Source organism: Clostridium sp. 19966 (genome assembly GCF_032335695.1).
Lineage (GTDB): Bacteria > Bacillota > Clostridia > Clostridiales > Clostridiaceae > JACTOJ01.
In genome coordinates this window covers 1-57671 of sequence record NZ_JACTOJ010000014.1, presented here as the reverse complement: position 1 = coordinate 57671, position 57671 = coordinate 1, and the positions used below count along the sequence as shown (strand labels likewise).

Genomic DNA, 57671 nt, shown 5'->3' with positions numbered 1-57671 from the left:
GCGAAGGAAGAAGCTATAGCTGCACCTTTTACGCCTAAAGCAGGGACGACAATACCTCCTAAATGTAAACCGTAAATTAAAATTATACTAAAAACTATATTTACGATATTAACTACGAAGGTTACATACATGGGAGTTTTAGTGTCTCCTACTCCTCTTAAGGCACCGCCTACTACCATATCTAAAATTACAAAAGGGATTCCCACAAGAACAATCTTATAATACATGTGGACTAGTGAAAGAACATTAGAAGCAGCGGAACCAAAGAATACATTGATTATAATATTTTCTCCTGCATAACCAAGCATTAAAAAGCCGATTCCTACAATGATAGCCATAAACAGTGATTGAGTCAGAACTTTCTTTGCTCTTTTTAGCCCGCTTTCGCCAGTAACTCTAGCTATTACTATAGTAGAGCCTGTGGCAAGACCTGCAAATACCGTCTGAAAAAAGTTAACTAAGTTATTAACCATACCTACAGCGGCCACAGATTCTTTGCCTAACCTTGAAACCATAATTGTTGATACCATACCTACCGTCATTATCAGCATTTGTTCTGCAATAGTTGGCCAAGCTAATTTCAATATTTCTCTATCAATTTCTGCTTTCGTGTGAACTGCCTGCATAAAATCATCTCCAATTATCGAATACAATAATAGATTATAACATAAAATTAACGATAAAAAAATATAAAATATAACGTTGATTAATAAAAAAATACAACGTATAATTAATATGTTATTAAATCTTTTTTATAACATAGAGGTGAGATAGATGAAAAATAGTAAAATTACTATTAATGATATAGCGGAAAGCTTGGGAGTATCTACTATATCTGTAAGCAGAGCTCTTTCTGGTCAGACCGGAGTAAGTGAGGAGCTTAGAAGAAAAATATTAGAGAAATCTAAGGAACTAGGCTACGCAAAAATAAAAAATAATGAAGATATAAACATATTAGTTTTGCACCAGAAGCCTTACTATCAGGACAATACAAATTTTAGCTATATGGTTCAGGGAGTAGAAAGAAATCTTCAAAAAACCGGAACAGAGTATAGTATTGAATTTGTGGATAAGGAAAATCAGAAATCTCTTTATCTTCCATATAAGATAGCTAAGGGTCACAGATTTGACGGAGTAATATTTATAGGGAAATTTGAAAAGCCCTACGTAGAATTCATCAATGAAAAAGTTAAGAGTTTTGTGTTTTACACTGGTTATTCTCCTTCCTATGATTATGACAGCGTATGGTTTAACTTCAATAATGGCGGATATAAGCAATGTGAGTATTTGATTAAGAAGGGACATAAACTAATAGGCTTTGTAGGGAACAAGCACAGCTTCAAAAACAGAGAAAAGCTTCTTGGAATAACTACAGCCATGGAAGACTATGGCATATCCATAAAAGAAGAGCTTTTTTTTGACGTGGATGATAATTTGGAAGAAAAAGTAGAGGAACTCATAAAATGCAGTGAAAAACCTACTGCTATAATATGTCAATGGGATTTTACAGCTATGAAGCTCATAAAATTATTGTATGAAAAAGGCTATAAGGTTCCTGAAGACATATCTGTAATAGGCAGTGGAAATTCTGAAATGTCAGCTTTATCGATTCCAGGGCTTACCACATTAGATTTAAATATAGAATATTCCTGCGAGGCGGCGGTTAATCTTCTAATAAAAAGAATAAATAATCCTTTAAAACCTAATGAAAATATAACGATAAATAGTAATCTCATAGAAAGGGATTCTGTTAAGAGCCTGTAAATCAGCACTAATTCACAATAAAGCAAAAATAAAAATATTTTATGATTTTGGGAGTATGAATATGGATAAAAACTTAATTTTGGACTTCTTTAAAAAACATAAATACAGCTACATCCTTGGAGTAATATTTATGTTTATATCCTCCTATGTAGCCACGCTATTTCCTACAATATTAGGAAAAACAATAGATATACTTAAAGTTAACAATTTCGATACCAGCAAGGTTAAAATTAATATATTATATATAATTCTCATTGCTGTAGGGGGATTTGTATCCACTTATATATGGAGAAACTTAGTCATTGGAAATGCAAGAAGCATGGAATGTGATATAAGAAAAAAGCTATTCGATCATATGCAAAAATTATCTCCTGAGTATTACAACCGCCATAAGACCGGTGATCTTATAGCCTATGCCATAAATGATATAAGTGCGGTGAGAATGGCTTTTGGACCAGCTACTGCCATGGGTATTAATGGTATGGTTATCTGCGTAGCCTCTATATATGCCATGACTAGAGCTATAAATTGGAGACTTACTCTTTTATCCCTTTTACCAATTCCTTTTATAATAGTGTTTATAATAAAAATCGGAGGCATGGTAAGAAAGAGATTCAGAATAGTGCAAGAGAGCTTTGCAGCCATATCTGATAGAGTGCAGGAAAACATATACGGCATAAGAGTTATAAAATCCTATGTTCAGGAAGATGGAGAATTGGAAAGCTTTGAAAAGCTAAATCAGAATATGCTGGATGCAAACCTTAATATGGCGAGAGTTTCTTCTTACTTAGCTCCAGTAATAGAAATATGCTTTAGTGTAAGCTTTGTGCTTAACCTTATAATAGGCGGCAATATGGTACTTAATAAGACCATATCCCTAGGAGATTTCATAGCCTTCAATACCTACCTTACCATAATAATGAATCCAATAATATCAGTAGGAAGAATAATAAATATAATGCAAAGAGGAATGGCTTCCTATAAAAGATTGGAATCCATATTAAGTGTGGAACCTGATATCAAAGATGGAGAAGCTATGGTGGAGAAGAAAATAGACGGAGCTGTGGAGATATGTAATTTAAGCTTCGCTTATCCTGATGCAAAGGAAAAGGCGCTTGAGGATATAAATATTCATATTCCCCAGGGGCACACTGTTGGGGTAGTTGGAAGAACAGGCAGCGGAAAAAGCACCTTAGCTAATCTTTTGATAAAATTATATAATGTAGAAAAAGGTCAGATATATATAGATGGCATAGACATAAATGATTATTCCTTGAATGCCTTGAGAGAAGGTTTTGGCTATGTACCTCAGGATAATTTCCTTTTTTCTGCAACCATAAAGGAGAATATAGAATTCTTTAAGAAGAATTATTCTCTAGAGGAAGTGGAAAATGCAGCGAAAAACAGCTGTATCTATGACAGCATAGTAAGCTTCAAGGATAAATTCAACACAAAGCTTGGTGAAAGAGGAGTAAATCTTTCCGGAGGACAAAAGCAGAGAATAGCTATTGCCAGAGCCTTGGTTAAAAATCCGGCTATATTGATTTTAGATGATTCCTTATCAGCAGTAGATACCATAACCGAAAAGCAGATATTAGGAAACTTTAATAAGGTTAGAGAGGACAAGACTGCTATAATAATTGCTCATAAGCTTTCCTCTGTTCAGGCAGCAGACGAGATAATTGTTTTGGATAGAGGAAGAATTTGCGAAAGAGGAACTCATGAGGAGCTTCTTAGACAGGGAGGTGTATATTATGAAATCTACAATGAACAGTCAAAAGATAGAGAAAATGGACTCAGAAGGGATGCTTAACAAATCAAAAAGTATCTCAAGACTGCTAAAACTTACTATACCTTATATTCATAAAATCATATTTGCAATAGTATGCGTAATACTTTTAAATGGAGCTTTACTCATTAAGCCTTATATATTAAAACTGGTTATAGATGATTTTTTAGTTCACAATACAAAAGGCAGCGGACTATATACCATTGCGAATATGGGAATTCTATATTTTTTAGTGGTGGCAGCCAGCGGAATGCTTACAATCTTTCAGGTGAATCTTATAAATTCAGCAGCTCAGCAAATAATGAGCAATCTGAGAAGACGTGTTTTCAAAACTATACAGCTTCTGCCTCTTTATTATTTGGACAAAACTTCTTCAGGAAGACTTATCACAAGAGCTACTAATGATGTGGAAGCTCTAAGCGAAATGTACACTGACGTAATAATAAGCTTATTCCAAGATGTATTTCTTTTGATAGGAATAATATACGCTATGGTAACTCTTAATGTTAAGCTTGCTTTAATATCCTTTTGCGTAGTGCCTTTAATGTTTATATTGGTTTTTACCTTGAAAAAGAAAATAAAAGCAAATTTTACTAACATGAAATATCTCATTGGTAAAATAAATGGCTTTATGGCAGAAAACATATCTGGAATGAGGATCGTTCAGATATTTAAGGGAGAAAAAGAAAAGAGAGAAGAATTTGAAAAGCTTAATGATGACTATTTCGTAACCACCAAATATCAAGTGTGGTTAAACAGCTTCCTCCGCCCTGCTTCAGAGGTTTTTAAAAATTTATCTGTAGCAATACTTATATGGTACGGCATGGGGAAAATTTATAATCATACCCTGCAGATAGGTGTGCTTTACGCCTTTACAACTTATATACAGCAGTTCTTTAGTCCTATTTCTGACTTAGCAGACAGCTATACCACCATTCAATCTGCGCTAGTTTCTGCAGATAGAATATTTGAGCTATTAGATGTAGAAGATGAACTGGAGAATATTGATGAGGGACAAGATATGCCTCGCGCTAAAGGAGATATAGAATTTAAGAATGTATGGTTCTCCTACAATGATAAGGATTGGGTACTTAAAAATGTGAGCTTTAAAGTGAAAAAAGGAGAGACTATGGCCTTTGTAGGAGAAACTGGAGCAGGAAAAACTACTATAATAAGTCTTATTAACGGCTTTTATAAAATACAGAAGGGTGAAATACTTGTAGATGGCGTGAATATAAATGATATAAAATTGCGTCACCTTAGAAGAAATGTATGCGTGGTGCTTCAGGACGTATTCCTTTTTTCAGGCAATATAGAGAAAAATATAACTTTAAATGATGAGATTGATAAAAATACTATAGAAAAAGCTTTGGAGGTTTCCTGTGCTAAGGAATTTGTGGATTCCATGCCGGATAGACTCAACGAAAAGGTTATGGAGAGGGGAAGCACCTTCTCTTCAGGGCAAAAGCAGATAATTTCCTTTGCCAGGGCCATAGCACATGAACCAGCAATACTCGTGCTGGACGAAGCTACTGCCAATATAGATACCTATACGGAAAAAGTCATACAAAGGGCTATAGAAAATGTTTCTAAGGACAGAACTACTTTGATAATAGCTCATAGACTTTCCACCATAAGAAATGCAGATAATATAGTAGTGCTAAAGCATGGCGAAATAATAGAAATAGGAAATCATGAAGCTCTTATGGAGAAGGATGGTTATTATAGAAGTCTAGTGGAAAATAAAAAATTCAGCGAAGATAAGAACCCTACAGGAGAAGAAACTGCATAAAGAGGCTATGTTTTAGAAGGATGGTGATATAGGCTTCGGTCGCTTTAGTATAACTGTTTTTTACTTTAAAATAAAGTGTATTTAAAAAATGTAAAAAAAGCTGGTTGTTTGTCCATATTTTTTATGATATAATTTAAATAATTATATACGAAAAATAGATATTAGGAGAGATAAAATATGTCTACACCAATTAATGGTTTAAATAATGTAAACTCAATGCTTATCAATTCTAATTCTGTCACAAACAACACTGCCGAAGACACCAAAGATACGATGTTTAATATGATGTATCAAATGGTGCTTGATTCAATGCTAAGCAGCAGCGCAGATGGAATGGGGATTGGGTCAAGTCTTGCCTACTCCTTGAATGGACAAACGTCCTCTTCAGGTTTGGCTAGCAGTTTAAATACTATTGGAGAATATAATTCTAATAGAATAAATTATGGTTCTTATAGCAATAATAAATCACAGCAGGCGATTAATGGCTCGGATTTTGATTTAGGAAAATTATCTGCAGAGTATGAATCTAATGGTGATGCGGGAAGCATATCCTATAATTCTGGAGATATCGGTGGAAAGTCTTATGGAATATGGCAGCTCGCTTCAAATACTGGCTCCTTAAATTCTTTTATGAATTGGCTTAAAAACAACAATTCCAGTGTATATTCTAGCTTGGAAAATGCTAAATTGCAGGATGGTAATTCCTTTGGCAATAATTTTGATTCAGCCTGGAAAAGTGTAGCTGATAAGTCTTCGAAGGAATTTGGGAATCTTCAATTTAACTATATAAAGCAAAATTATTATGATGCAGCAGCTGAAAGGATTTATAAAAGCACTGGGGTTAATATAAATACTAAATCAGATGCGCTTAAAAATGTTCTTTGGTCAGCAGCAGTACAGCATGGTGCTCAGGGAGCGGCTAACATATTTTCTAAGATAAATTTAAAAGATACTGATAGCAATATCATTTCAAATGTTTATAATGAAAGACAGAAAGTGAATTTATATTTTAGAGACAGCTCTCAAGCTGTAAAGAATAGCGTCTATAATAGATTTGCTGAAGAAAAAAATCAAGCTCTCAGTATGCTTGGACAAAATGAAGTGTAATGATTAATTAACGACAGGGTTTTTACCCTGTTTATTTATCTATGCTATGTTTTAAAATTTGGAGCTTCTTAGGCTCTTTTTTTCTTACCTAGATATATAGAAATCTATAAATCTAGGTATCTATATAACTAGCATATAGATACCTAGGACTTAATTCATGCTGTAGAGATTTTAATCAAAAAAATTTATAGGAGATGAATATATGAAATATAAAATGATTTGTTTAGACATGGATGGCACGCTTTTGAATGATAGAAAAGAAATATCTTCAGAAAATAAACAGGCTATAGAGAAGGCAAAGGCCGCTGGAGTAAAAGTCATTATATGTACAGGAAGACTTTTTGAATCTGCAGTTTACTATGATGGATATTTGGGACTTAATAATCCTATAATATCTGCTAATGGAGCTTATATAAAGGATAGAAAAAGCGGAGAAGTCATATACAAGGCTAAGCTTGGAAAAGAAAATTGCTTTCAGATACTTAAAGTTTTAAGAAAATACAATATAGCTCCTAATTTTCAAACACCTTATGGAGTTTATACTGAAGAAAATAATCCAGGCTATGAAATGTATTTGAAAATAAACAAGGAACTTCCAGAAGATAGGAAGATGAAAATTAATCTTGTAGAGAACTGGGATAAAACTTTTAATGAGCAGGAAGAAGATATTCTAAAATGCATAGCCATAGAGCAGGACATTGAAAAGTTGAAAAAGGCAAAAAATGAACTTTTGAACAATAGCCAATTTGAAATAGCAAGCTCCTTTAGAAATAATTTTGAGGTGATGACTGCAGGAATTTCTAAAGGCAGGGGAGTAGAAAAATTAGCTGCCTACTATGGCTTTCATAGGGAAGAAGTAATATGTGTAGGTGATAATGAAAATGACTTGTCCATGATAGAATATGCTGGACTTGGCGTGGCCATGGGAAATGGGGAGGGGTTTGTAAAATCAAAGGCAAACTATATTACCGGCTTAAATAATGAGCATGGAGTAGCTCAAGTAATAGAAAAATTTATACTTTCAAAATGAATTAATATGTGATAATGTAAAATAAGGATTATTATGAAATGCTTATAAGGGGGTGAAAAGGTTGAATTTAAATATAGTATTGTTTCAGCCTGAAATACCACAAAATACAGGGAATATAGGAAGAACCTGTGTTCTTACAAATAGTACGCTTCATCTTATTAAGCCCTTAGGGTTTGATCTTGGCGAAAAACAGGTTAGAAGGGCAGGACTTGATTACTGGCCTCAGCTAAAGCTTGAGATGCATGAGTCTTATGAAGATTTGAGAGCAAAGTACCCAGATGCAACCTTTTATTTTTCAACAACAAAAGGAAGCAAATATTATAATGAAGTAGAATTTAAATCAGGTGATTTTATAGTTTTTGGAAGGGAATCCTCAGGACTTCCCGATTATATAAGAGAAGAGAATAAAGAAAATCTCATTAGACTTCCAATGCTTGAGACTAGCACAAGATCTTTAAATCTTTCTAATACTGTTGCCATAGTAGCATATGAGGCTTTAAGACAGATGGAATTTCCAAATATGAAATAGCTTAAACCAGCAGGGCGTTTGAGGCATATTCAAAAGAAGTTATGATTTTTGAGCTAGGCTTTATAAACTGCCCCTTAAGATACAGCCTGAATAACGTGATATTAGGAGATAGAATAGATGGAAAAGATAAAAATTATATCTGATAGTACTTGTGATTTACCTCAATATATTTTGGATAGATATGATATAGAAACCTTACCGCTTTATGTTAATTTTGGTGAGAAACGTTTCCTTGATAGAGAAGAAATTAATTTGGATCAGTTAATAGAAAAAATAGAATCGGGAGAAGAATTTCCAACTACCTCTCAGGTTATTCCTCAAAGATTCTATGAATGCTTTAAAAAATACTTGGAGCAAGGATATAAAATAATTTCAATTCATCTTTCTTCTAAGATGAGCGGTACCTATCAGTCTGCCTGCGTGGCTAAATCCATGCTGGAAAGTGAAGATATCCTCGTGATAGACAGCTGTAATGTTACAGCAGGACTTGGACTTCTAGTTCTAAAGGCAGCAAGGCTTAAGGAAGAAGGAAAAACCTTGGAAGAAATTAACGAGGAAGTTATAAAATGTATACCTCATGTTAAAAGTACCTTAGCTTTTGAAACCCTAGACTATTTGGTTAAAGGCGGCAGGTTATCCAAAACCGCCGGTATGATAGGAAATTTACTTGGCATAAAGCTTATTCTTGAAGTTAAAGATGGACAGATGAGTGTTATGGACAAGGTGAGAGGAAGCAAAAAAGCCGCTAAGACCATAATCGAATATATAGATACGCTTCATATAAAAGAAGATGAACCGTGTTTTCTACTGCATGTACATAACAAAGATATCTTAGGAACCTTAAGAGAAGAATTAAACAGCAGAGGACAGGAATATATAGAAGGTGAGGTTGGCTGCACTGTTGGAGTGCATGCGGGCCCATTAGCCTGTGGTATATTTTTCATTGAAAAGTTTTAATTTATAAGAGGCATCATAATTTAATAATAAAAAAGAATTTAAAAAGGATTGTCTGATTGGACAATCCTTTTCGCTGTTTATGGGCGTTAACAGTGATTTTTTTGAACTGCTTTATGTTAAAACTAAGACATATAAAAAATTTTTTTTGCAAATACTATTTAAAAATTATTAAAAATGTCTTATAATATATATGCGGGACAAAAAATATAATACTGGGACGGTAAACGACCAAAGGGGTGTTTCTTTTGGAGGAAATCTTAAAGTTACAACAAAAAATTGTACCAGAGCTTATAGAATTGCTGGATAAGAGATACAATATACTGAGAACCATATATTATAACCAGCCTTTAGGCAGAAGAATGCTGGCCAATAGTTTGTCTCTTGGAGAGAGAGTGGTAAGAACTGAGATAGATTTTCTTAAATCTGCTGATCTTATCAGCATAAATACCCTGGGAATGACTGTTACGCCGGAAGGTGAAAAAGTAGTCACCAAATTAAAGGAATTTATCCATGAAATTAAGGGACTTACTGATATAGAGAAGGTAATAAAAGAAAAGCTTCAAGTAAGAAATGTCATAGTTGTTCCTGGCGACATGGATGAAGATACCACCGTTCTCAAAGAGATGGCAAGAATCGCAGCTAATTATGTTAAGGCTTCAGTAAAAAATAACATGACCATAGCTATTACAGGCGGAACTACCATTAAAGAAGTGATAGATAATGTCCCAAAGGTAAGCAATCTACATAATGTTTTAGTAGTGCCAGCCAGAGGTGGTATGGGAAGAACAGTTGAGATTCAAGCTAATACCTTGGCAGCTAAACTTGCTAACCGTTTAGGCGGGTCTTACAAATTGTTACATATTCCAGACAATCTCAGCAGCAAAGCTTTTGATGCCATGATTAATGAAAAAGATATAAAAGAAGTGGTGGAAAATATAAGAAACGCCAATGTGCTTATATATGGTATAGGAAGAGCGGATGAGATGGCACGCCGAAGAGGTGTGGTACCTGATAAGCTTGAAATCATAAAAAAACTAGGCGCTGTTGGTGAAGCCTTTGGATGCTATTTTAACAGAGAAGGAAATGTTATTTATTCTACACCAAATGTTGGCATAAATAATAATGACATAAAAAAGATAGAATATCCGATAGCAGTTTCTGGAGGAAAGTCTAAAGCTGAGGCAATTTTGGCTACAGAAAAAGGAAATGTGACAAGTGTTCTCATAACAGATGAAGGTGCTGCCAGAGAAATATTAAAAATTCTGCAAGCAAATGGTGACAATGTGGAATTTTTAAGGTAAAATAATGTTGTTATAAATATTTTTTTATAAAATATTTTATATAAATTTTAAGGAGGTAATATTAATGACAAAAGTTGCTATTAATGGTTTTGGTAGAATAGGAAGATTAGCTTTAAGACAGATAATCAATAATCCTGAATTTGAGGTTGTTGCAATCAACGACTTAACTGATGCTAAGACATTAGCTCATTTATTCAAATATGACTCAGCTCAGGGTAGATTCGATGGAACAATCGAAGTAGTTGAAGGTGGCTTTGTAGTTAATGGAAAGTCTATTAAAATAACTGCTGAAAGAAATCCAGCTGACTTACCATGGGGAGAATTAGGTGTTGACATAGTACTTGAAAGCACAGGATTCTTTACTTCACAGGAAAAGGCAGAAGCTCATATAAAAGCAGGCGCTAAGAAAGTTGTTATATCAGCTCCAGCAACAGGAGATGTTAAGACTGTTGTATTTAATGTTAACCATGATATATTAGATGGTACTGAAACAGTTATATCAGGTGCATCATGCACAACTAACAGCTTAGCACCAGTTGCTAAAGTACTTAATGACAAATTTGGTATAGAAAAAGGATTAATAACTACAATCCATGCTTACACAAATGACCAGAATACTCTTGACGCACCACATGCAAAAGGAGATTTGAGAAGAGCTAGAGCTGCTGCTGCAAGCATAGTTCCAAACTCTACTGGTGCTGCTAAAGCAATCGGATTAGTTATACCTGAATTAAATGGTAAATTAGATGGAGCAGCTCAAAGAGTTCCTGTAATAGCTGGTTCAATAACAGAATTAACTGTTATTTTAAAGAAGAATGTTACTAAGGACGAAATTAACGCTGCTATGAAAGAAGCTTCAAATGAGTCTTTCGGATACACTGAAGATCCAATAGTTTCTTCTGATATAATAGGAATCACTTATGGTTCATTGTTTGATGCAACTCAGACAAAAGTATTAGAAGTTAATGGTTCACAGTTAGTTAAGGTTGCTGCATGGTATGATAATGAAAATTCATACACTTCACAGTTAATCAGAACTTTAAAATATTTTGCAGGACTTGTAAAATAGTAAGATAACTAAATAGTTAAAGCCTTTCTTAAACTAGAAGGCTTTAATGAGTAGGACATAGTGATATGGTCTGGTTTTATAGTTAAGGCTATGAGGCCAGACCATTTCAAGTTTAATAATAATTTTTATGAGGTGAAGTAAATGAGTTATAATAAGAAGACCATTGAAGACATAGATGTAAAAGGCAAGAGAGTTCTTGTAAGATGCGATTTTAACGTTCCTATGAAGGATGGCGTTATAACTGATGAAAACAGATTAAATGGAGCTCTTCCAACTATAAAATACCTAGTAGAAAAAGGCGGAAAAGTTATACTTTGTTCACACCTTGGAAAAGCAAAGGGACCAGATCCAAAGCTTACTTTAGCACCAGTTGCTAAGAGATTAAGCGAGCTTTTAGGAAAAACTGTAGTTTTTGCTGCTGACGATGAAGTTGTTGGAGCAAATGCTAAGGCTGCAGTAGAAAAGATGGCTGAAGGGGATGTTGTTCTTCTTGAGAACACTAGATTCAGAAAAGAAGAAGGAAAGAACGAAGAAGCATTCTCAAAGGATTTAGCTTCACTTGCAGATGTATATGTTAACGATGCATTCGGAACAGCTCACAGAGCTCACTGCTCCACAGTTGGAGTAACTAAATTCGTTGATACAGCAGTCTGCGGATACTTAATTCAGAAGGAATTAAAGTTCCTAGGAGAAGCTGTTGAAAATCCAGTTAGACCTTTCTGTGCTATACTTGGAGGAGCTAAAGTTGTAGATAAGATAGCTGTTATAAACAATCTTCTAGAGAAGGTTGATACACTTATAATAGGTGGAGGAATGGCTTATACTTTCTTAAAGGCTCAAGGCTATGAAATAGGATCTTCTCTTCTTGATGAAGAAAGAGTAGAATATGCTAAAGAAATGATGGCTAAGGCTAAGGAAAAAGGAGTTAAGCTTTTACTTCCAGTAGACAACAGAGTTGCACCAGAATATGCTGATGTTACTGCTGTTATTACAGAAGATGCTTCAGTTCCAGCTGGAAACATGGGACTTGACATCGGACCTAAGTCAGAAAAATTATTTGCAGATGCAGTTAAAGAAGCTAAGACTGTTATTTGGAACGGACCAATGGGAGTTGCTGAATTCAAGAACTTCGAAGCTGGTACAGTTGCAGTTGCTAAGGCTATGGCTGAAAGCGGAGCTACAACAGTAATAGGCGGAGGAGACAGTGCTGCTGCTGTTAACAATCTTGGTTTTGGCGACAAGATGACTCACATCTCTACAGGTGGTGGAGCTTCTCTTGAATTCTTAGAAGGAAAAGAACTTCCAGGAATCGCTGCATTAAACGATAAATAATATACTTAATTAGGATGATGGAAGATTAATTATCTTCCTCATTCTTTATATTTTAGTTTTTAGGAGGATTTTTTAAATGAGAAAAGCAATAATAGCTGGAAACTGGAAAATGCATAACACTGTTGAAGAAGCAGTTAAGGCAATAGAAGCACTTAAGCCATTAGTTAAGGATGCAAAGTGCGACGTAGTTGTATGTCCTACATTTGTAGCTTTAGATGCAGTAGTTAAAGCTGCTGCTGGAAGCAACATAAAGGTTGGAGCTCAAAACGTACATTTTGAAGAAAAAGGAGCTTTCACTGGAGAAGTTGCTCCAGGAATGCTTGAAGCTTTAAAGGTTGATTATGTGGTTCTTGGACATAGCGAAAGAAGACAGTATTTCAATGAAACTGACGAAGCTGTAAACAAGAAGATAAAGGCATGCTTTGCGCATAATCTTATTCCAATACTTTGCGTTGGTGAATCTTTAGAAGAAAGAGAAGCTAATGTAACTAACGAAGTTATAGGAAAGCAGATAAAGCTTGACCTTGCTGGTTTAACAGTTGAGCAGGTAGAAAAATTAGTAGTAGCTTACGAGCCAATCTGGGCTATTGGAACTGGAAAGACAGCTACAGCTGATCAGGCTAATGAAACAATAGCAGCAATAAGAAGTGCTATCGCTAGCGTATACGGAGCTGAAGTTGCTGAAAAGACAAGAATTCAGTACGGCGGATCTGTAAAACCTTCAACAATAGCAGAGCAGATGGCTAAATCAGACATCGACGGAGCATTAGTTGGAGGAGCAAGTCTTGTTCCTGCTGATTTTGCAGCTATAGTTAATTACTAAAATACCTAGTGAGGAAGGTTTTATGCCTCCTCACTAATTTTAAATAAATCTTAATTATTTGGAGGCAAATATGGCAAAAAAACCAGTAATGTTAATGATATTAGACGGATTTGGTATCACTGATAAAGTTGAAGGAAATGCTGTTAAGGCAGCTAACAAGCCAAATTATGATGGATTATTTGCTAAATATCCACATACTCAATTAGAAGCCAGCGGACTAGAAGTAGGACTTCCAAAAGGACAGATGGGTAACTCAGAAGTTGGACATCTAAACATAGGAGCCGGAAGAATAGTATACCAGGAGCTTACTAGAATCACTAAAGCTATAGAAGATGGAGATTTTTTTGATAATGCAGCTTTAAATACAGCCGTAGAAAATGCTATCAAAAATAATTCTTCACTTCATCTTATGGGCCTTTTATCCAGCGGTGGAGTTCACTCACACATCGAGCATTTAAAAGCTTTATTAAAGCTTGCTAAGGATAAAGGACTTTCAAAGGTTTATGTACATGGCTTCTTGGACGGAAGAGATGTTCCTCCTTCCTCAGGTAAAGAATTTGTAACTGAACTTGAAAATTACATGAAGGAAATAAATAGCGGAAAAATAGCAACTTTAAGCGGAAGATATTATGCAATGGATAGGGACAAGCGCTGGGAAAGAGTTGAACTTGCTTACAATGCTATGGTTTTATCTAAAGGAGAAACAGCTTCCAGCGCTATAGAGGCTGTAGACAAGTCTTACAATGACAATAAGACAGATGAATTTGTACTTCCAACTGTTATATTAGAAGACGGAAAGCCAGTAGCTAATATAAAGAGCGGAGATTCTGTTATTTTCTTTAACTTCAGACCAGATAGAGCAAGAGAAATAACTAGATCTATAAACGATAAGGTATTTGATGGCTTCAAGAGAGAAACTCTTGATTTAACTTTTGTGACTATGACTCAGTACGATAGCACTATCGAAGGAGTTAAGGTAGCATATTTACCACAATCCTACAAGAATACTTTGGGAGAATATGTAAGCAGCCTAGGAAAGAAACAGCTTAGAATAGCTGAAACTGAAAAATACGCTCACGTAACCTTCTTCTTCAATGGCGGAGTTGAAGAGCCAAACCCAGGAGAAGAAAGAGCTCTTATTTCATCTCCTAAGGTTGCCACTTATGACTTAAAGCCTGAAATGAGCGCTTACGAAGTTACAGAAGAGCTTCTTAAGCAATTAGATGCAGACAAATATGATATGGTAATATTAAACTTTGCTAACCCTGACATGGTTGGACATACAGGCATATTCGAAGCTGCTAAAGCTGCTATAGAAGCAGTAGATGTATGCCTTGGAAAGATAGTAAATAAAGTTCTTGAAAAGGATGGAGCAGTATTCATCACTGCTGATCACGGAAATGCTGAGCAGATGATCGACTACTCTACAGGAGCACCAATGACAGCTCACACTACTGACCCAGTTCCATTCCTATATGTAGCAAATGGAGCTACTGAAATGAGAGATGGCGGAAGACTTTCCGACATAGCTCCAACAATGCTTCAGGTTATGGGTATAGAAGCACCTGCTGAAATGACAGGAAAGAGTTTAATAAAGTAGTATATGCTTTAAATCAGTGTAAAAATCAACACTGATTTAAAACGGAACCTAAAAAACAAAAGAAGCTAAATGCTTCTTTTGTTTTTTAAGCCTTTGAATAGTTATCTAACAGATTGGAACAAGGTCCCATGAACCTATGAAGGGCAGGAATCATGATAATAATCAATGCGATTCCAAGCAGAAAACCAAGTAATATTGTGCCTATTCCATAGCTGAGCAACCCTTCAGCTTTAATCAGAAGAAATATGCTGACAGGTAAGAAAATAATAGAAGTTATTATTCCAGGAACATATTTCTTAAAGCTTATGCACAAGCCAATATGAAGAAAAAGCATATGCAGAGCCAGACCTAAAAAGGCTCCATACCAAATAAAATAGCTATCAAAAATTACAGATAATAAACTTATGAGAGAAAAAATTAAAAATTCTATTTCCACTCCAATTGAAAAGGTCGGAGTTTGACAAATGTGAACGTAATTTAAAGCAAAAGGCTTCATTTTAGGCCAAGTCATATCAATTTTTTTCTTATAGCGCTTACTCCATATTTCAGCCATGATAATTTCCTCAAAATCGTGAAGCATAAAAATAATTGGTAAGAGCCAAACAAGAGAATTCATTGCATTCATAAAACAACCTTCTTTCTTGACACATTTGTGTCTATTAACAATATTTATTATAATTAATAGATGGATAGAGTCAATGCTTTTGGAGCAATAGCTACATATTTGAAAATATGTGTCGAGGAAGGAGAAATGTAGTTATGAAGGATAAAAACAAAGGAAATACAGTATCAAAGCAGTCAAAATCATGGATGGAGAATGCGCTAATAGAGTTAATGAAAACTTACAAATATGAAGAAATCACTATACAGCAGCTAACGGATCAGGCTGGCCTTTCCAGAAGAACCTTTTATCGCAATTACTCTTCTAAAGATGAGATCCTGGAAGACTGCTTTAAGAAAATTTGGAGCGAATACGAGCTGTTTACACGTCAACAAAAAGATTTAAGCCTTACCAATGTGGCAAGAATATTTTTTACTGTCATGAAGAAGCATGTGGATTTTCTTAACTTAGTTAATCAGCAGGGTCTGCTTAACATTTTTATTTTAAAGATGGGGAATTTATTGCCTGAGGTTTTTAATGAACTGAAGGGAAAAGATATGCCTTTCTCAAAGGAAAATATAGAATATGCTCTGACCTTCAGCACTGGAGGATTCATGCTCCTGCTTACTAGATGGTTTAAGGATATACCACAAAAATCTCCAGAAGAAATGGCAGAGATAATGGGGGACATTATATTCATAGCTAATTATCAAAACCCTATTAAGCATTCTATATAAAAATATATAAAATAATGTATTTTTACCGAAAAATAAGGATAAAATTTAAAAGGTGGTTTTAAATCAATGTAAAAATTAGCACTGATCTAAAACAAAACAGATAAATAAAATGGTGAAACATATACATAATTGAATATTTTGTATAAAGCAGCTTGTAAGTGCTTGTACAAAGTAGTATAATATGAGTGAGAATAATAATCAATTAAAGCTGATAATCATTATGACTATGGTTGTAATGGGATAGGAGGACTGTATGGGAAAGAGACCAGTTATGTTGATGATTTTAGATGGCTTAGGCTTAACTGATAGAGTAGAAGGTAATGCCGTCAGGGAAGCAAATAAGCCTAATTTTGATAGTTATATGAAAAAGTATTATAGCACGCAATTAGATGCCAGTGGTATGGAGGTAGGCCTTCCAAAAGGTCAGATGGGTAACTCCGAAGTTGGTCATCTCAATATAGGAGCAGGAAGAATAATTTATCAGGAGTTAACAAGAATTACTAAGGAAATAGAGGATGAAGCTTTCTATAAGAATGAGGTTTTGAACTCAGCTATAGATAGTGCATTAGAAAAAGGAACTTCACTTCATCTTCTAGGACTTCTATCGAATGGAGGAGTGCATTCTCACATAGATCATTTAAAAGCACTTTTAAAACTCTCAAAGCAAAAGGGATTATCAAAGGTATATATACATGCTTTTATGGATGGAAGAGATACACCTCCAACTTCAGGAAAGGATTTTATTCAGGAGCTTGAAGATTATATAAAAGAAATAGGAGTAGGTAAGATTGCTACCATATCCGGAAGATACTATGCTATGGATAGAGATAAAAGATGGGAAAGAGTGCAGCTCGCTTATGACGCTTTAGTAAAAGGAAAGGGTGAAGTTGCAGAAAGTGCTGTAGCAGCCATTGAAAAGTCTTATAGTGATAACAAGAAGGATGAGTTCGTATTGCCCACGGTTATTACAGAAGAAGGCAAACCTATAGCTTCAATAAAGAATAATGATTCTGTGATATTCTTTAACTTCAGACCGGATAGAGCAAGGGAATTAACCAGAGCTATAAATGATAAGAAGTTTGATGGATTCCCAAGAGAAACCTTAAAACTCAAATTCGCAACTATGACTCAGTACGATGTTACTATCGAAGGGGTGGATGTAGCTTACCATCCTCAGTCCTACAAAAATACTATTGGAGAGTTTGTAAGCAGTCTTGGACTAAAGCAGCTTAGAATGGCTGAAACTGAAAAATATGCTCATGTAACCTTCTTCTTCAATGGTGGAGTAGAAGAACCAAATCCAGGAGAAGAGAGGATTGTGGTACCTTCTCCAAAGGTAGCTACTTATGATTTAAAGCCTGAAATGAGTGCTTATGAGCTCACAGAAGAACTTTTAAGCAGGATAGACAGCGATAAATATGATCTTATAATTGTGAATTATGCAAATCCTGATATGGTGGGCCATACTGGAGTGTTAGAAGCAGCTAAGAAAGCTGTGGAAACAGTGGATATATGCGCAGGAAAGGTAGTCGAAAAAGTTCTTTCCAAAGGTGGAGCGGTATTTATAACTGCTGACCATGGAAATGCAGAACAGATGATAGATTACTCTACTGGAGCACCTATGACTTCGCACACTACGGATCCTGTACCATTCATATTCGTTGCCGATGACAGCAGAGAGATGAGAGCTGGAGGAAAACTTTCAGATATTGCTCCAACTTTGCTTGAGGAAATGGGTATTACGCCGCCAGCAGAGATGACTGGGGAATCGCTTATTAAAGCATAGGGAATTTTAACTTAAAATTTCCTAATAATTAAAAAAATTTAACCATGATATGTACAAATAATAAATATTTATGGGTATAATATAGATATACACCTTATATTAATTCTATATAGAATGTACATATTATAAAGTATGGACTAAGAATTATTAATTTAAAAATGAAAGGGGTGAATATCCTGATTTTAGGTTTAAAGCTTAAAAGCTTTAGACTATAACCTTATCTAGTCCGTAAGGTTGCTGTAATTAGATATACAGTAAGGCAAATCAGGGAACCAATATGAAAAATTATGTAGAAATTGTAGATGTTTATGCGAGACAAATACTTGACTCAAGAGCTTTTCCAACAGTAGAAGTTGAAGTGACTTTAGAGGATGGAACAGTAGGAACTGCAGCAGTACCTTCTGGAGCTTCCACTGGTATTTTTGAAGCTGTAGAATTAAGAGATGGAGATAAATCAAAGTTCGACGGAAAGGGAGTTTTAACAGCTGTAGATAATGTAAATAAACTTATAGCTGAAGAACTTACTGGAGTTAATGTATTCGATCAGCCACTTATTGATAAAATAATGATAGAGCTTGATGGAACTGAGAATAAATCTAAGCTAGGTGCAAATGCTATGCTTGGTGTATCCTTAGCCGCTGCAAAGGCTGCTTCTAACTATCTTGGACTTCCACTTTACCAGTACATAGGCGGAGTAAATGCTAAGGTACTTCCAGTACCAATGATGAACATATTAAACGGAGGTAAGCATGCAGACAACAATGTAGATCTTCAGGAATTTATGATAATGCCTGTGGGAGCTCCTTCTTTTAGCGAAGCACTTAGAATGGCTGCAGAAGTTTACCATACATTGAAGGGACTTTTAAAATCCAAAGGCTATGAAACTGGAGTTGGTGATGAAGGTGGATTCGCACCAAATCTAAAGTCTAACGAAGAAGCAATTCAGGTTATATTAGAAGCAGTAAAGAAAGCAGGCTATGAACCTGGAAAGGATATATTCGTAGCACTTGACCCTGCATCTTCTGAATTCTTCGAAGATGGAAAATACAATCTAAAAGGTGAAGGAAAAGTTCTTACACCAGAGGAGATGGTTAACTACTATGTAGATTTAGTTAACAAATATCCTATAATATCCATTGAGGACGGAATGGCAGAAGAAGATTGGGAAGGCTGGAAGCTTATAACTGAAAAGCTAGGCTCAAAGATACAGTTGGTAGGTGACGATTTATTCGTTACAAACACAAAGAGATTAAATATGGGAATTGAAAGAGGAGTAGCAAACTCAATTCTTATAAAGCTTAACCAGATAGGAACTCTTACTGAAACTTTAAATGCTATAGAAACAGCAGAAAGAGCTGGATATACAGCAGTAGTTTCACACAGATCAGGAGAAACTGAAGATACTACAATAGCTGATCTTGTTGTAGCAGTAAACGCTGGACAGATCAAGACAGGAGCTCCTGCAAGAAGTGAAAGAGTTGCTAAATACAACCAGCTTCTAAGAATAGAAGAAGAATTATTGGATATAGCAGAATATAGAGGAAGAAAAGCTTTCTATAATGTAAAATAATTCATATGTAAATTAAAAAGGACTGCAGAGTGATTAATTTCACTGCAGTCCTTTTTATTTTTTTGTGACATTAATGTTTTTAAAGGAATCCCTAGTAAGAGGATGCTAACCATTATAAGCGTATATCAGCATACTTTTAAGTCATGCCTAAATTATTCTCAGTGATAGTTGCATTTTACGAATTTAAGCATATACAGGTAATGTAAAATATTTAGCTTTTAGATGAAGGTAGATTAAACAATATATTATAGAAGAAAATATGCTAGGCTTGTATTTATTTTAATTAATTGATTAGGAGTTGAAAGTATGAAAAAGAAATTATTATCTATAATGTTAGCAGCAACTATAGCCAGTGGGATTTTAATAGGATGCTCAAAAGACAGCTCCAATAATAATGCAGCACAACCAGCTAAAGTTACTGAAACTGGAAAAAATAGCACTAACACAGTGAAAGAAAATAATAACAGTACTACTAATAACACAACCAATAATAACAGTAATAATAATGCTACCGCTAATACCAATAACTCAAATAGTAATAACTCAAAATTCTCTTCAAGTTCAGCTAATACAGAACAAGAGGTCATTCAAGTACCAGTTACAATTATAAATGGTACAGATGTTGAATTCGCTAAACTATATGCCTCAGGTATTGATGTTGATAATTGGGGAAACAATCTTATTGGCAGTGGAACCTTTCCTCCTGGATATGAGTTAAAGGTTAAATTTGGAGTTGACGCTAATAATTTAAAATGGGACTTTAAAGCTGTTGATTTATATGGTGATTCTTTAGTATTCAATGGACTGGATCTATCTAATTGTAATGTAGATGGAGTTACTATCACTTTATCCTATAATCGACAGACACATATAAGTACCATTACAGCTAATTAGATTATCTCTTTAGCAATAACTCAGCTAAAATAGAAGCTTTTCCTTGAAATTAGGATAGCTTCTATACTGCAAAATTAATATTAATATAAGTGTTATTTTACTCTTGAATGTATAGATGCTTTAAATATTTAGTTGTAATATTATGTAACATGTGTTAATATGAATTTATACTATGATTGTGCTAAATGGGAGGTGTTTTAAGATGACTATATTCTTAAATGCTATAGAGGTAATATTATCAATTGCAATAATTGTAATAGTTTTAATGCAGCCAAGCAAAGCAGACGGACTTAAAGGATTAATTCAAGGTAACTCAGAAACATTCTTTTCAAGAAACAAAGGACGTACAAGAGAATCAAGATTAGCTAAAATGACTATAGTATTTTCTGTACTTTTTGCTATCGTTACTATAATTTTAAATCTTTTAAACAAGTAATACATATTTGATATGGTTATGCTGACTGCCTAGTTGATGTTATTTACAGGCGTCAGTTTTTTATTTTGTCTCGTTTTTTATGATTGAAGCTTATTTATATGAATATTTGTTTTAGATAAGTTAAAAATACATATTATGAACAATTAGAGTATTTCCAATAATTTATACTTTTATGAGTAACAGGAGGTGTTAAAGTGACTATTAGAGAAAAAATTATGGATTGTATGATGGATACAGATTACAGACCCATGGATTTATTTAAACTAGCTGATATCCTGGGTGTTGCAGATGTAGATATAAAAATTCTTAGAAAAATGCTGAAGGCTATGGAAAAAGAAGGCGTTATATTAAAAAATAGTAATGAAAAATATGGACTTACAGATAAAATGGGAATTATAAAAGGAAAATTTCAGGGAAATCAAAGAGGTTTTGGGTTTTTGATTCCTTATGAAGAAAGAGATGATTTATTCATTCCTGCCAATGCGGTAAACGGTGCTATGAATGGCGATATAGTCTTGGCTAAGATAACTAGTGAAGCAATACATGGCAAGAGGATTGAAGGCGAAATAATAAAAGTATTAGAAAGAGCCAACCAAACGTTGGTAGGCGTATACGAAGACAGCAAAAACTTCGGTTTTGTGGTAGCAGATGATAAAAGGATATATAATGATATATTCATTCCCAAAGGAGAAAAAAATCACGCAAAAAACGGTGATGTGGTAATAATTGAAATAACTAGATGGCCTGAGGCAAGACGTAATCCTGAAGGAAAAGTAATAGAGATACTGGGGAAAAAAGGAGAAAAAGGCATAGATATTTTAAGCATAATAAAGAAATATCATCTGCCAGAAGAATTCCCTGAAAAGGTGCAGAATTTTGCTAAGGAAATTCCAGAAGAGATTCCACAGGAGGAATATGAAAGAAGAAAAGATTTGACCTCCTGGAAAATGGTAACCATTGATGGTGAAGATGCTAAAGACCTTGATGATGCAGTATCCTTAGAAAAGCTTCCTAATGGGAATTATAAATTAGGAGTTCATATTGCAGACGTATCTAACTATGTAAGAGAAAAAAATCCATTGGATAAAGAGGCTTTAAAGAGAGGAACCTCCGTTTACTTAATAGACAGAGTAATCCCTATGCTTCCAAGAGAGTTGTCCAACGGTATATGCAGCTTGAATCCTAAGGTGGATAGGCTTACTCTCAGCTGTGTTATGGAGATAGACAATACGGGAAAGGTACTATCTCATGACATATTTGAAAGTGTAATAAGAACTTCCGAAAGAATGACCTATACAGATGTAACTAAGATTCTTAGGGATAAGGATGAAGAGCTCATTAAAAAATATGAGTATCTTTACGAAGATTTCAAGGAAATGGAAAAGCTTTGCAATATACTAAATGCTAGAAGAATGGCCAGAGGAGCTATAGATTTTGACTTTGAAGAAAGCAAGATAATATTAAATGAAGAGGGATGGCCTGTGGAGGTAAAGCCTTACGAAAGAGCCATTGCCAATAGGATCATAGAGGAATTTATGCTGATTTGCAATGAAACTATTGCAGAGCATATGTTCTGGGCAAATATGCCTTTTGTATATAGAATACATGAGGAGCCTAACGAAGAAAAGCTTTCTGTTTTTTATGAGTTCATTCATAATCTAGGCTACACAGTTAAACATACTAAGGAGATCCATCCAAGATCTCTGCAGGAAATATTAGAAAAAATTAAGGGCAAAAACGAAGAAACAGTAGTCAGCACACTGCTTTTAAGATCAATGATGCAGGCAAGATATTCTCCTGAATCAGTAGGACACTTTGGCCTTGCAGCTAAGTATTACTGCCACTTTACTTCTCCTATAAGAAGATATCCAGACCTTATGATTCATAGAATAATAAAAGAATTCATAAATGGACGCATTGATGATAATAGAATTAAAAAATTGACACCGATTGTAGAGCATGCATCAATCCAATCTTCTGAAACTGAAAGAATAGCTCAGGATGCTGAAAGAGAAGTGGATGATCTTAAGAAGGCTGAATATATGAGCGATAAGATAGGAGAGACCTTCGAAGGCATAATATCTTCCGTTACAGGCTTTGGCTTCTTTGTGGAACTGCCTAACACTATAGAAGGACTTGTCCACATGAGCACTTTAGAGGATGATTACTATGTATATGATGAAGCTCATCTTTGCATAATAGGAGAAAGAACTAAGAAAATATATAAGCTGGGGGACCAGGTAAAGATACTGGTTTCAAGAGTAGATATAGACAGCAGGGAAGTGCATTTTGAAGTGATAACTGAAGAAGGCGAAGACGAAATCTATTATAAGAATCCTGCTAAGAAAAGAAAAAGAAATTCAGGGAAGAAAAACAAAAAGTATACTATAATGTCCTTGGATGAATTTGAACAAGAGGAAGCTTTTCCAGAGGAAAATGAGGAACCTGAAGACAATAGCGATTTAGAAGAAGTAATTAAAGAAGATATTATTGTGGATGCTCCTCCTCATATTCCGGAAAAAGACGAATATTAATCATAGGTTCTCATTGCTGGAAGGATATATTAGATTCTATTTGACATAAGCAAGGAAAGAGGATATAATATACTTCCAGCAAGGATTTTGAGGTGTTTTATTATGGGAAGTAAGAATAATGGTACAAAAACTTTGGCTGAAAATAGAAAAGCTCGTCACGATTATTTTATAGAAGAAGTGTTTGAGGCTGGTATTGCTTTAGTAGGTACTGAAGTAAAATCTATAAGGCAGGGAAAAGTTAATTTAAAGGACAGTTATGCAGATATCTATAATTCTGAGATGTTTGTAAAGAATATGCATGTAAGTCCTTATGAGCAGGGGAATATATTTAATGTAGATCCACTTAGAGATAGAAAGCTTCTTATGCACAAAGAAGAAATAAGAAAGCTTATAGGCTATACAGCTCAGAAAGGCTATACTCTAGTACCGCTGTCTCTCTACCTTAAAAAAGGTAGAGTTAAGGTTTCAATAGCCGTAGCCAAAGGTAAAAAGGATTATGATAAGCGTGATGCAATGCTTGAAAAGGCAGCAAAGCGTGATATAGACAGACAGCTGAAAGAAAGATCAAAATATTAATAAAAATGTTTATAACAGCTTAATGATGCCTGCACTAAACCAGCAGCATATTAGGCAATTATATAAAAAGCTTTAGCTTTAAAAAATTTTATGGCAATAAAAAGCAAGAGAGATTTAAATTCACTATTGATTAATACTTTTAATTGCTGTATTATGAATAATGTAATCTTTGAAAAGTAAATAATGTTTGCGGTGTGAGGAAGGCTTATCCTTTTTATAGCTTCCACCATAATATGGGGGCGTAAAGGTTTCGACGGGGGTAAGACGTGTTTGAGAAGCGAGTCGAAGGTCCTGGACCTGCGTTAAAAAACTAGGAATTAAATATAAACGCAAACGAAGAAAATAATTACGCTTTAGCAGCTTAGTCTGCTGGCCGTCAGCCCGGGAGTCCCACGACCCGGTGTCTGGCGTCAATAGTGGGGCCCCGAGCCTAGGAAAGCTTTGACCTAGGAACGGAATTTATGAAGCTACTGAAGTCAGAAGCCCGTTTATCGGCGTCTGATGGAGGGAACAGGTCGGGGACATCACCTTTAGGTGTGTCGCCTAACCATAAAAGATAAACTGCACTCGGAGATGCTCAGGCATTGCTGCTTTCGGACAGGGGTTCGATTCAAATGGAGTCGCCTTATGAAGTGATTCATAAGTGAAAACTTGGCTTTATCGGTGAAACCGTAACGTGTCATGACGACGGCAATACCGAGAGGTATGTGGAGAAATGCAACAGCCTTGTATCGACTTATAGGTTCCTTCAACTATATAACTAGTTATCTATATATCTATATTTATGGTTAAGGAATACTAGGATAGAAGCTGAAAAACTATATTTTGCTTCTATAATATGCCAAGGGGCTTGATAAATAAATCAAGTTCAAGATATAGTCAGTGCTGCTGGATAACAGTAGAAGAGCATGTCCCCTCGCCTCCACCATACATATAAAACATCACTTCGGTGGTGTTTTTTTACTTTATAGAAATAAATCTATTATAAAAATCTATTTTTTGGTTAAGCATTTCTTCTGAATATCTCCCATTTCTTGGAGTGAAGCTTTTCTATTCACTTAATATAAGAGAAGCTCTTTTCTTTTTACTTTCAATCACTAAATAAGGATAAACTAAAGCAATAAGCTTTATTGCCTCATCATATTTTGTGATATAAGAGAAAGAAAATTTATGTCTCTCTTCATTATAATTTTTTTTACTAATAATATTTCCTAATTATGGTATGATGTTTCTCTAAAGATGTTCTATATTGCTAATGTTATCGATTTAAGATATTCAAATAATACAAACTGGGTGCTATATATCAAAAGAGGTTAGTAGAATTTTTAATTAAATAAACATATTATAGTAAGATAATAAATATAAACAAATAGAATTAAGAAATATCACAAAACATGAGGAGTGAAAGAATATGAAATGGGAAGACAGTCTGTTTAACAGAGTTAAAGATATACAAAGTTATTCTTTTTTAAATGAGGACGCAGGAGAAAATTCACTATCAACATGTTATATTTTAGCATATTTAGTATCTTACTTTAAGTTTAAAAATTACGTGGAGATTGGTGTGTATAAAGGCAGGAGTCTATTTTCTGTGGCTCAGGCAATTAATGATAATGAAGGAAAAGCTTATGGAATAGATCCTTATTACTTTGAAGCAATTTGCAGTCAGGTAGTAATGAATACAGAAGTATCAGAACTTTCTAAGGTTGTTGAAATTATAGGAAAAACCTCCACAAAAGCTGCTCCATATTTCAAGGATATTGAAATAGATATGCTTCATATTAATGGTAGCCATGATTATGAAAGTGTTCAGGCGGATATGAATAATTATTCACCGCTAATAAGAGAGGGTGGAATTATTATATTTAATCGCATAGACTTGGATTCTGTAAAATGCTGCTATAATCAATGTAAAAATGATTATATAACATTACTTGAAACAAATAAATTTGGTATACTGATGAAAAATCATAAAAATTTGAAAAGATTAAACAGTAAGGTTGATATATCAAAAAAATTGAAAAATCTTTATTTTAGATTGCTTGAGCTAGAGAATGAAACAGAATATAAAAAGATTACCGTAAATGTGGGTGTATTAGCATATAACCACGAAAATTATATAGTTGACTGCCTTAATTCAATAATAAAGCAGAAGGGTGATTTCAACTTAAATATTATTATTTGTGAAGATAACTCAAGTGATGCAACTGCAGGGATTGTTCAAGCCTATATTAACAATGTAGAAGTTGGAGAGAATGTAACTTTTGAATTTCTAAAAAGCGAAGAAAACTTGGGAATGGTAAAAAATTTAAGACGATTATTAAAAGCTTGTAGCAAAAGCAGGTATACTGCGTTAATGGACGGTGATGATTACTGGGATGATGAATACAAATTACAAACTCATATAGATTTTATGGAAAGTCACCCTCAGTGTTCCATTTCATTCGATGATATTATATTTTTCGATGAAACAAATAATAATTATAACTTCTATAATATTCAGCAGCAAATTAAAGGTGACATTTTAACTACATCTGATATAACAAGCATAAATTTTATTGCTAATATATCTTGCTGTTTTTATTATAGCAAATATTTTGATCAAATTCCTAATGAGTTTTTTGAAATGTTTGTGGGGGATTGGATGCTTAATATTGAATTTTCAACCTTTGGAGAGATAGGACATGTCAAAAAAGCAATGACTGTATACAGGAGGAATGAACAGGGTATTTGGAGCGGCATGGATGAAAATCAAAAGAATAAAAAAACTATAGAATTAATTGATGCTTACAATAAGTTTTTAAATTACAACTATAATGAAGAATTTTCTCATATTCGTAAGTTCTGCGATTCAAAATCCGGTAATCGATATTTGGAACCTCTTATATACAGACCCATTAGATTTGAATAGTTTAAACCTTTAAGATAATGAATAAATAGCGATTATTAGAAGAAAACAGCTATAATATTGGGTATGCTTTTTATCAGTAATGATACAAAAGAGGTTGGCTTGAGCCTGTGAAAAAAAGTCTGTAAAAGCAGCTTTCTATGATAAAATAAAAATATCATAGGAGGCTGTTTTATTATGGGAAAAAGAAGAGAAACATTGAGTGAAGGAAAGAAGAACATTATTGCTGCGTTGCTAGATGAGTATGACATTCAGTCCGCTGAAGATATTCAGGATGCATTAAAGGATTTGCTAGGAGGCACAATACAATCTATGCTAGAAGCTGAAATGGACGATCATCTAGGATATGCACCTTATGAGCGTAGCGCTGGTACAAATGCAAGAAATGGCAAGAAAAACAAAACAATTCGTAGTAAATACGGCGAAATGGATATTGAAGTTCCACAAGATAGGGAAAGCTCTTTCGAGCCTAAGATTGTTCAAAAACGTCAGAAAGATATTTCTGGCATAGAAGAAAAAATTATTGCTATGTATGCTAAGGGGTTAACTACAAGACAAATTTCACACCAGGTTGAGGATATTTATGGATTCTCGGTAAGTGAAGGAATGGTATCCGATATAACAAACAAGCTTTTACCAGAAATCGAAGCTTGGCAGGAAAGGCCTTTATCTAGTGTTTATCCAATTGTATTCATAGATGCAGTTCACTTTTCTGTTAGAGACAATAATGTCATTCGTAAGCTAGCCGCTTACATCATTCTTGGTATCAATGAAGATGGTAGAAAAGAAGTACTTTCCATTCAAATTGGTGAGAATGAAAGCAGTAAATATTGGCTTAGTGTTCTCAATGAGCTCAAGAATAGAGGCGTAGCCGATATTCTTATACTTTGCGCAGATGGTCTCACAGGTATTAAAGAATCCATATCGGTAGCATTCCCTAATACTGAATATCAGCGTTGTATTGTCCATCAGGTTAGGAACACATTGAAATACGTAGCAGATAAGGATAAAAAGCAATTTGCTGCGGATTTGAAGACTATTTATCATGCACCTTCTGAAGAAGTAGCCTACGAACGTATGAAAAATGTTACTGAAAAGTGGCAGGATCATTATCCAAATGCTATGAAGAGCTGGAATACAAACTGGGATGTTATTAGTCCAATTTTTAAGTTCTCTGCGGATGTTAGAAAAGTTATTTATACCACCAATGCAATAGAAAGTCTAAACAGCACTTATCGTCGCTTAAATAGACAGCGAAGCGTATTCCCAAGCGACACAGCATTGCTTAAGGCTCTATACCTAGCCACTTTCGAAGCTACTAAAAAGTGGACTCTCCCTCTAAGAAATTGGGGAAAGGTGTATGGAGAATTATCCATTATGTATGAAGGAAGACTCCACTAAAAAAATAATAACAGCATGTTTAAAACGCCTTTCTTTAAGGCTGTTCTTGACATGCAACTAAATTGCTACTATAGTAAATAAAAGACATGAAAGCCTCTTATCGGCTCTCATGTCCTATCAATAGTTATCATAGAAAGCTATTTACAGAAAAACTTTCACACACTCGTTGGCTTTAAAGGATACATTGATCCTTTAAAGTCAACCATTTTGATATGCTAATCTTTATTTTATAAATATTTTTCACCAGCGATTCTACCTCTAATTACTTTTGCTGGATTACCATATGCTACAACGTATTTTGGAATATCTTTTATCACAGTGGCTCCAGCTCCTATTATAGTATGCTCTCCAATTGTTATTCCGTGAATCACTTTTGCACCTAAGGAAACAGCTGAAAATGAACCTATTTTTACATTTCCACCAATAGATGAACCAGGAGCTAAACTTGAATAATCTAACATTTTACTATCATGATCTAAGGATGAATTATTATTTATTATGCAAAAATCACCCACTGTTGCATTACTGCTTATAGTGGTATTGGCCATTATCACTGAGCCTTTTCCTATTAATACATTTCTAGCTATTTGTGCAGAAGGATGAATTACTTTAATAAAGTTAAATTGAGGAATATAATGTGAAATTTTATTATAAACAATATATCTAATAAAATTATCTCCAATTGCAATAATTCCGCCATCAATTTTATACTTTCTTATTAATTTTTCTAAATCCTCTTCTTTTCCAATTATTTTATATCCGAAGGAGCTAGAGCCCACTTGTTTAAATCTATCTAGCAATCCAATAATTTTATATTTATTTTCTTTTTCAATACAATCAATTACCACTTTCGCATGTCCAGAAGAACCAATAACAATAATATTCAAGGCAAACATCTCCTTAAGATATATCAAGAAACTTATTAATATTTAGGTGATTTTATTTATAATGCCAATAATATTTTTTTGTACATTCGGTTCTAGTGAATCATACAGCGGTAAGCAAAGTATTCTGATTGAAATATACTCTGAATTGGGTACACTATGGGCTTTATTTTTTATATATGGTAAATCGTTTAAAGATGGATAAAAATATCTTCTTGGATAAATATTTTCATTTTCAAGAACTCTCTTTACTTTTAATAAGCTTTCTTCATCTTTAAATACTACCGGGAAATAGCAGTAATTTAAGCTACTATTTATATTTTGCTCTTGTCTAATCAATTTTTTACTTAAATAGTTCATATAGTTTTCATATGCCTTTTTTCTATTTTCAAATATTTTGTCTATATCATCCAATACACATAATCCCATGGCGGCTTCAAATTCATTCATCTTTCCATTAATACCAACCTCAGTTATATGCTCTTGGTCACTTATTCCGAAATTAATTATTTTTCTGGCCTTGTTATAAATTTCATCATCACTTATCACAAGTGCACCACCTTCTATGGTATGAAAAACCTTAGTGGCATGAAAACTAAGGGTAGAGATATCTCCATAATTGAGTACGCTGTTTTCTTTGTATTTAACTCCAAAAGCATGAGAAGCATCATAAATTACTTTTAGATTAAATTTTTTTGCTATTTCATCTATTTTTTCTACATCACAGGCATTTCCAAACACATGCACAGGAATTATAGCTGAAGTAGTTTTTGAAATTTTCTCTTTGATTTTTTTATAATCTATATTAAAGGTATCTTTATTTATATCTGCAAAAACTGGATTGATACCTTGCCATACTTGACTACTAGTAGTCGCTACAAAAGAAAAGGGTGTAGTAATCGCATCACCTTTTATATCTAAAAGATTATAGGCAATCTGTAGGGCTATTGTTCCATTTGCAACCAATAGTACATGCTTTACTCCTAAATATTTTTCCAACTTATTTTCTAGTTCTTTTACTAATGGCCCATTATTGGTAACAAAGCCAATTTTAAATATTTTTTCTAAATATGCTTCATACTTCTTTAGTTCGGGAAGGTAGGTTTTCGTTACGTTAACCATTTTTTTATCTCCTATACTGTTTTATTCTGTGTATCAATTTTTATATTATAATATGTAAAAATTCAGATTTTGCTATGGTAAATTAAAATGGCGTTTCGTTTACAAATATTCAGTTGTCAGTTACAAAGATTGCTTTTCGATTTACAAAGTGGCATCTTGTGTTACTATTGAGTCTGCCAATCAATATCTTATGCATAATCAACAAAAAAATATTGAAAAACGATAAATTTTTATTGAAATAATTAAACTGTTGTAGTAATATAAAATCAGAAACTTGCAGATGGAGGAATTGATTTATGAAAGAAAACAAATATAATTCTATGGTTAGGTTTTTGATAATTGTATTAAATGTTCTCATCGTTTTTGGAATAGTAACCTTTTTAAGCCTAATTATAAGCACCCTAACTTCAAAGGGTATTGAGGCAGCAAATGGAAAATATTTAGCAAACTGCTTGTTGTTTTTTATTGGTACTTCTTCCTTGATGATTATTCTTTATTGTCTTAGGAAGATATTAAAGTCTGTAATAAAGAAAGGTCCATTTAACATGAGTATTGTAAAAAGTCTAAAAAATATAACATTATGCTGCTTTATTATAACTGTAACTTACATAATAAATTTCTTTTATAATAATCAGATTAAAAGCTTTAAGCTCATAGAAATAGATCAAACAGGTATTCATACGGATATGGAATTTTTGATATTTTTCTTTGCTGGATGCTTTGTTTTGATACTAGCTCAAATATACAAGCAAGCTGTAGAGGTAAAAGAAGAAAATGACTTCACTGTTTAGCAGTAAAGGAGGCTATTATGGCTATAATCGTAAATGTTGATGTGATGATGGCAAAGCGAAAAATATCCCTTAACGAATTGGCGGAAAAGGTTGGGATAACCAATGCCAATTTATCTATATTAAAAAATGGTAAGGCAAAGGCTATAAGATTTTCTACTCTGGAGGCTATATGTAAGGAGCTTAAGTGTCAGCCGGGGGATATTTTAGAGTTTAGAGAGGAATAAAGGAGGCATAAAATGGAAAGTAATAAAAATTTAGAAATTAACACTAAAAATGGATTATGTTGTATACTATTTTCGCTGCTGCTGGGTATGATATTTGACAGGCTGTTTATTGATAAATCCCTCGGGATATCTTGCTTTATATTCATAGGGTTGTGTATTGGATTTTTTTTATGGTCTATAAGAGCTAGAAATTTAAAAAGAAGCTTTGGCTGGCTTTTACTTATACCAGTAGCCTTGCTGGCTCTTAGCTTTTCAGTTCATACAGATCAAGTATTTTATATATTTAATTTTTTAGCAATTCCAATTCTTATGATTGCAAGCTCGATTTTGATAGTAAATCCAAGGCTTAAATGGGATAGGGCTAGATTTATAAGTGAAATGGCAGGAAGGGCAATAGGAAATGTACTTAATAATATTACAAAGCCTTTCTCTATTTTAAAAAGCTCAATAAGAATAGGAAGAACTTCTGAAATGAAGGAAGGAAAAAAGCAGATATTGCTAGGTATACTCGTTTCCTTGCCTTTGCTTTTGGTAATAATACTACTTTTAAGCTCTGCAGATATGATTTTTGGTTACTATTTTGTTAACCTGACAGAACTTTTTTCTAAGATAGATTTAGGAAACCTTGTACCTCACAGCATAGTCATTTTAATTATAGCTTTTTATTTATTCGGTTATGTTTGGAGCTTTAAAAGCGAAGAAAAGGCTATGGAAAAAGACTTGGATTCTCCTTCTGCAAGCTGGGGCAGCGTTACAGTGATAACTGTATTGATCGCTTTAAATATACTGTATATGATTTTCACAATGATTCAATTTTCTTATCTATATGGTGGTGATAAGGTAGCTCTTCCTGATGGTTTTACCTATGCGGAATATGCTAGAAAAGGCTTTTTCGAATTAGCGGCAGTTACCTTTATCAATTTTATAATAGTGCTAAGCTGTCTAAAATATGTGAAAAAGGATAATACAAAGCTTTTAAAGACAACAAATCTTCTTTTAACTGTGCTTGTGGTTTTCACTTTAAACATGCTTTTTTCTGTAAATTTTAAGCTTACTTTGTACGAGGCTGCTTTTGGGTATACCATCTTAAGAGTATCGGTGCATTTATTCATGCTGCTGCTTTTCCTGCTATGTCTAGTTGTGGCTTTTGGTATTTGGTATAGAAAAATTCCTATAATGAAAAGTATAATCGTGATAACAATAAGTATGTATACAGTAACAAATTATCTTAATATAGACGGGTTTATTGCCAGAAAAAATGTAGAAATCTATAATCAAACGGGAAAGCTTGATATTTATTATTTGACTTCCTTGTCTTTCGAAGCTGTTCCTTATTTGATTGAACTAAGAGACAAGAGCGATGATAATACAAAAGCCATTATTGATGAAAATTTAAAGCACAGAAAAGAAGTACTTGCTAGAGAAAATTCATGGACTGAATTTAATTTAAGCAGGAATAAAATTGAAAAAATATTAAACCAGGTTAACTAAAACCTGGCTTTTTAATTTTAAATTCTAAATTTAAGTTCTATATGGTCTGAAGAAAGCTTTAATTTCCTCAGCTAAAAGCTCGGGTTCTTCCATGGCGGTAAAATGTCCGCCTCTAGGCAGCACAGTCCAGCGGGTTATATTCAGGTTTTTCTTCGCCCATTCTTTTGGCGGCAGCAATATATCAGCAGGGAAAAGAGCTAGTCCTGTGGGCACCTCTATAAATCCTAATTCTGGGAGAGAGTTCACATTTTCATAATATATATTTGCTGATGAGCCTATAGTATTTGTAATCCAATATATCATTATATTGGTGAGCAATTCATCCTTACTAAAGCTTAGATTTAGGTCACCCTTACAATCGCTCCAGTCACGAAATTTTTCAATAATCCAAGCTGCTAAACCTACTGGTGAGTCGGAAAGTCCGTAGGCAAGGGTCTGAGGTTTTGTAGATTGAATAGACATATAAGCTCCCTCCTTAGAAATCCATGCAGCTGCATTTCTATTATATTGCAATTCTTCCTTTGAGAGCTCAGACTCATTCTGTGTAGCTAAGAGAGCTTTAATTATACCGATATCTGTTAAATGCATTCCTATTAGAAGCTCAGGATGGTTAAAGGCAAGATATCTTGTAACGCCGGAACCAACATCTCCACCTGCAGCAGCAAATTTACTATAACCAAGTCCTTCCGTCATAAGCTTTGACCAAAGCTGAGAAATTTGATAATTGTTCATGCCACCCTGCTTAGGTTTACTAGAGAAGCCAAATCCAGGCAGGGAAGGGACAATTACATCAAAAGAATCTTCCGGATTTCCGCCGTGCTTAACAGGATCGGTGAGCAGTGGTATAAGCTTTTGGTAGCGTATATAACTGTCTGGCCATCCATGAGTAAGGATAATTGGCATAGGATTATTTCCCTTGCCGCGCTGGTGTATGAAATGAATATCTATTCCGTCCACCTTGCAGTGAAACTGAGAAAAGCGATTTAAATTTTTCTCTTGCGCACGCCAATTAAATTCATTCCCCCAATAGGAAACTAGGGACTTTAGATAATTTATATCAGTACCTCTCTCCCAAAGTGAAGCTTCTAACTGATCTGGAAAGCGTACATGGTCTAGTCTATATTTTAAATCCTTAAGTAATTCATCAGATACTTTAATATTGAAACCTTCGATAGACATAAATATTCTCCTTTCTTGTGAGTTATGTTAAGCTTTATTGACCAAAACCTCATTGCTTAAGAATAGTTTATCATTTCAAAATTATGATACAATGATATAAAAGAAGCTTTTAACTATACTATTTGTAATGGAGGAATATTTATGCCTCAAATGGATAACTACAAGAATAGAGCTGTATATATTGAATTTTTCCCAAAGGAAGATTTTAATAAACTCCCCTATAAGGAACGCTTAACTATAATTTTTATCACAAGCGGAAGCATGAATTTAATGCTAAATGATTATCCGATAAAAATTGCTGCTCCAAGCATTCTTTGCTTGTCTGTGAATGATAGAATACAAGTTTTAGAAAAGCAGAAGATAGCTGCACAATCCTTTTCCTTCCATCCAGATTTTTTCGATACAGCTTATTTTTCTGAAGATAAGGGCTATTTGTCCAATAGATTAAAAATAGAAACGGGTCTTTCTCTCTTTAACAAAGATGAAATGAATACAGGGGCATATGCTGTTACGGAGAAAGCCTATCCTAAAATATATGAATGGTTCTTTATCTTGGGAACAGAAGTATATGCGCAGAGCGATCCGCTTTGGGTGTGCAGAATAAAAAAGTATCTGATACAAATATTAGGTTTGCTTGAGGAGCTAAACAAACATGGTGAGCAGTCACCGGTTGATTTGGTTTTAGAATATATACATACAAACTATGGTGATAAAATAAGTTTAGAAGACTTGACAAGCTGTGCTCATATAAATAGAGTGTCTCTAAATAAAATGTTTAAGGATTTGTGCGGCTATACAGCAATGGGATATTTACTGAAATATCGCTTACAGGTTGCAGAGAGCCTGCTAACTCATACAGATATGAGCTTAAACGAAATTGCACGCACAGCTGGATTTGAATACGACACATATTTTATAAAACAATTTACTGCTAAGAGAGGGATGACACCAACGGAGTTTAGAAATGCTTCCCGCGAGTTTGCTTATTATCAGCATTAAACTTAATGGTTTTACAAGGTATTGATTTATATAAGGTAAAGGGGAGATTAAAATTGACTGTGCTTAGAAGAGTTTAAAACTCAATGAAATCTAAACTGAACAACAAAAAAACACTTGCCGGACGACAAATGCATTTATATTGACATAACAAAATAGAAATGATAAACTAAATCTAACACACTATTTTTAGACGAAGTATAATATAATTCTACAATTATATTATACGCTCTTATAATAATAATGTCAATAGTATTTGAAAAAAATTCTTTTCATCAAAAAGGAGGGGGGTATATTATGAAGAATGAAATGGAATGGAAGCTTGAAAACCAACGGTTACAGGAGGTGCTGAAGGAGGTCAGAAAACAGCTTGATGAGAAGCATAATTTTAGGGAAAGATTTAAAAAGGATGCAATTCAAACACAGAAGGAACTGTGGCAGGATATAGGTTCTGTTTCCGTAAGCAATGGATTGGAACAGATTGTAGATTTCATGCAATTTATCAACACAATGAAAATAGAGAAGAGAAATCATGAATTTACCAGAAAACTTGAGGATAAATATGAAAAAATGCTTTTATCACCCTATTTCGGAAGAATTGATTTTCTTGAAAAGGGAGAGAAGAAAGCTGAAAAGTGTTATATTGGAATCTCAAATCTTATTGATGAAAACTATGATGTTCTCGTATATGACTGGCGTGCGCCAGTTTCAAGCATGTTTTATGATTATGAAATCGGAGAGGCTAGCTATCTATGTCCTGAAGGAATTGTAGGTGGGGAGCTTATGCTGAAAAGACAGTACAAAATTAATGATAGTAAAATTCAGTATATGTTTGACAGCAATATTAAGATAGACGATGAAGTGTTGCAGGATATGCTGAGTAAAAGCACTGATAGTAAAATGAAGACAATAGTAACAACTATTCAAAGAGAGCAGAACAAGGTAATTCGTAATGAGGAGTACAAAAATCTAATTGTTCAAGGCCCTGCTGGAAGTGGAAAAACCTCTATTGCTCTTCATAGAATTGCCTATCTTTTATATAAACATCGAGATAAAATAAAACCTCAAAATATAGTGATATTCTCTCCAAATGATATTTTTAATGATTATATTTCCAATGTATTACCACAGCTTGGAGAAGACAATATGTACCAGACTACTTTTAAGGAATATATGCATGGAGCCTTAGGTAATGAGCTTGCAAAGGAAAACTATGGCGATATGATGGAACATATACTTGTCTATAAGAAAGAGGCTTCTTACCAAAAGAGAATCAACAATATAAAATTTAAGTCTTCGATAGAATTTGTAAATATATTAAAAGGATATGTAACCCATCTTGAAAATATGGATAGAGATTTTACGGATATCATTTTCAGGGATAATTTGATAATTTCCTCCAAGGATATACAGGAATTATTTTTTAAAGATTACGTACGGCTTCCACTGAAAAGGAGGCTTGAAAAGATTAAAGAAAGAATCTTGTTTCTTTTAGAGCCCTATAAACAACCGAGAACAGAAGAAGTGGCTAGTGAGCTTGAGAAATCAGATTCTTATATAAGCAAAGTGGAAATCCTGGAGAAAAGTATACTTATTGTAAAGAAAGAAATGAAGGATATTTATCGTGAAATCAATAGAATGACAGAAATTGATTTGGTGGATATCTATAAAAAGCTTTTTGAGAAGCTTGAGTCTTTTTATGAAGGTTCAAATACTAAATACGGTGAGATGGAAATTGATGAAATCAAAAGATATACCCTAGAAAATTTAAATATTGGAATGCTTAATTATGAGGATCAGCCGCCTCTTCTGTATCTAAAAGGTGCTATTGGAGATCTGCCAAAAACCTCAGAAATCAAATATGTTATTATTGATGAAGCGCAGGACTATACACCCATGCAGTATGAGATATTTCATCAGCTGTTCCAGTCTGCCAGCATCACCATACTGGGAGATTTGAACCAATCCATCAATCCTTTTATGAATGTAGGGAATTATAGCAATATATCCAATATATTTTCAAAAGCTAATACCTGCATAATAAACTTAACCAAAAGCTACAGATCAACAATAGAAATTACTAGATTTTCAAGGAGGCTGCTTAATAAGGGGACTTTTGCTGAATGCGTAGAAAGAAATGGAGATGAGCCTTTGCTCCTTGGTTTCAAAGATGAAGAGGCCATAAAAGAAAGGCTTGTTGAGGATATAAAAAGGTATAAGGATAAGGGGTACAAATCCGTTGGCATCATAACAAGGACCGTAAAAGAAGCAAAAGAGGTATACAGCTTCTTAAAAGATAAGGGGCAAGTTAATGTCATAATGAGGGATGATGATGAATATGTAAGTGATACTTTGATAATTCCATCTTACCTTTCAAAAGGATTAGAATTTGATGCAGTGCTTATATATAATGCAGGGGATGGAAATTATAGCTGTGAAGAGGAAAGACTGCTGCTTTATACTGCCTGCACTAGAGCCCTTCATGCTTTATGCGTATACTATTCCGGCGAGATTACCTCATTGCTGAAAGAAAGTTATTAACCAAATAACAAAAATCCGATAGTTAAGCATCCGTATGCTTTCTACCGGATTTTTTTATAAAATATTTTTAAATTTTAGAGGAAAAATTTTGATTATGTGTAACTTTTTTTAAGGGAGAAAACATCTAATTGGTATAAAGCGATTTTCTGATAAGTTACTTAAATACTCAAACTAAAAGTTAGAGGTGAAAGAATGGATGATATTGAAGTAGCGGTAAAAAAGGCTAAGAAAGGGGATGATAAAGCCTTTGAGATTATAATCAATTATTGCAAGGAAGATTTATATAAAATAGCTTTTGCCTATGTAAAAAATGAGCAGGAAGCCTTAGATATAGTAAGCGAAACTATTTAGACCGCTTATATGAATATAAGCGGTCTAAAAAATCCTCAATTTTTTAAAACTTGGATTACTAAAATACTTATTAATTGTGCTGTAGCTAAATTAAGGAAAAGTAATAAAATAATTTATACAAATGAATATGAAAATATGAACGATGGTAATGACATATCAGAAAATGAATTTGATATATCTAAAAATATAGATTTATACAATGCTATTGATAGATTAAATATAAAGTATAAGAACATAATTATATTAAAATATTTTCAAGATATGACTATTTCTCAAATATCAAAGCTGTTGAACTATCCTGAAGGAACAATAAAGGTTTATTTGAGGAGAGCTCTTAAAAAATTAAAAATTGAATTAAAAGAGGAGTGTATTTAAATGTCTTATGAGTTCAAGAACGGATTCGAAAATATAAAAGTTTCAAAGCAGCTTGATTATACTATACAAAGCACATTAGAAAAAGTAAAACATGATAAGAAAAGGAAGAAGATTAGAAACAGAATTTTTAAATTTAATATTGGAATAGCAAGCGCATTTTCTATATTTATTGTGGGTGTAAATATAAGCCCAACCTTTGCAGAATCAGTAAAAAATGTACCAGTACTTTCATCCTTATCAAATGCACTGCAGTTCAATTATGATAAGAATATAGTTAATGCAGAAAAACAAAACTATGCACAGAATATAAGCAAGACTCAAACTGATAATAATATAAGCGTCACCATTAACAATGTGGTTTCAGATGATAAAAATTTATTCTTATTTTACACTTTAAATGGTTCAAAGGACAATAAAGATATTAAGAACCTTCTTTTAAATGATCTTACCATTACAGATAATAGTGGCAAAGAAATTTTCAACAGCAAAGATTTTAAATCTCAAGTAGCTGTGCCACAAGTGGAAAATAGTACAGAAGATTATTTAGTAATGACTAGCGGCCTAAATTATAGATGTATAGTTTCTTCATTAGGAAACGCTAGTGATGATTACGCTAAAGATAAGCAGACTAGTGGATTAATTGAATTAATTGCCAATAAGAATAACTCGATTCCTAATGATATAAATTTGAAAATTACTGGATTTACTGAAGCTTATAACATGTCTTATTCAAAGGATAAGTATAATGAATTTGTTAAAAAATTCAATAGACAGCCTATTAATACTGAAGGTAATTGGGCTTTTAATATAAATCTTAATAAGGATTCTTCAAAGTTAAAATCAGAAAAATATAGTAATATAAAATTCTCTACAAATAACACTGACTTTACCATAGAGGCCTTAGATATTTCTCCAGCTCATATTGATGCTACAGTTAAATTAGGGAAGAGCAAAGTTGATAATTCTCAATGCTGGGCAATAGGAAGGGTAATTGGCGGTGATATGTCTAAAATACTATATTTAGTGGATGAAAAGGGTAATAAATATTTATTGATTGATGGTGTATTTCACAATATTGATGCTAATGATTGTATACATTTAACCTTTCAGAGCAGCTATTTTAATAATTCAAAAGAATTGTATTTAGTGATTAGCCAGCTTAATTATTCACCAGGAAAGCCTTTTACAAATATTACGCCGGTAAAAATAAGAATAAAGTAGCTATTATAAAAAAGCAAGATAAAGTTTTAATTTGATAGAATTTACAAAAGCTGGCCTGGAGAGACCAGCTTTTTTAGTATAGAAAAAGTTGTTTTAGAAATTAAAAAAAGTTTTGAAATGAAATGATTTGATAATGAAAGTCATTTGTATTTTAACGGTGTTTAATTTGATCAATAATTATCTGAGTATAATCAATATAACAATTAGGAGGGACACTATGAAACTAAAAGGAATAAGTGCTATTATCCTTACTTGCGCTTTGTTAATAACAGGGTGCTCAAGCCAAACGGCAAACAATCAAGATAAATCTAAAGAAGGGGGAAGTGCTTCTGCTACTTATCCAATAAAAATTAAACATGCCTTCGGTGAAACTGTTATAGAAAAACAGCCTAAAAGAATAGTTACAATCTCTTGGGGAAACCAAGATGTACCTTTAGCATTAGGGACTGTACCAGCTGGGGTATCTAAGGCGAATTATGGCAAATCAGATGAAAATGGTCTGTTACCTTGGACTGCAGCAAAATATAAGGAATTAGGAGTAGAAAAGCCTGTTACCTTTAATGATGTAGATGGTTTGGATTATGAGGCCATAAGCAATGCTAAACCAGATGTTATATTGGCGGCATACTCAGGAATCACACAAGAGGAATATGATTTATATTACCATTTATAATAATTGGGGTAATAATAAGCATAATATCAGCGCCAGCACTGAATGTTTTAGCATTAGGAGATGATGCTGCAACTGGTTTAGGTGTAAATGTTGGAATTATTAGATTGATCTGTGCGGTTGCAGGAGTTGTATTGTGTGGTGCAACTACTGCAATTGCCGGACCTGTTGGATTTATAGGACTAATGATACCTCATAGTATGCGCCTTATTTTTGGCTCTAATTTGAAAGGTATAGTTCCTCTATCAGCTGTGGGAGGGGCGGCACTATTGACAATTTCAGATAGATGTTTTGGGAAGGATAATTGGAAGCCCAGGTGAACTTCAGGTTGGTATTGTTACAGCATTTTTAGGGGCGCCAATCCTCATTGCCATTGCTAGGAAAGCCAAGGTGAGAACTATATGATAGAAAGTAATCACTCTATGGTTAAACAAGGTTATATTAAAAGGAAAATCCGTTCAGTTAGTATCAATATAATACTTCTTGTTATAACAGTATGCGTTTGCGGAATGATGCTTCTATATGGCAAAACTAATTATCAATTAAGTACAGTTATAAGAGTTATTGGTGGAGAACAAATACAAGGTGCCACCTTCGCTATAGAAACTCTACGCTTGCCAAGAATGCTCTGTGGACTTTTAGCGGGTTTAGCTTTTGGTATAGCAGGAAATACATTTCAAACTATGCTAAGAAATCCATTAGCTAGTCCTGATATTATAGGTATAAGTTCAGGTTCAAGCATTGCAGCAGTTTTTTTTATATTAGTTCTTCATAAGAGTGGAAGCAGTATTTCTATAGCAGCAGTTATCTCTGGACTTATAGTTTCAGCTCTTATATATGTGTTATCTAAAGGTTCAGGATTTTCAGGCAGCAGATTAATACTTATAGGAATTGGAATGCAGGCAATGATAAACGCTCTCATATCCTATTTGCTAGCTAAAGCCTCACAATATGATGTCTCAAATGCATATAGATGGCTAAGTGGAAGTTTAAATGGAATGAGTATTAAAAATGTACCAACTTTATTTACAGTGGTTGTTATATTTGGGGTTATTGTTTTATTATTAACAAAGCAACTCCAAATACTAGAACTAGGAGATGAGTTTGCAACGACACTTGGGGTTAAAATAAATTTAGTACGTATTATTTTAATTTTAAGTGCGGTATTCTTAATTGCTTTTGCGACTTCAGTTACAGGACCTATAGCTTTTGTAGCATTTTTATCGTGGCCAATAGCAGCTAGACTTGTAGGAGCGGGCGCACCAAATGTTCTATCCTCAGGTTTAGTTGGAGCCTTATTAGTACTTGGAGCAGATTTGCTTGGTCAGTTTGCATTTAGCACAAGATTTCCTGTAGGTGTGGTTACAGGGATTTTGAGAGCACCATATATGCTGTTTCTATTAGTAATCATAAATAGGAGGGGTCAAGCATAATGACTAGAGAACAACAATTATTTGAAGCAAAAGAAATAGTAACTGGATATGACAAAAAGATTATAATTAATGGAATTAATATAACTATTCCAAGTAACAAGATTAGTGTCATTATCGGAGCTAATGCATGTGGTAAATCAACATTGCTTAAAACACTAGCAAGACTTATTAAACCTGCTTCTGGAGAAGTTATAATCAATGGTAAAAAAATCACTTCCATGCCCTCCAAACAGCTGGCGCAAGTTTTAGGATTGCTTCCTCAGTCACCAGTGGTTCCAGAAGGTATAACTGTTTGTGATTTAGTTTCTAGAGGTAGGTATCCATATCAATCCTTATTAAAAGGTATGGATAAAGAAGATTTTCAGGCTGTAGAAGAAGCTCTTGAAATAATGGGAATAACAGAGCTTGCGAATAGAAGCGTAGATGAGTTATCTGGTGGACAGCGCCAAAGAGTGTGGATTGCAATGGCACTTGCACAGCAGACAGACATACTTCTTTTGGACGAGCCAACTACTTATCTTGATATTGCTTATCAAGTAGAAATCCTTGATTTGTTAACAGATTTGAATCGTAAAAGAGGAACTACTATTGTTATGGTACTTCATGATATAAATTTATCTGCTAGATATGCAGACTACATATTTGCTCTTCGAAAGGGGAAATTAATTGATCAAGGGGTACCATCAGAGGTTATTACACCAAAACTGATCAGTGAAGTATTTGATTTAGATTGCGTAGTTATACAAGATCCAGTATCTGCTTCACCTTTTATAGTACCGAAGGGAAGACATCATGTTAATATATAAAAATAAGTCATGTATTTATAAATGAAGTGAAAATCATCAAAAAAACAGGGAGTGATATTATTATGAAAATGTCACTCTCTTACGGTATATAGGAAAATTATTTTAAATTATTAAAAATTAATGTTAATTATTTCGTCTTGTCCAGAAATAACGTCTTTATCAGTATATGGAGTTAATTTCTTTATGGTATCCATATTAGTAATCACAATAGGAGAAATTAAAGAGAGACCTTTACTCAAAATAAAATCTCTGTTTATTTTTATGACGGGAGTTCCTGCTTTAACATTAGTTCCTTCTTCAACTAACTGCTCAAATCCTTCGCCGTTTAACGAAACGGTATCAAGTCCTATATGCACTAATAGCTCAGTACCATTAGCTAGTGTTAGTACAAAAGCATGCAATGATTTAAGTATTAATGTTATTTTCCCATTAGCAGGGGCAACTATTAAATCTCCAGTAGGTTTTATTGCGATTCCGTCACCGAGCATTTTTTGAGAAAATACTTCATCTGGTACTTCAGATATATCTATTGTTTTTCCAGTTATGGGTGCAATCAATTTTATCTCTTTATTCGATTTGTTTTTTAAAAGATTAAACATACTTATATTCCTTTCTTTTCATATGTTAAAATATAAATTTTTGAAGTGAATAAATTTGTTTTAAAAAATGTATATGGATTATAATCTAAGTTTATTTACTAAAGTTCGTGAAGAAATTAAATTTTTCTTATTCTCGTCTAATTCATCTGTAATCATGCCTAAATATAACAGATCCGTTAAAATCAAAGATGCATTCCTTGAAGAAACAGCACCAAGTCTTAAGTCCTTTTCTTGAGAGGGTATATATAAGGCTAAATCTGAGAATTTTAACAATGGACTTTTTGTAAATTGAGTTATTGAAATAGTAGTTGCACCTTGATCTTTTGCATATTCCATAGCTACATTTATTTCTTTTGTATTTCCGCTGTAGCTAACCGCAAGAGCAACATCATCTTTTGATATATAATTTGATGCGGCTAATTGTATATGAAAATCATTATAAAAAACCGCATTGTATCCAACACGAGATAGTTTTTGTGCTAAATCATAACAACATATACCAGAGCTGCCTATGCCAAATAAATAAATACGCTTAGCATTTTTCATAGCTTGCACTGCATCGTTTAAAGTTTCTATTCTTAAAAGTTTATAGGTTTGCTCTACGGCGGAAGCATCAGATGCTTTTGATTTTTTTACTATTGTCTTTAAGGAATCCTTTTGACAAATTTTTTCGGAAAATAAAGGAACCTCTTCAGTATTATCCTTTGCAAGATCGATTTTTAATTCAGCAAATCCGTTATATCCAAGTTTCTTTGAAAATCTTATAACTGCAGCTGGAGATATATCTGCTTTTGCTGCAATGTCTTGTACAGAATCATATATTATGCCATTAACGTTTTCTGTAATATACTTTGCAAGTTTTTCTTCTGTTTTTGTGAAATTTTTAAATGATTTAATTTTATATAGACATCCCATTGAAAGACCTCTCTTTTAATTCCATCGAATAATTTGATACTCATTTATAAAAATTACTATAGAGTAATTGTATCAAATATTTTTGCAAATTACATAAAAAATTAATTTTTTATATTTCTAATAGCTCTAGAGATATTACCATTTTCCCTATCCAAAATTTTTTCGCAAACTTCTTTGCTTTGTTTGGTTAAAACCATACATATTGCCACCTTAACATTGTAATCGCTGTCGATTAAATATTTTGAAGCTTCATCTATTGTACATTTCCCGCTCATAGAAATAATGTTTTTAGCACGTTGAATTAATTTTTCGTTAGTTGGTTTAACATCAACCATTAAATTTGTATAAACTTTTCCTAATTTTATCATTAGGGAGGTAGAAATCATATTTAAAACCATTTTTTGTGCAGTTCCCGCTTTCATTCTTGTGCTTCCAGTTACAACTTCGGGTCCTACTACAACTTCAATTGATATATCTGCATGTTTACCGATTTCTGATGAATGTACACAGGCTATTGAGCTAGTCAATGCACCTACCTCATTAGCATAGCTAAGTCCACCAACTACATATGGAGTTCTTCCGCTGGCAGCTAGTCCAATAACAGTATCATTCTCATTTAGCTTTATATTTATTAAATCTTCTTTAGCAAGTGTCAGTGAATCTTCAGCACCTTCTTTAGCTTTAAGGAGTGCACTATATCCGCCTGCAATTAGTCCTTGAACTAAAGAAGGCTCTACACCATATGTTGGAGGACATTCGCTGGCATCTAAAACACCGAGTCTTCCGCTAGTACCAGCACCTATATAAATAATGCGTCCCCCTGATAACATCCTTGTGTGAGCAAGATCTACCAAGTTTTTTATATCTGGGATAGCATTTTCTACTGCCAATGCAATCTTTTTATCTTCGTTATTAATTGTTTTAAGAATATTTTCGGTATCCATAATGTCAATATTTATGCTGTTCTCATTAATTTTTTCTGTATCAAGAATGTTTAAATTAACATTCATTACAATCACTCCTTTCTTAATTAATTATAATAAATATGAAATAAAATTTCAATATATTTTGATACAGAGTATAATAAAATTCATAAATACATTCTAGCAAATAAAAAATCATGTTCTAAAAATCAAAAAATGCTGCATATACTAGACAGTGATATAATAGTAATAAAAATGTGGCTAAAAAATATGAATATTATTTTAAAAAGGTAAAAATAAAATAAAATTTTATGAAATTATAATAATTAGTGAAATATTATTGACATGAATAAGGAAGAAGCTATAATGAAGATATGAAAAATACAAAATATTTTTAAAGTTATTATAAATGTAAATTGTTTATGATAACAGAAAGGGGCTATCTATGGATTATAAAGAAATCGCTGAAGAAGTATTAAAATCTGTTGGCGGGAAAAGCAATATTTTAAGTAATGTGACATGTATGACAAGGCTTAGAATAACAACAAAAGACTCTTCAAAAGTAAAAGCTGATGAAATTAAAAAAATTGATGGAGTCTTAGGAGTGGTTGAATCCGATACCTTGCAAATAGTCTTTGGACCAGGAAAAGTAAATAAAGTTGGAGAACAATTTGCTGAACTTACGGGTATTGCTTTAGGAACTTCAGAAGAGGTTAACGCAGAAGACATTGCAAATAAAAATAAATCTGAAAATAAGGCAAAACAAACTCATCCAGTCCAAGTGTTTTTAAGAAGAATTGCAAACGTTTTCGTACCTTTGCTGCCAGGCATAATTGCAGCTGGATTAATTAACGGTATAACAAATGTAATAAATGTATCAAGCCATAATGCTATAAGTGGACAATGGTGGTATGAGTGTATAAGAACAATTGGCTGGGCTCTTTTCTTTTATTTGCCTATATTAGTTGGTATGAATGCGGCAAAAGAATTTAAAGGCTCTCCTGTACTTGGAGCATTGGCAGGAGCTATGTCGGTTTCAAATGCAGCAATGCCTCTTCTTGCTCAATATGGTGCACATAAAGCAGCAGTAATTCTTCCAATTACGGATAAAGTATTTAACCCTGCAGCAGGTGGTTTATTGGCAGCACTTATTAGTGGTATGTTCTTTGCATTATTAGAAAGACAGTTACGTAAGATTATGCCAGATATTCTTCAAACTTTTTTTACACCGCTGCTAACAGTTGTTGTAGGCAGCTTAGTTTCCTTAATGATACTTCAACCGCTTGGAGCTGGATTAACCAGTGGAATTTATTATATATTAGATTTTGTATATAATAAGCTTGGAATCTTCGGAGCTTATGTGCTATCTGCTGGGTTCTTACCATTGGTTTCAGTTGGATTACATCAGGCATTAACACCAATCCATGTTATGTTAAATGATCCTAGTGGACCTACAAAAGGAATAAATTATTTGTTACCTATACTTATGATGGCTGGTGGTGGTCAAGTTGGTGCTGGCTTTGCATTGTATTTAAAAACTAAAAATAAAAAATTAAAGAGATTGACTAGAGATTCCTTACCAGTGGGAATTTTGGGAATTGGTGAACCAATGATGTATGCTGTGACTCTTCCTCTTGGGAAACCATTTATTACAGCATGTCTAGGAGCTGGTCTTGGAGGAATATTAGCACGTATATTTAACTTAGGAACTGTGTCTCAAGGGGTCTCAGGAATATTCGGATTACTAATAGTTCAGCCGGGAAGTCAAATTTATTATGTAATTGCTATGATAGGAGCCTATATAGGTGGCTTTGTATTGACCTATTTCTTCGTAGTTGATCATGATAGAATTGATCAAGTATACGGAAAATAATTAGATTGTAATAGAAGGTGCTTAATTATGAGTCAATTTGGAATATCACTGTATCTTGGATATGGATACGAAAAAAATAAAGAAATAGTTGAAAAAGCACACAAATATAATGCAAAATATGCTTTTACCTCGCTTCATATACCTGAAGAAAGTGTAAGTGATTATGAAAAAGAGGTAAAAAAATTATTAGATGTTTGTAAAATAAATAATCTGAATTTAATAGTTGATGTGGGTCCAAGAACTTTAGAAAAAATGGGATTTAGCAGTTTTAAAGAATTGAGACAGACAAGCATAACCCATTTAAGATTGGATTATGGTTTTACCTACGAACAAATAATTGAATTATCTAAGGAATTTAATATTATGTTTAATGCATCAACATTAAGCGAAAAAGATATAAAAGAATTAAAAAAGCTTAATGGAGATTTTTCAAAATTTTCAGCCTGTCATAATTTTTATCCAAAACCATTAACAGGCCTATCTTTAAAGAAGGTATTGAAAATAAACCAAAGATTAAAAAATCTTGGAATAACCACAATCGCTTTTGTAGCAGGAAATAAAAGCTTAAGAGGACCTCTCTATAAGGGATTGCCCACAGTTGAAGAACATAGAGATTGTAATGTGCTGTTTAATGTGCTTCAATTAATAAAGGATTGTGACACCGATATATGCATGATTGGCGATGTAGATATTACAGATGAAGCTTGGAATAGTCTAAAAGAATTATCAGAAGGATATATTTCTGTACATGCTGAAATTGATGAAAAATATTCATTTATTAAAGGTATAGTACAACACGATAGACCAGATTCTAGTGATTATGTTATTAGATCTCAAGAATCACGTGAATTTAGTTCACAGGGTAGAATTTTTGAGCCAGAGCTGCTAAAGAAACGCAAAAAAGGAAGTATTTCTATTGGAAATCAAGATTATCTAAGATATTCTGGAGAACTAGAAATTGCAAGACAAGATCTTGAAAAAGAACCTAAGGTAAATATTATAGGTAAAGTTTGTGTTGATGACATCAAATATTTAGATTATATAACTGATGGCATGGGATTTAAATTAGTATAACTTAAAAAATAAAAATCTATCCTTTTATTTATTTAGGATAGATTTTTTCTTGGAATAGTGGTGATAATATGAAGTATGTTATAGGAGTTGACGGCGGCGGAACAAAAACAGAAGCTAGTGCTTACAGCTCAAAGGGAGAAGTTATTTTAACCTCAAAAAGAGGATTTGCTAATTTACTAAATAATAGAGAAACGGCACTAAATAATATAGTGAATTCAATAAAAGAAATAATAGATATATTGGGAACTTCAGAGCTTAAAGGAGTATATTTAGGAATTGCAGGATCAGAAGTAGGTGAAAATGCAAAAATCATATCAGACAAAATAAAAAATAAACTAAAAATTGATGCTGTTGTAATGAATGATGCTGAGATAGCTTTAAAAGCCATGTTAAAAGGCAAAGACGGAATACTTGTTATAGCTGGTACTGGTTCAGTAGCTTTTGGAATTAATAATAATATATCCTCAAAATGCGGCGGCTGGGGAAATTTATTAGGCGATGAAGGAAGCGGCTACAGCATAGCAATAAAAGCTATAAAAAGAATGATATTTGAAGAAGAACATTCTATTCCAAAATCAGAATTAACCAGGCAAATCATGTCCAAGCTTCAGATTAATTCTGTAAATGAAATAACAAAGTTTGTATATTCATCAACTAAGGATGAAATAGCAGCGTTAACGCCTATAGTTGCAAGATTAGGAGAAGCTGGTGATAAAGCAGCCTGTGAAATACTAATTAATGAAGGAATAGAGCTTGCTAAGACAGTTGAAAATCTATATAGAAAGCTTAAATTTGAAGGTTGTCCTATAGCCTTAGTTGGTGGGGTTATTAAAAAGGCTGAGATATTAAGAAGGGTTTTTGAAGATTATTTAAAAGAAAATATTGTGATTAAAGATATTATAGATGAGGAAGTTTCTCCTACGATAGGAGCTTATTATATAAATAAGATTGAAGAGGAAAAAATAGATACTAATTGTGATTAAAATAAGGAGATGAAGGCAGTGAAAGCTATAGTTAATGCTAAAATCATCATGACAAACCATGTATTGGAACATAAAGCGTTGTTATTTGATGATAAGATTAAAGACATAGTTAATATTGAGAAATTTAATACTAGCATGGAGAATAACAAGTATGGAGAATTGGAGATAATTGATGCTAAAGGGAACTATTTATCACCTGGCTTTATAGATTTACACATACACGGATCTGGTGGAAAGGATACAATGGACGGAAGTATAGAAAGCTTAAAGATAATAAGTTCAATTATTGCTAAAAATGGTGTTACAGGTTTTTTACCAACTACTATGACTATGGATAAGGAGAAGATATACAAGGCTCTTGAATCAATAAGATCGGGAATGAAGTTTGAAATGGAAGGAGCTAAAATTCTTGGTGCTCATATGGAAGGTCCCTTTATAAATCAGATATATAAAGGGGCTCAGAAGGAAGATTATATAATTGAACCTGATTATGAATTTATAAAGCCTTATGAAGATGTAATAAAAATTATAACTCTGGCCCCTGAAAAGGATACTAATTTTAATTTTATTAGAACCGTTAAAAAAAATACAGATATTGTCCTATCTATAGGGCATTCTAACGCAACCTATGAAGAGGCAATGAGTTCTATAGAAAATGGCATAAGTCATGCTACACATTTGTTTAATGCTATGAGTCCATTAAATCATAGAAAACCAGGCATTGTAGGCGCTGCATTTAAAAGTCACATCAGCTGTGAATTGATTGCAGATAAAATACATGTACATCCGGGAGTATTTCAAATTTTAATTGATATAAAAGGAAGTAATAAAATCATCCTTATAACAGATTCGATGAGAGCTGGCTGCATGAAGGATGGTGTGTCTGAATTGGGCGGTCAAAAAGTTATAGTTAAAAATAATTCTGCTAGATTGGAAGACGGAACACTAGCAGGGAGTATTTTAACATTAAACAGAGCTGTTAAAAACATTGTTGAAAATACAAATTTAAAAATATATGAAGCTGTTTCACTGGTATCCTTGAATGCAGCAAAAGAAATCAATCTAGACAGCAGAAAAGGCAGCATCGAAAGAGGGAAAGATGCTGATTTGGTAATATTTGATGAAGATTTTTGTGTGAAACGGACTATTGTTGAGGGAAAAAATGTATTTGCTGATAATAACATAGGAAGGTGATATATATGAGAATATTGGTAGTAAAAGACTATGAAGAAATGAGTAAAAAAGCAGCTTCTATAGTGGCGAGTCATATAATATTAAAACCAGATAGTGTAATTGGACTTGCAACAGGGGATACCCCTAAAGGTATGTATAAAGAATTAATTAAAATGTACAATAACAAGCAAATAGATTTTTCTCAAGTGAAAACTTTTAATTTAGATGAGTATTATGGATTGAGTAGGGATGACAATCAAAGTTATCATACCTATATGATGAAAAATTTTTTTGGTCATATAAACGTTAATAGCAAAAATATAAATATACCTGATGGTACAGCTAAAGATATATGTAAAGAGTGTTTGAACTATGAGCAAAAAATAAAAGATACTGCAGGAATTGATGTGCAAGTACTTGGAATTGGTGTAAATGGTCATATTGGATTTAATGAACCTAATGTAAATTTTGAAGCACAAACTCATTTAGTAAATTTAAACGAGAAAACAATTAAATCGAATTCTAGATTTTTTAAATCCATAGAGGATGTACCTACTAAAGCTATAAGCATGGGAATAAAAACAATAATGCGTTCAAAAAAAATTCTGCTTCTTGCTAATGGAGCATCAAAGGCAGAGGCTATAAATAATGCAATTAATGGCAAGATAACTCCAGAAGTCCCTGCTTCTATTTTGCAGCTGCATTCAGATGTTACTGTAATAGTTGACAATGAAGCAGCTAGTAAGCTCTGTTTAACCGATTAATTAATCTCTGAACTTGGAAGGATTTGAGAATTATACGTCGAATATTAATCTTAGAAGTAGAAAGGGGATGCTAGTATGATTTCAAAAGATATACTTCAGGAGGTATTAGCCAAAGCTCTATGTACCGGCGGAGACTTTGCTGAAATATTTGTAGAAGATACCATAAGTAATTCTATAGATATGATTAATGGCAAAATTGAAAATGCTGTGTCAGGCAGAGATTTTGGTATTGGGATAAGAATATTTAAAGGACTTAGATGTGTATATGCCTATACTAACGATAAAAGCAGAGCAGGTTTGCTAGAATCCGCTTATAAGGCAGCAACCGCTTTAGGAGATGGTAAGGAAGAAAAAGAAATATATCTTGCGGAAAGAATAAATACAAATATTCATCCGATAATATATGTGCCTTCCTCAATAGGAAATGCTAAAAAGATAAATGTAATAAAGCAGGCCTATGGAGCTGCCAAGAATTACGGCAGCGAGATAGCTCAGGTAGCTGTCTATTATATTGATGAGGATCAGAAGGTACTCATTGCAAACAGTGAAGGACTTTTAACAGAGGATAGAAGAATAAGGACAAGACTTCGCATAAATTCTGTTGCCAGCAATGGAATAGAAAATCAAACAGGTACTGAGGGACCTGGAAGAAGGATGGGTTTTGAAATGTTTCAGGTTATAGACCCTGCTTTCTATGGGAGAAGTGCAAGCAAAAGTGCTGTAACTATGCTTCATGCTGAGCCTTGTCCTGCTGGCAGAATGACTGTTGCCATTGACAATGGCTTTGGCGGAGTAATATTCCATGAAGCTTGCGGGCATTCCTTGGAAGCTTCCTCTGTAGCTAAAGGAAATTCTGTTTTTGCAGGAAAACTAGGCCAAAAGATAGCTTCCGAGAAAGTAACAGCCATAGATGACGGAACCATGCCAAATCTTTGGGGTTCATTAAACATTGATGATGAAGGAATGCCAACCAGAAGAAAGGTTCTTATTGAAAATGGTATATTAAAAGGATACATGATAGACAAGTTTAATGGAAGAAGAATGAACATGGAGCCAACAGGAAGCAGCAGAAGACAATCCTATAAGTATGCTCCTACCTCAAGAATGACCAATACCTTTATTGCAGCAGGAGAGGATTCAAATGAGGCTATTATTGCTTCTATAGACAATGGACTCTATGCTAAAAAGATGGGCGGAGGTTCTGTAAATCCTGTGACTGGAGAATTTAATTTTGCAGTAGCTGAAGGCTATCTTGTAAAGAATGGCAAAGTCGATAAACCAGTTAGAGGAGCTACTTTGATAGGTAAAGGTGATGAGATCCTTATGAACATCGATATGGTAGGAAAAGATATGCAGCAGGGTCAGGGGATGTGCGGCTCCAGCAGCGGAAGTATTCCTACTAATGTTGGGCAACCTATGATAAGAGTTTCTGAAATAACTGTTGGTGGCAGGTAAGAAAGGAGTCTTTTAGATGACACTAGAGGAATTTAAGAAAGCAGTATTTGAAAAGGCTGAGCTTGTTGGCTTTAGCGAATATGAAATATATTATTCCAGTGAAAATTCTCTTGGGGTACAAGTATTCGAAGGAGAAATAGATAAGTATACTGTAAGCGGAGAGCAGGGACTTAGCTTTAGAGGGGTATATGAAGGTAAGATGGGCTATGCCTATACCGAGATACTAGACGAAGAAGCGGTTAACTTTGTTGTAAATTCAGCAAAAGAAAATGCTCTTATTATTGAAAAAGAGGATAAAGAAATTATATATGTCGGCGATGACAAGTATAGTCAGTTTGAAGGCTTTGAGGAAAAGCTATCTAAAACTGCAGTAAACGAAAAGATAAAACTGGCTTTTGATTTGGAAACTGAGGCTAAGAAACTGGATGACAGTGTTATTAGGACTGAAAGCGAAATGGAGGAAGGTGAAAATCTTACTCAGATAGTGAATTCAAAGGGGCTTAACTTATCCTTTAAATCAAATGTTATATTTGCTTTCGTTGAAGCAATTGTTAAAGATGGCGAAAGAATGAATGCAGACTACGCATTTAAGGCTGCTAAAAGTCTTGAAGAAATAGATGCAAAGGAGCTTGCCAAAGAGGCTGTGGATAGCGCTTTAGCTTACAAGGGAGCTAAAACAGTAAAATCAGGCAAATATAAAGTAGCTTTAAAAAATGATATAGCGGCAAACCTTCTTCAAACTTTTTCTGGAGTATTCAGTGCGGATAATGCTCAAAAGGGAATGTCTCTATTAAAGGATAAGCTTGGAGAAACCATTGGAGGTAAGGCGGTAACTATATTGGATGACCCTTTTTTAAAGGAAGGCTTAAATTCTAGACCTTTTGATGCAGAGGGAGTTGCAGCTTACACTAAGGAAGTTGTAAAAGAAGGGGAGCTTAAAACTCTGTTGCATAATTTAAAGACTGCAGCAAAGGAAGGAGTAAAAAGCACAGGAAATGCTTCAAAAATGACTTATTCCTCACCTGTGGAGGTCGCACCTTCGAATTTTTACTTTAAACCTGGAAAGAATAGCTATGAAGAAATCCTCAAGGTTTTAGAAAATGGAATTCTTATCACAGAGCTTCAAGGTCTTCATTCAGGTGCTAACCCTGTATCAGGAGATTTCTCTTTAGCTGCTAAGGGCTTGCTAATAAAGGATGGAAGTGTTGAAAGACCTATAGAGCAAATTACGGTTTCAGGAAACTTTTATGAAGTTCTAAAAGATATCGAAGAGCTAGGCTCAGATTTAAAATTCGGTTTTCCTTCGGGAAGAGGATATTTTGGAAGTCCTACAATAGTAGTTAAGGAACTTTCCATAGCCGGAGAATAAAAAAATCCACCCAGAATTTAAATTTTGGGTGGATAAATTTTTATTCTCCATCCTCTCCGCCAGGGCCATCTCGCCTTGGACGTGAAGATTCTGGAAGAGGCTCAACATATTTATGTTTGCTAGCAGAGCTAGACAATTTATTATCCTGGGAAGTATTTAGTGAATTGTCTTGAGCCTTAGAATTTAAACTGTTGTTTTGTTTCCATTTATTATCCATTCTGTAATCACCACCTTCTAAGTTATTTTGCGCATATAATAAGTTTTTATGTAAATGCAAATTGCGGCTTTAAAGCTTTATCGTAGTTATGATACAATATTAATATATAATAAATATATATTTGAAGAGGAATTAATGCTGATAGCAAGTGGGGAATATGACGATATGACAATGGAACTTGAAAAATACTATAATAAATTTTGTGAAGATAAGAGATTAACAAGAAAATATGGACAAGTTGAATATATAACTTCTATGAAGTACATTCATGATTATCTTAAAAATAATGATAATGCAAAAATCTTAGATGTGGGCGCGGGCACAGGAAGATACTCGGTGCAGTTGGCCAATGAAGGCTATGATGTTACTGCTATTGAGCTTGTGAAGCATAATTTAGGCATTTTGAAGTCAAAAGGAAGCACGGTAAAAGCTATGCAGGGGACTGCGCTGGATTTATCGAGATTTGAAGAAAATACCTTCGATATAGCCTTGGTTTTTGGACCAATGTATCATCTATATAATTTTCAGGATAAAGTAAAAGCTCTAGAAGAAGCAAAAAGAGTAACCAAGGCTGGTGGAGTCATTTTAGTAGCCTACTGCATGAATGAGTACAGCGTAATAACCTATGGATTTAAGGAAAATAATATCCGTGCTTCAATGGACAATGGCAAGCTTGATGAAAATTTTCACGTTATAGCAGAGCCAAAGGACTTGTATGATTATGTTAGAATTGAAGATATTAATAAAATTAATGAGACAGCAAAGCTTCAAAGAATAAAAATAATTGCAGCGGATGGACCAGCTAATTATATGCGTCCTGTTTTAAATGCTATGGATGAAGATACCTTTGAGCTTTTTATGAAGTATCATTTTTCTACCTGTGAGAGATCAGATTTGCTAGGAGCAAGCGCTCATACCTTAGACATTTTGAAGAAAGAGTAAAGATATACAGGTAAATTTGTTTAAAAGCGAATTTACCTGTATATCATAACAATACCTTAAATTATATTATATCTTTTCAATAAATCTTCAATAACTGTTCCAGAGATTTTCTTTAAGGTTTTCTTTTCAATCAAGTTTAATATGAAAGGAAGCTTTATATCAATAAGCTTTTTACCGTCCATCATTTTTGAAGTGGAATCCAGAAGCACACGCACATCGTAACAGGAATTAAACACTTCAGGAACACCTCGGTCTATATCTAGAAGGGTGTAAACTGCTTCCATGGCAGTCCTTACTGAATATTCAGTAGTGAATACCGTATCTCTTACTGGGTCTGAAAATTGTCCTATAAAGGCAAAGTTCACGCATTTATCTGGAACAACTTTTGGTCTGTCACCTTTTGTTCTTGGCATAAAGAAAGCAGTGATATATGGCATTATACATGGTATACAGTGGGCAGAATTTACGGCCATGTCGTGAATTTCTGATTCAGGAACTCCTAAATGATACAGCCATTCTTCAGTAATCTCTATTCCGGTACACTCTTTCATAGGCTTCTTTATATAGTCGCCAGGAACATCTGTAAAAAGTCCGTACACCCAAATTACAAGCTGGTCTCTTGGCTGTTCTTTAAAATGAGGCTGTCGGTTTAAAGTATAGCTCATCAACCATTTTGAATCCTTGGCTGAAATTATACCACCGGTAACAACTTTACCGCTAAAAGGATCACGCTTACATATTTTTTCGATATATGGAGGAATCGTATTATCAAGAGTAGTGATTGTAGCTGATTCCCAATTTGTTGCTTTTGTGTTTGTGAAGAATTTATCTGGATGTCCAAAAGAAGGATCCTGTTTAGCAATATTTCTCCAAAGTCCCCAGCAGCCCCCTACAGAATCATTAAATTCTGGAGCATGATTGTCATCGCCAAGAGAAGAATTTTCTGTGCAGCTGCCGTTAGTAACAAACACTAAATCATCTTCTATTAAGTCAATACCTTCTTCTTTTCCATCATGTAAGCAGATTATTTGTTTTGCAATCTTTTTATCGCTGTTAATATCAAAAATCACATTTGTTACAGTGGTGTCATATTGAAACTGAACTCCATGAGCCTCAAGGTATTTTATCATTGGAAGAATAAGTGACTCATATTGATTATACTTAGTGAATTTTAAGGCCGAAAAGTCAGGTAAACCACCAATGTGATGAATAAACCTCTGAATGTAAAATTTCATCTCTAAAGCGCTGTGCCATTCTTCAAAAGCAAACATTGTACGCCAGTAAAGCCAGAAATTAGATGAATAAAATTCCTCTGTAAATACATCAGATATTTTTTTATCATACAAATCTTCATCTTTTGTCATAAATAGCTTTATAATTTCCAGAGAAGCTTTTTCGCTGAGAGCAAATTTACCATCAGTATGTGCATCTTCACCTCTGTTTACAGTAGCTCTTACAAGAGAGTAATTAGGATCTTTTTTATTTAGCCAGTAATATTCGTCTAAAACAGAAGCACCTTCAGTCTCTAGAGAAGGAATAGAACGAAATAAATCCCATAAGCATTCAAAATGATTTTCCATCTCACGTCCGCATCTAATGATAAAGCCTTTTTGACTATCTTTTATTCCATCACAGGCGCCCCCAGGAATACTTAATTCTTCTAGAATGTGAATATGCTCACCCTTCATTTGACCATCTCGTATTAAAAAACATGCAGCTGCTAAGGATGCTAAGCCTGAACCTACAAGATAAGCTGATTTTTTATCAACATTTGCTGGTTTTTCATGACGTGCAAAAGCTTCATAATTTCCATTTAAATTAATTTGTAATTTTAATGATATTGTAAATTAAAATGTGCTATAATGCTTAAGTTTACAGGATAGCAGATTTTTATGCAAATTATATTTTATAGGCTAATTAGAAGCTAAATGTTAAAATAAAATATAGTATAGATGAATCTATGGATCATTCGTAAGGATAAAAATTATAAAGGAAGGAATGATTGCTTTATGTCTACAGCACATGTTACAAAAAACGCATTAGCGCTTTCTCTAAAGCAATTGATGAAACAAACTCCAGTAAATAAAATAACAGTAAAAATGGTTACAGATACCTGTGGAGTTACAAGACATACCTTTTACAATCATTTTCATGACGTTTATGCTTTGCTACAATGGATATTTGAGAATGAAGTTGTTGAAGAACTTGATCAATGCTGCAGTTTATCCAATTGGAAGGAAGGGCTTTTTCTTGTTCTTCAATATACAATAGATAATAAAACTATTTGCATCAACACAACTAAATCCTTAGGCCGCGAACATCTTGAGATGTTTTTGTGCAATACATTCACTGAAGTATTAGGCGGTGTTATAAAGGATATAACCAGAGAGATGGACATTGATGAAAAAATAAAGAAGGAAACTGCAGTGTTTTTTTCTTATGCCATAACAGGACAATTTTTAGAATGGATAAACACTGGTCTTAGAGAAAAAAAGAAGATATTGCTGACAGAGTTGAAAGAATGCTTGGCGGTACAATATTTAGAATAATGCAAGTTAATGATAGAAAGACAAAAGTACATATATAATGCAGGATACTATTTATAATCTACACATTTTATTGCATCTGTGAAATTTTTTCACAGATGCTTTTTTTGTGCAACAAAGTAAACCACTTGCTAAGCAAGTGGAAGAAAAAAGGCTTATGCCGTTGAGTAGAAAAAAACTCCTATGTTAAAATAAATGCAGGTCTAGCCAACCGCAAA

At 33.7% G+C, this 57671-nt stretch carries 50 protein-coding genes, 1 other RNA gene and 1 pseudogene (1 of these 52 running past the window's edge); 42 read left to right on the top strand and 10 right to left on the bottom strand.

Translation table 11 applies throughout. The features are described 5' to 3' along the window. On the bottom strand, nucleotides 1-626 hold the start of the coding sequence (locus IAI10_RS14735) for an MATE family efflux transporter (protein ID WP_315674047.1). Its footprint begins 739 nt before the window's first position; only the first 626 of its 1365 coding nucleotides appear in the window; the start codon lies at nucleotides 624-626; the stop codon falls past the left edge of the window. Between the two features lie 148 nt (nucleotides 627-774). Between IAI10_RS14735 and IAI10_RS14730 the strand changes: the two genes are divergently transcribed. From IAI10_RS14730 to gpmI (IAI10_RS14675), 12 genes are all read left to right on the top strand, one after another. Continuing rightward, nucleotides 775-1764 carry a LacI family DNA-binding transcriptional regulator gene (locus IAI10_RS14730; protein ID WP_315674046.1) on the top strand — a complete coding sequence of 330 codons (990 nt, stop codon included), beginning with the start codon at nucleotides 775-777 and terminating at the stop codon, nucleotides 1762-1764. 61 nt (nucleotides 1765-1825) lie between these two features. Then, nucleotides 1826-3577, top strand: a complete 1752-nt coding sequence (locus IAI10_RS14725; RefSeq protein ID WP_315674045.1) for an ABC transporter ATP-binding protein — start codon at nucleotides 1826-1828, stop codon at nucleotides 3575-3577. Further along, nucleotides 3519-5345: an ABC transporter ATP-binding protein gene (locus IAI10_RS14720; RefSeq protein WP_396334396.1), complete on the top strand. Its 1827-nt coding sequence runs from the start codon at nucleotides 3519-3521 to the stop codon at nucleotides 5343-5345. Before IAI10_RS14725 ends, IAI10_RS14720 begins: the two co-directional genes overlap by 59 nt. Before the next feature lie 177 nt (nucleotides 5346-5522). Further along, on the top strand, nucleotides 5523-6452 hold the full coding sequence (locus IAI10_RS14715) for a vgrg protein (protein ID WP_315674044.1): 930 nt from the start codon (nucleotides 5523-5525) through the stop codon (nucleotides 6450-6452). A 202-nt stretch (nucleotides 6453-6654) separates the two neighbouring features. After that, nucleotides 6655-7482 (top strand): Cof-type HAD-IIB family hydrolase, encoded by an 828-nt coding sequence (locus IAI10_RS14710; protein ID WP_315674043.1) that lies wholly within the window; start codon nucleotides 6655-6657, stop codon nucleotides 7480-7482. A gap of 61 nt (nucleotides 7483-7543) precedes the next feature. Next, a complete protein-coding gene (locus IAI10_RS14705; protein ID WP_315674042.1) occupies nucleotides 7544-8011 on the top strand; it encodes a tRNA (cytidine(34)-2'-O)-methyltransferase in 468 nt (155 codons plus the stop codon). 117 nt (nucleotides 8012-8128) lie between these two features. Continuing rightward, nucleotides 8129-8968 carry a DegV family protein gene (locus IAI10_RS14700; protein ID WP_315674041.1) on the top strand — a complete coding sequence of 280 codons (840 nt, stop codon included), beginning with the start codon at nucleotides 8129-8131 and terminating at the stop codon, nucleotides 8966-8968. Nucleotides 8969-9213: 245 nt separating this feature from the next. Beyond that, a complete protein-coding gene (locus tag IAI10_RS14695) occupies nucleotides 9214-10269 on the top strand; it encodes a sugar-binding domain-containing protein (RefSeq protein ID WP_315674040.1) in 1056 nt (351 codons plus the stop codon). A 64-nt stretch (nucleotides 10270-10333) separates the two neighbouring features. Beyond that, the gene (gene gap, locus IAI10_RS14690) at nucleotides 10334-11338 is read left to right on the top strand and encodes a type I glyceraldehyde-3-phosphate dehydrogenase (protein ID WP_315674039.1); all 1005 of its coding nucleotides are present in this window, start codon (nucleotides 10334-10336) and stop codon (nucleotides 11336-11338) included. A 141-nt stretch (nucleotides 11339-11479) separates the two neighbouring features. Beyond that, on the top strand, nucleotides 11480-12670 hold the full coding sequence (locus tag IAI10_RS14685; protein WP_315674038.1) for a phosphoglycerate kinase: 1191 nt from the start codon (nucleotides 11480-11482) through the stop codon (nucleotides 12668-12670). Between the two features lie 76 nt (nucleotides 12671-12746). Continuing rightward, a complete protein-coding gene (gene tpiA, locus IAI10_RS14680) occupies nucleotides 12747-13493 on the top strand; it encodes a triose-phosphate isomerase (protein WP_315674037.1) in 747 nt (248 codons plus the stop codon). Nucleotides 13494-13563: 70 nt separating this feature from the next. Further along, nucleotides 13564-15093 (top strand): 2,3-bisphosphoglycerate-independent phosphoglycerate mutase, encoded by a 1530-nt coding sequence (gpmI, locus tag IAI10_RS14675; protein ID WP_315674036.1) that lies wholly within the window; start codon nucleotides 13564-13566, stop codon nucleotides 15091-15093. Between the two features lie 85 nt (nucleotides 15094-15178). Here the strand turns inward: gpmI (IAI10_RS14675) and IAI10_RS14670 are convergent, their stop codons facing one another. Further along, a complete protein-coding gene (locus tag IAI10_RS14670; RefSeq protein ID WP_315674035.1) occupies nucleotides 15179-15718 on the bottom strand; it encodes an HXXEE domain-containing protein in 540 nt (179 codons plus the stop codon). Nucleotides 15719-15852: 134 nt separating this feature from the next. On the opposite strand from IAI10_RS14670, the gene IAI10_RS14665 reads away from it, so the two are divergent. The 10 genes from IAI10_RS14665 to IAI10_RS14620 all read left to right on the top strand — a co-directional run bounded on the left by IAI10_RS14665 (nucleotide 15853) and on the right by IAI10_RS14620 (nucleotide 28536). After that, nucleotides 15853-16431: a TetR/AcrR family transcriptional regulator gene (locus tag IAI10_RS14665; protein ID WP_315674034.1), complete on the top strand. Its 579-nt coding sequence runs from the start codon at nucleotides 15853-15855 to the stop codon at nucleotides 16429-16431. Between the two features lie 253 nt (nucleotides 16432-16684). Further along, nucleotides 16685-18217, top strand: a complete 1533-nt coding sequence (gene gpmI, locus IAI10_RS14660) for a 2,3-bisphosphoglycerate-independent phosphoglycerate mutase (protein WP_315674033.1) — start codon at nucleotides 16685-16687, stop codon at nucleotides 18215-18217. A 277-nt stretch (nucleotides 18218-18494) separates the two neighbouring features. Continuing rightward, nucleotides 18495-19787, top strand: coding sequence for a phosphopyruvate hydratase (gene eno, locus IAI10_RS14655; protein WP_315674032.1), 1293 nt, complete (start codon nucleotides 18495-18497; stop codon nucleotides 19785-19787). A 306-nt stretch (nucleotides 19788-20093) separates the two neighbouring features. Then, a complete protein-coding gene (locus IAI10_RS14650) occupies nucleotides 20094-20681 on the top strand; it encodes a hypothetical protein (protein WP_315674031.1) in 588 nt (195 codons plus the stop codon). Nucleotides 20682-20883: 202 nt separating this feature from the next. Then, nucleotides 20884-21117 (top strand): preprotein translocase subunit SecG, encoded by a 234-nt coding sequence (gene secG / locus IAI10_RS14645; RefSeq protein WP_315674030.1) that lies wholly within the window; start codon nucleotides 20884-20886, stop codon nucleotides 21115-21117. Between the two features lie 194 nt (nucleotides 21118-21311). After that, entirely contained in the window at nucleotides 21312-23651 is a 2340-nt protein-coding gene (gene rnr / locus IAI10_RS14640) for a ribonuclease R (RefSeq protein ID WP_315674029.1), read from the top strand. Nucleotides 23652-23753: 102 nt separating this feature from the next. After that, on the top strand, nucleotides 23754-24227 hold the full coding sequence (smpB, locus tag IAI10_RS14635; RefSeq protein ID WP_315674028.1) for an SsrA-binding protein SmpB: 474 nt from the start codon (nucleotides 23754-23756) through the stop codon (nucleotides 24225-24227). Between the two features lie 243 nt (nucleotides 24228-24470). Continuing rightward, nucleotides 24471-24840, top strand: a transfer-messenger RNA (tmRNA) gene (gene ssrA, locus IAI10_RS14630). A 798-nt stretch (nucleotides 24841-25638) separates the two neighbouring features. Beyond that, nucleotides 25639-27138, top strand: a complete 1500-nt coding sequence (locus IAI10_RS14625; protein ID WP_315674027.1) for a class I SAM-dependent methyltransferase — start codon at nucleotides 25639-25641, stop codon at nucleotides 27136-27138. A 174-nt stretch (nucleotides 27139-27312) separates the two neighbouring features. Next, on the top strand, nucleotides 27313-28536 hold the full coding sequence (locus IAI10_RS14620) for an IS256 family transposase (RefSeq protein ID WP_315674026.1): 1224 nt from the start codon (nucleotides 27313-27315) through the stop codon (nucleotides 28534-28536). A 227-nt stretch (nucleotides 28537-28763) separates the two neighbouring features. Here IAI10_RS14620 and IAI10_RS14615 read toward each other — a convergent pair whose 3' ends face one another. Beyond that, nucleotides 28764-29423 (bottom strand): acetyltransferase, encoded by a 660-nt coding sequence (locus IAI10_RS14615; RefSeq protein WP_315674025.1) that lies wholly within the window; start codon nucleotides 29421-29423, stop codon nucleotides 28764-28766. A 42-nt stretch (nucleotides 29424-29465) separates the two neighbouring features. Then, nucleotides 29466-30542 (bottom strand): DegT/DnrJ/EryC1/StrS family aminotransferase, encoded by a 1077-nt coding sequence (locus IAI10_RS14610; protein WP_315674024.1) that lies wholly within the window; start codon nucleotides 30540-30542, stop codon nucleotides 29466-29468. Nucleotides 30543-30838: 296 nt separating this feature from the next. Here IAI10_RS14610 and IAI10_RS14605 point away from each other — a divergent pair, with 296 nt between their 5' ends. The 3 genes from IAI10_RS14605 to IAI10_RS14595 are packed head-to-tail and all read left to right on the top strand — an operon-like array spanning nucleotide 30839 to nucleotide 33048. After that, the gene (locus IAI10_RS14605; RefSeq protein WP_315674023.1) at nucleotides 30839-31333 is read left to right on the top strand and encodes a DUF2975 domain-containing protein; all 495 of its coding nucleotides are present in this window, start codon (nucleotides 30839-30841) and stop codon (nucleotides 31331-31333) included. A 17-nt stretch (nucleotides 31334-31350) separates the two neighbouring features. Beyond that, the gene (locus IAI10_RS14600) at nucleotides 31351-31557 is read left to right on the top strand and encodes a helix-turn-helix transcriptional regulator (RefSeq protein WP_315674022.1); all 207 of its coding nucleotides are present in this window, start codon (nucleotides 31351-31353) and stop codon (nucleotides 31555-31557) included. Between the two features lie 12 nt (nucleotides 31558-31569). After that, on the top strand, nucleotides 31570-33048 hold the full coding sequence (locus IAI10_RS14595; protein ID WP_315674021.1) for a DUF4173 domain-containing protein: 1479 nt from the start codon (nucleotides 31570-31572) through the stop codon (nucleotides 33046-33048). A gap of 30 nt (nucleotides 33049-33078) precedes the next feature. On the opposite strand, the gene IAI10_RS14590 is transcribed toward IAI10_RS14595, so the two are convergent. Next, the gene (locus tag IAI10_RS14590) at nucleotides 33079-34227 is read right to left on the bottom strand and encodes an epoxide hydrolase (RefSeq protein WP_315674020.1); all 1149 of its coding nucleotides are present in this window, start codon (nucleotides 34225-34227) and stop codon (nucleotides 33079-33081) included. Nucleotides 34228-34368: 141 nt separating this feature from the next. On the opposite strand from IAI10_RS14590, the gene IAI10_RS14585 reads away from it, so the two are divergent. The 8 genes and pseudogenes from IAI10_RS14585 (at nucleotide 34369) to IAI10_RS14545 (ending at nucleotide 42620) form a co-directional block, all read left to right on the top strand. Continuing rightward, nucleotides 34369-35226 carry an AraC family transcriptional regulator gene (locus IAI10_RS14585; RefSeq protein ID WP_315674019.1) on the top strand — a complete coding sequence of 286 codons (858 nt, stop codon included), beginning with the start codon at nucleotides 34369-34371 and terminating at the stop codon, nucleotides 35224-35226. Nucleotides 35227-35520: 294 nt separating this feature from the next. Continuing rightward, entirely contained in the window at nucleotides 35521-37764 is a 2244-nt protein-coding gene (helD, locus tag IAI10_RS14580; protein WP_315674018.1) for an RNA polymerase recycling motor HelD, read from the top strand. Between the two features lie 192 nt (nucleotides 37765-37956). Further along, nucleotides 37957-38115 carry a hypothetical protein gene (locus IAI10_RS14575; protein ID WP_315674017.1) on the top strand — a complete coding sequence of 53 codons (159 nt, stop codon included), beginning with the start codon at nucleotides 37957-37959 and terminating at the stop codon, nucleotides 38113-38115. A 9-nt stretch (nucleotides 38116-38124) separates the two neighbouring features. Next, entirely contained in the window at nucleotides 38125-38490 is a 366-nt protein-coding gene (locus tag IAI10_RS14570) for a sigma-70 family RNA polymerase sigma factor (protein WP_315674016.1), read from the top strand. Further along, the gene (locus tag IAI10_RS14565; RefSeq protein ID WP_315674015.1) at nucleotides 38491-39711 is read left to right on the top strand and encodes a DUF4179 domain-containing protein; all 1221 of its coding nucleotides are present in this window, start codon (nucleotides 38491-38493) and stop codon (nucleotides 39709-39711) included. A gap of 217 nt (nucleotides 39712-39928) precedes the next feature. Continuing rightward, nucleotides 39929-40786, top strand: a pseudogene (locus tag IAI10_RS24680) (iron chelate uptake ABC transporter family permease subunit). After that, nucleotides 40783-41814: an iron chelate uptake ABC transporter family permease subunit gene (locus IAI10_RS14550; protein WP_315674014.1), complete on the top strand. Its 1032-nt coding sequence runs from the start codon at nucleotides 40783-40785 to the stop codon at nucleotides 41812-41814. Before IAI10_RS24680 ends, IAI10_RS14550 begins: the two are co-directional and overlap by 4 nt. Beyond that, the gene (locus tag IAI10_RS14545) at nucleotides 41814-42620 is read left to right on the top strand and encodes an ABC transporter ATP-binding protein (protein ID WP_315674013.1); all 807 of its coding nucleotides are present in this window, start codon (nucleotides 41814-41816) and stop codon (nucleotides 42618-42620) included. The genes IAI10_RS14550 and IAI10_RS14545 overlap by 1 nt, the downstream gene beginning before the upstream one ends. A gap of 110 nt (nucleotides 42621-42730) precedes the next feature. Here the strand turns inward: IAI10_RS14545 and IAI10_RS14540 are convergent, their stop codons facing one another. The 3 genes from IAI10_RS14540 to murQ form a co-directional block, all read right to left on the bottom strand. Then, a complete protein-coding gene (locus IAI10_RS14540; protein WP_315674012.1) occupies nucleotides 42731-43219 on the bottom strand; it encodes a PTS glucose transporter subunit IIA in 489 nt (162 codons plus the stop codon). A gap of 78 nt (nucleotides 43220-43297) precedes the next feature. Next, nucleotides 43298-44134, bottom strand: coding sequence for a MurR/RpiR family transcriptional regulator (locus tag IAI10_RS14535; protein ID WP_315674011.1), 837 nt, complete (start codon nucleotides 44132-44134; stop codon nucleotides 43298-43300). Between the two features lie 101 nt (nucleotides 44135-44235). Further along, on the bottom strand, nucleotides 44236-45144 hold the full coding sequence (gene murQ / locus IAI10_RS14530) for an N-acetylmuramic acid 6-phosphate etherase (RefSeq protein WP_315674010.1): 909 nt from the start codon (nucleotides 45142-45144) through the stop codon (nucleotides 44236-44238). Nucleotides 45145-45502: 358 nt separating this feature from the next. On the opposite strand from murQ, the gene IAI10_RS14525 reads away from it, so the two are divergent. The 7 genes from IAI10_RS14525 to IAI10_RS14495 all read left to right on the top strand — a co-directional run bounded on the left by IAI10_RS14525 (nucleotide 45503) and on the right by IAI10_RS14495 (nucleotide 53748). Beyond that, nucleotides 45503-46930 (top strand): PTS transporter subunit EIIC, encoded by a 1428-nt coding sequence (locus tag IAI10_RS14525; RefSeq protein ID WP_315674009.1) that lies wholly within the window; start codon nucleotides 45503-45505, stop codon nucleotides 46928-46930. A gap of 27 nt (nucleotides 46931-46957) precedes the next feature. Continuing rightward, on the top strand, nucleotides 46958-48004 hold the full coding sequence (locus IAI10_RS14520; RefSeq protein WP_315674008.1) for a MupG family TIM beta-alpha barrel fold protein: 1047 nt from the start codon (nucleotides 46958-46960) through the stop codon (nucleotides 48002-48004). A 68-nt stretch (nucleotides 48005-48072) separates the two neighbouring features. Continuing rightward, nucleotides 48073-48987 carry a BadF/BadG/BcrA/BcrD ATPase family protein gene (locus IAI10_RS14515; RefSeq protein ID WP_315674007.1) on the top strand — a complete coding sequence of 305 codons (915 nt, stop codon included), beginning with the start codon at nucleotides 48073-48075 and terminating at the stop codon, nucleotides 48985-48987. An 18-nt stretch (nucleotides 48988-49005) separates the two neighbouring features. Beyond that, a complete protein-coding gene (nagA, locus tag IAI10_RS14510) occupies nucleotides 49006-50181 on the top strand; it encodes an N-acetylglucosamine-6-phosphate deacetylase (RefSeq protein ID WP_315674006.1) in 1176 nt (391 codons plus the stop codon). A 5-nt stretch (nucleotides 50182-50186) separates the two neighbouring features. Further along, nucleotides 50187-50924: a glucosamine-6-phosphate deaminase gene (gene nagB / locus IAI10_RS14505; protein WP_315674005.1), complete on the top strand. Its 738-nt coding sequence runs from the start codon at nucleotides 50187-50189 to the stop codon at nucleotides 50922-50924. 75 nt (nucleotides 50925-50999) lie between these two features. After that, nucleotides 51000-52379, top strand: a complete 1380-nt coding sequence (locus IAI10_RS14500) for a TldD/PmbA family protein (RefSeq protein WP_315674004.1) — start codon at nucleotides 51000-51002, stop codon at nucleotides 52377-52379. 16 nt (nucleotides 52380-52395) lie between these two features. Further along, the gene (locus IAI10_RS14495) at nucleotides 52396-53748 is read left to right on the top strand and encodes a TldD/PmbA family protein (RefSeq protein WP_315674003.1); all 1353 of its coding nucleotides are present in this window, start codon (nucleotides 52396-52398) and stop codon (nucleotides 53746-53748) included. 40 nt (nucleotides 53749-53788) lie between these two features. On the opposite strand, the gene IAI10_RS14490 is transcribed toward IAI10_RS14495, so the two are convergent. Next, the gene (locus IAI10_RS14490) at nucleotides 53789-53965 is read right to left on the bottom strand and encodes a hypothetical protein (protein ID WP_315674002.1); all 177 of its coding nucleotides are present in this window, start codon (nucleotides 53963-53965) and stop codon (nucleotides 53789-53791) included. A gap of 165 nt (nucleotides 53966-54130) precedes the next feature. Here IAI10_RS14490 and IAI10_RS14485 point away from each other — a divergent pair, with 165 nt between their 5' ends. Continuing rightward, nucleotides 54131-54907 (top strand): class I SAM-dependent methyltransferase, encoded by a 777-nt coding sequence (locus tag IAI10_RS14485; protein ID WP_315674109.1) that lies wholly within the window; start codon nucleotides 54131-54133, stop codon nucleotides 54905-54907. 56 nt (nucleotides 54908-54963) lie between these two features. On the opposite strand, the gene IAI10_RS14480 is transcribed toward IAI10_RS14485, so the two are convergent. Beyond that, entirely contained in the window at nucleotides 54964-56730 is a 1767-nt protein-coding gene (locus IAI10_RS14480; protein ID WP_315674108.1) for an oleate hydratase, read from the bottom strand. A 186-nt stretch (nucleotides 56731-56916) separates the two neighbouring features. On the opposite strand from IAI10_RS14480, the gene IAI10_RS14475 reads away from it, so the two are divergent. After that, complete coding sequence (locus tag IAI10_RS14475) at nucleotides 56917-57456, top strand: TetR-like C-terminal domain-containing protein (protein WP_315674001.1); 540 nt, start codon at nucleotides 56917-56919, stop codon at nucleotides 57454-57456. The last annotated feature ends 215 nt before the right edge of the window (nucleotides 57457-57671 follow it).

Coding starts and splice junctions, on each gene's coding strand:
- IAI10_RS14730 (WP_315674046.1), top strand. CDS start 775: ATGAAAAATAGTAAAATTACTATTAATGATATAGCGGAAAGCTTGGGA.
- IAI10_RS14725 (WP_315674045.1), top strand. CDS start 1,826: ATGGATAAAAACTTAATTTTGGACTTCTTTAAAAAACATAAATACAGC.
- IAI10_RS14720 (WP_396334396.1), top strand. CDS start 3,519: ATGAAATCTACAATGAACAGTCAAAAGATAGAGAAAATGGACTCAGAA.
- IAI10_RS14715 (WP_315674044.1), top strand. CDS start 5,523: ATGTCTACACCAATTAATGGTTTAAATAATGTAAACTCAATGCTTATC.
- IAI10_RS14710 (WP_315674043.1), top strand. CDS start 6,655: ATGAAATATAAAATGATTTGTTTAGACATGGATGGCACGCTTTTGAAT.
- IAI10_RS14700 (WP_315674041.1), top strand. CDS start 8,129: ATGGAAAAGATAAAAATTATATCTGATAGTACTTGTGATTTACCTCAA.
- gap (WP_315674039.1), top strand. CDS start 10,334: ATGACAAAAGTTGCTATTAATGGTTTTGGTAGAATAGGAAGATTAGCT.
- IAI10_RS14685 (WP_315674038.1), top strand. CDS start 11,480: ATGAGTTATAATAAGAAGACCATTGAAGACATAGATGTAAAAGGCAAG.
- tpiA (WP_315674037.1), top strand. CDS start 12,747: ATGAGAAAAGCAATAATAGCTGGAAACTGGAAAATGCATAACACTGTT.
- gpmI (WP_315674036.1), top strand. CDS start 13,564: ATGGCAAAAAAACCAGTAATGTTAATGATATTAGACGGATTTGGTATC.
- IAI10_RS14670 (WP_315674035.1), bottom strand. CDS start 15,718: ATGAATGCAATGAATTCTCTTGTTTGGCTCTTACCAATTATTTTTATG.
- IAI10_RS14665 (WP_315674034.1), top strand. CDS start 15,853: ATGAAGGATAAAAACAAAGGAAATACAGTATCAAAGCAGTCAAAATCA.
- gpmI (WP_315674033.1), top strand. CDS start 16,685: ATGGGAAAGAGACCAGTTATGTTGATGATTTTAGATGGCTTAGGCTTA.
- eno (WP_315674032.1), top strand. CDS start 18,495: ATGAAAAATTATGTAGAAATTGTAGATGTTTATGCGAGACAAATACTT.
- IAI10_RS14650 (WP_315674031.1), top strand. CDS start 20,094: ATGAAAAAGAAATTATTATCTATAATGTTAGCAGCAACTATAGCCAGT.
- secG (WP_315674030.1), top strand. CDS start 20,884: ATGACTATATTCTTAAATGCTATAGAGGTAATATTATCAATTGCAATA.
- smpB (WP_315674028.1), top strand. CDS start 23,754: ATGGGAAGTAAGAATAATGGTACAAAAACTTTGGCTGAAAATAGAAAA.
- IAI10_RS14625 (WP_315674027.1), top strand. CDS start 25,639: ATGAAATGGGAAGACAGTCTGTTTAACAGAGTTAAAGATATACAAAGT.
- IAI10_RS14620 (WP_315674026.1), top strand. CDS start 27,313: ATGGGAAAAAGAAGAGAAACATTGAGTGAAGGAAAGAAGAACATTATT.
- IAI10_RS14610 (WP_315674024.1), bottom strand. CDS start 30,542: ATGGTTAACGTAACGAAAACCTACCTTCCCGAACTAAAGAAGTATGAA.
- IAI10_RS14605 (WP_315674023.1), top strand. CDS start 30,839: ATGAAAGAAAACAAATATAATTCTATGGTTAGGTTTTTGATAATTGTA.
- IAI10_RS14600 (WP_315674022.1), top strand. CDS start 31,351: ATGGCTATAATCGTAAATGTTGATGTGATGATGGCAAAGCGAAAAATA.
- IAI10_RS14595 (WP_315674021.1), top strand. CDS start 31,570: ATGGAAAGTAATAAAAATTTAGAAATTAACACTAAAAATGGATTATGT.
- IAI10_RS14590 (WP_315674020.1), bottom strand. CDS start 34,227: ATGTCTATCGAAGGTTTCAATATTAAAGTATCTGATGAATTACTTAAG.
- IAI10_RS14585 (WP_315674019.1), top strand. CDS start 34,369: ATGCCTCAAATGGATAACTACAAGAATAGAGCTGTATATATTGAATTT.
- helD (WP_315674018.1), top strand. CDS start 35,521: ATGAAGAATGAAATGGAATGGAAGCTTGAAAACCAACGGTTACAGGAG.
- IAI10_RS14575 (WP_315674017.1), top strand. CDS start 37,957: ATGGATGATATTGAAGTAGCGGTAAAAAAGGCTAAGAAAGGGGATGAT.
- IAI10_RS14570 (WP_315674016.1), top strand. CDS start 38,125: ATGAATATAAGCGGTCTAAAAAATCCTCAATTTTTTAAAACTTGGATT.
- IAI10_RS14565 (WP_315674015.1), top strand. CDS start 38,491: ATGTCTTATGAGTTCAAGAACGGATTCGAAAATATAAAAGTTTCAAAG.
- IAI10_RS14550 (WP_315674014.1), top strand. CDS start 40,783: ATGATAGAAAGTAATCACTCTATGGTTAAACAAGGTTATATTAAAAGG.
- IAI10_RS14545 (WP_315674013.1), top strand. CDS start 41,814: ATGACTAGAGAACAACAATTATTTGAAGCAAAAGAAATAGTAACTGGA.
- IAI10_RS14540 (WP_315674012.1), bottom strand. CDS start 43,219: ATGTTTAATCTTTTAAAAAACAAATCGAATAAAGAGATAAAATTGATT.
- IAI10_RS14535 (WP_315674011.1), bottom strand. CDS start 44,134: ATGGGATGTCTATATAAAATTAAATCATTTAAAAATTTCACAAAAACA.
- murQ (WP_315674010.1), bottom strand. CDS start 45,144: ATGAATGTTAATTTAAACATTCTTGATACAGAAAAAATTAATGAGAAC.
- IAI10_RS14525 (WP_315674009.1), top strand. CDS start 45,503: ATGGATTATAAAGAAATCGCTGAAGAAGTATTAAAATCTGTTGGCGGG.
- IAI10_RS14520 (WP_315674008.1), top strand. CDS start 46,958: ATGAGTCAATTTGGAATATCACTGTATCTTGGATATGGATACGAAAAA.
- IAI10_RS14515 (WP_315674007.1), top strand. CDS start 48,073: ATGAAGTATGTTATAGGAGTTGACGGCGGCGGAACAAAAACAGAAGCT.
- nagB (WP_315674005.1), top strand. CDS start 50,187: ATGAGAATATTGGTAGTAAAAGACTATGAAGAAATGAGTAAAAAAGCA.
- IAI10_RS14500 (WP_315674004.1), top strand. CDS start 51,000: ATGATTTCAAAAGATATACTTCAGGAGGTATTAGCCAAAGCTCTATGT.
- IAI10_RS14495 (WP_315674003.1), top strand. CDS start 52,396: ATGACACTAGAGGAATTTAAGAAAGCAGTATTTGAAAAGGCTGAGCTT.
- IAI10_RS14490 (WP_315674002.1), bottom strand. CDS start 53,965: ATGGATAATAAATGGAAACAAAACAACAGTTTAAATTCTAAGGCTCAA.
- IAI10_RS14485 (WP_315674109.1), top strand. CDS start 54,131: ATGACAATGGAACTTGAAAAATACTATAATAAATTTTGTGAAGATAAG.
- IAI10_RS14475 (WP_315674001.1), top strand. CDS start 56,917: ATGTCTACAGCACATGTTACAAAAAACGCATTAGCGCTTTCTCTAAAG.